We start from the raw sequence: 53026 nt of genomic DNA, 5'->3' as shown, positions 1-53026 counted from the left end.
TCGGCAGCGTCACATAGCGCGGCTCGTTCAGGCGCAGATCGGTCGTGATGACTGCGGGCAGCGTCAGCGACAGCGTTTCAGCGCCACCGTCCACTTCACGCGACACCGTCGCCTTTCCGTCAGCGACGACAACCTTCGAGGCGAACGTCGCCTGCGGCAACCCAGCCAAAGCAGCCAGCATCTGGCCAGTCTGGTTCGAATCGTCGTCGATAGCCTGCTTACCGAGGATGACCAGTTGCGGCTGCTCCTTATCGACCAGCGCCTTCAACAGCTTGGCCACCGCCAGCGGCTGCAGCTCTTCCGAAGATTCGATCAGGATCGCGCGATCCGCGCCGATCGCCAGCGCCGTACGCAGCGTTTCCTGCGACTGCGTCACACCCGCCGACACGGCGATAACTTCGGTCGCCACGCCCGCTTCACGCAGACGCACCGCTTCTTCAACCGCGATTTCGTCGAACGGATTCATCGACATCTTCACGTTCGCGATGTCGACGCCCGTGCCGTCCGATTTGACCCGAACCTTCACGTTGTAATCGACCACCCTCTTCACAGCCACCAGCACCTTCATATCGCTCTCCTCTCGCAACCGCTCCATCGATCAGGCCAGCACCATCCGCGCAATCACGGTGCGCTGAATCTCCGACGATCCCTCGTAGATCCGCAGAATTCTCGCGTCGCGCACCAGCCGTTCGAGCGGCATCTCGCGGGTGAATCCGTAACCGCCGTGAATCTGCAAGGCGGTATCCGTGACGAAGCCGACCGTCTCCGATGCATACAGCTTCGCCATCGACGCGTAATCGGTGAACGGCTCGCCCGCCGCGCGCCGCACGGCCGCCTGCAAGGTCAGAAGCCAGGCGGCCTCGAGCCGGGTCTTCATGTCGGCGAACATCCATTGCAAACCTTGCTTGCGCGACAGCGGCTCCCCGCCAACCTGGCGCTGCCTCGCCCACTCCACCGCGCTCGCGAGCGCGGCCTCGGCAATCCCCAGGCTCGTTGCGGCGACATCGAGCCGGCTGTTGTCGAGCACTTTCATCGCCGTGCGAAAACCGGTGCCTTCGGCGCCGAGCCGATTCGCGGCCGGTACGAAACAGTCGAAAGCGATCTCGTGCGCCGGCGCGCCGCGAATGCCCATCAGCTTTTCGGCCGGCGCCACGTCCACGCCCGCGCTATACCGGTCAACCACGAACGCGCTGATGCCGCGCGCGCCGGCGTCCGGATCCGTCTTCGCATAGACGACGATGAAGTCCGCCGCCTGAGCGTTCGAGATGAAATGCTTCACGCCGCGAATCCGGTAACCGTCGCCCTCGCGCGTCGCGCGAGTCGCCATGTCGGCGGGATTCGAACCGGCGCGCGGTTCGGTCAGCGCAAACGCGCCGAGCTTCATGCCCACGGCGGCTTCGGGCAAATAGCGGTCACGCAGACTGTCGTCTCCACCGATCAGAATCGAGTCGGTCGCGAGATAGTGCGCACCGATCATCGACGACGTCGACGCACACGCCTTCGCGATTTCGACCAGCGACAGAATGATCGCCACCGGCGATGCGCCAATGCCGCCCCACCGCTCGGGCAGGTTCATACCCATCACACCGAGTTCGGCGAGTTGCGCGACATAACGCGTGGTGGGAATTTCGTCGCGGTCCACTTCGGCTGCGCGCGGCGCGAGTTCGCTTTGCGCAAAGCGTTCGATCGCGTCGGCGATCTCCAGATCGTTCTGTTCGACGCCCATTCGTTTAAGCACGGTCGCTCTCCCTGGCGAGTTCATCGGAACGCGCGAATTGCGCGCTGTTGGCGGCATCGCCGTTGCGACCGAACACACCTTGCCTACGCAGCTCGGCGATTCGCGCTGCGTCGAGGCCGAACGTATGCAGTATTTCCGCGGTGTGTTGGCCCAATCGCGGCGCGGCGGTGACACGGTTGCCGCCGTAGGCCGAAAATTTGACGGGCTGTGAAGGCAGACGCAGCATAGGGCCGGCAGGACCGTTGGCGCGAGGCACCTCGGTGAGCAAGCCACGGAAGGCCGCCTGTTCGCTTTCGAGCGCCTGCTGCACGTTGCGGATCGGCGCGACCGGAATACCGGCGGCGCCGAGAATCCGGTTCACTTCGGCAACCGAACGTTGTGACGACCACGCTTCGACACACGCGCGCAACTCCGCTTCGTGCGCGCAACGCGACGCATCGCTCGCATAGTGCGGGTCGCCCGAAAGTTGCGGCTCGCCGATTGCGTGAGCGAAGGTATCGAACAGCTTGTTGTTGAGCACCGCGACCACATAGAAACCGTCTTGCGCGCGGAAAGCACCGAACGGCGCCGACGACGGATGACGATTCCCGACGCGCCGCGGCGCGATCCCGGTGGCGGCAAAGCGGGCCACCAGTGTTGCGCTCAGGCTCAGCGTCGCGTCGAACATCGAGACGTCGACGTGCGTGCCTTGACCGGTCTTCTCGCGCGATAACAGCGCGGCAAGCACGCCCCACGAGGCGAACAACCCGCTCACCACATCCGAAACCGATTCGCCGATCAGAGTCGGCGAGCCGTCGGGAGAGCCGGTGGCGTCCATCAGGCCGCACATGGCCTGCAAAATGATGTCGTAGGCAGGGCGATGCGATTCGGGACCGGTTTGGCCGAAGCCCGACACGCTCGCGTAGACGAGCGCCGGGTTGCGCTCGGCAAGTTGCGCGTAGCCGATGCCCAGCTTGTCCGCCACGCCCGGCCGGAAATTTTCGACCACCACGTCGGCGCCTGCGCTCAGCGTTTGCGCCAGCTCGCGGCCCTCGGCGGTTTTCAGATCGATCACGATGCTGCGCTTGTTGCGATTCATCGCGGCGAACAAGCCGCTCTCGCCATCCGCAAAGGGACCCACCGCGCGGTAGTCGTCGCCGCCCGGCGGCTCGACCTTGATGACATCCGCGCCCAGATCGCCCAGCAAAGCCGTGCAGAACGGCCCGGCGAGCACACGCGAGAAATCGACGATACGCACGCCGGTGAGCGGCAAAACGGGTAACTCGGGCAATGTCACGGCGAACTCCTGTTGAAGACGATGCACCGATTCTCGTCACCCAGACCTATCAAGTAAAATATGGGAATAAATTAGCTGCTATAGGAATTCCTAATGCGTATCTCACTGCGGCTATTGCGTTATTTCGCGGCTGCGGCGCAAACCGGCAGCACGACGGCGGCGGCACGTCAGCTCAACGTTTCGCAGCCGTCCATCTCCGTTGCGATCCGCGAACTGGAAGCGCTATTCGAAGAAACCCTGTTCGCGCGCGACGCTGGTTCGAAGATGACGTTGACGCGCTTCGGCGTGCGCAAGCTTGCGGAAGCGCGTCAACTGCTCGCCGCCGCCAACGCCTTCGAACTCGACGACAGCGGCGACGCGGCGTCGGGAGAAGTCCATATCGGCGTGTTCAGCACGCTGGCGCCGGTGTATTTGCCAGTGTTGCTGCGCATTGCGCAAACACGTTTTCCGAACCTGACGGTGCGCTTCGTGGAAGGCAATCTGGTGGAACTGGAGGAATGGCTGAACAGCAGCCATATCGAACTGGCGCTGACCTACGACGTAGGCTTGCCCGCCGAACTCGAACTCGAGCCGCTGGCATCGTTGCGTCCATACGGTCTCGTACCCGCCGACTCGAAGCTCGCCAAAGCGCGCGGCGGCATTTCGCTCTCCGAGCTTGCCAAAGAGCCGTTGATTCTCATCGATCTGCCGCACAGCCGTGAGTTTTTGATGGCGCCGTTCTGGCAATTTGGGCTGACGCCGGAAGTCCGTTATCGCGCGACGTCGATCGAACTGGTGCGGAGCATGGTGGCCAACGGCCTGGGGGTATCGCTGCTGATCACGCAGAGCCCGGCGGCTGCGGTCAGCACAGCGGTCGCCGAGCGGCCGATCCGCGAGGAAACCATCCGCCAGCCGCTCGTGATCGCGCGCTCGAAGCGGGCGACGCGCACCCGAGCCTCGGAGCTAGTAGCGCAGTGCATCCGCGACGCCGTGCGCGAAGCGATGGCCGCGCGCGCGGGCCATCGCCGAAAGACCCGGCCAATCCTCTCTGGACAGGCCGAATAGCGGCCTAAACCGCCGCAGCGCCGTATTCGAGCTTCGGATACCAATCCGTGCCGCGACCGCCGGGCGTCATGTCGAGCACGGTCCAGATCGGCATCACGTCGGGAGCGCCGCGTGGATCCTGCCCGGGGTCGGCCGTCGAGGGCCCCATCTCCTCGGCCCAGAAGTGCCGCACGGTGCTGCCTGAACGCGTGAACACGTTGAACGCGGGATTATCGTCGCCGGCCGGATCTTCGGCTGCGTAATCGCGATTGAACGTGTTGCGGCCCGACGAATAGACGCGCAGATACCGCCAGCCACGCTCCTTCTTGAACGCAACCAGTTTCTCGATCGGCGAGCGGGCAATCACGGCGAACGCCACGCGCTGCAGGATATCGGGCATTTCGCCGTCGTATGCGCTCAGCAGCGACGTGCACATTGGACACGGCCGGGCACGCTGCGGGCCGAACATCCAGTTGTAGGTGACGAGCGTGTCATGCGCGCCGAACATCTCCGATAGCGTTACCGGCCCCGCTTCGCCCATGAACAAATAATCCTCGGGCACGACGCCGCCGGGCGGCAGCGCGCGGCGCTGTGCGGCGACGCGCTCAATATGCCGGCGCAATTCGATTTCCTCGGCGAGCAGGTCGTTGCGCGCGCGACGATATTCGGCGCTCTCGCCGGGAAACCGGCTCGGCGCGTCGGCCAGCAGCCGGGCCGGCGTCAGGGTCTGGGTGGATGCGTGTGCGTCGGTCATCAGCCATCTCCTCTTACGGAACAAGGATAAAGGGCGTGAGCGCCGCGATGGCGGACGCGTTCCCGTCCCCTATATAGCCACGACGAACCGCGCGGCGGCAAATCGACAGTATCGGCAAAAATTTTCTGGCGATGCTCACGCCCCAAGCGCGGCAACCGAAAGCGCGCGGCAAGGTATCCTTGAGCGAAACCGCACGCGCAACAGGCGCGCCGTTCAAGGGGGATGCAACATGCCGCTTCGTCTGCCACCGCTGCCGGCGCTTCGTTTTTTCGAAGCGGCCGGCAGGCATCAGAGTTTCAAACTCGCCGCCGCGGAACTGAATGTGACGCCGAGCGCCGTGAGCCACGGCATTGTCGGACTGGAACAGGCGCTCGGCGTCGAACTGTTCGCGCGCGAGCCGCGCGGCATTTCGCTCACGGCAGCCGGTGCGGACTATTTGTCCTACGTCTCCGAGGCGTTTTCGCTGATCGCCATCGGCACGCAGCGCCTGCCGAACCACCGCGCCGACCGCCCGATCGCGCTGAGTTGCGCGCCGACCTTCGCGTCGCGCTGGTTGTTGCCGCGCCTCGCCGGCTTTCGCGCGCGCTGGCCGAATGTGAACGTGAGCGTCGACACGTCGCATCGTCAGGTCGGTTTTCCCGTCGACGGGTTCGACTTCGCGATCCGCTTGAGCAACGCGCCGGTTGCAGGCACCGCCTGGACGCGCCTGTTCGGCGAGCGCTTCGTGCCCGTGTGCAGCCCCGCGTATCTGGAAACGCTGCGCGACGAGAACGGCCACGCCGACCTGCGACGCGCGACGCTCGTTCACGTCAACGCCGCGAGCGAAGACTGGCAGGTGTGGCTGGACGCGACCGGCACGGAAGGCATCGACACGACCGGCGGCTTGCGTGTCGACACGATCCAGCTCGCGTTCGAAGCCGCCGCCATGGGCCTCGGCGTCGCGCTCGGCAGAAAGCCGCTGGTGGATTCCGATCTGGTCGGCGGCGTGCTGGTGGAGGCGAGTCCGGCGACCATCGCCTCGACCACGGCCTACTGGCTGGTGAGCGCGGAAAACGCGGATCGTCGGCCGGAGCTTTTCGACTTCAAGCGCTGGCTGGTGAGCGAGTCCGAGCACCTGGCGACGGACGCCGACGCAACCGCCCACGCGGTGCGCAGCGCCGCCAACTAAACCACCTGCGTGATTCGCACAGGTGAGCCACGCTCACCTGTCGTCGAAATCTTTTCTTTTGCCGCTTCTGATGCTCGCTGCGACCATGGTGTCAAAGGAGATCAGAACCATGTCGACTACCAACGGCAGCAAACGCTTCATCCCCGCATTCAACCAGACGACGCTCGTGATCCTTGCCGGTGCGCTCATTCTGAGCGCCGCGATGGGTATCCGGCAGACCTTTGGTCTCTTCATCGGGCCGTTCTCGTTCGACCGCGGCTTGCCTGTCACGCTGATCGCGTTCGCGATCGCGCTGCACAATCTGGTGTGGGGTTTCGCCCAGCCGTTCGCGGGCGCGGCCGCGGACCGTTACGGTTCAGCGCCAGTGGTCGCGTTCGGCGCGACTACGTTCGCGGCCGGGCTTGGTCTTGCGGCCGTCGCGCCCGGCGGCGCCATGCTGATCGTCGGTATGGGATTGCTGGTGGGCATCGGCGTGAGTTGCACGACCTTCGGCGTAGTGTTGCCCGCGGTCGGCCGCATCGCCTCGCCTGAAAAACGCAGCATGGCGATGGGTCTGGTCAGCGCCGGCGGTTCCGCGGGTCAGGTGCTGATGGTGCCGCTCGTGCAGAATATCCGGCTGAGTTCGGGCATCGCCACATCGCTTTTCGTGCTGGCTTTCCTGATGCTGTTGATCGCGCCACTGGGCATGATGCTCGACCGGCGCGCGCGGCTCGGCACGCCGGTTAAGGAAGCGCCGCTTGAGCCGCTTCGTAAAGTGCTCGCCCAGGCGGCCCGGCATCGCGGCTACCGGCTGCTGACGCTCGGCTTCTTTACGTGTGGTTTCCAGCTTGCATTCATCGCCACGCATCTGCCCGAATATCTGACGCTGTGTCATATGCCGGTCGGACTCGGCGCCACTGCGCTCGCGCTGATCGGCCTGTTCAATATGGCGGGCAGCTGGGTCTGCGGCTGGCTGGGCGGGCGTTTCCGGCAGCATGTCGTGCTCGGCTGGCTGTACCTGATTCGCAGCGCGACGATTGGCGCGTTCTTTCTGTTGCCAAAGAGCCCGGCCTCGGTCGTGATCTTCGCGGCCGTGATGGGGCTGACCTGGCTCGGCACCGTACCGCTCACGAGCGGGCTCGTCGCCAAAGTGTTCGGCACGCGCCACCTCGGCAGCCTGTTCGGGTTCTGCTTTCTGAGCCATCAGATCGGCTCGTTTCTCGGCGCGTGGCTGGGCGGTCTGGTGTTCGATCTCACCGGCTCGTACTCCCTGCTGTGGGAAGCGACCGTGATAGCCGGCCTCGTTGCCGCGATGCTGCACTTCCCGATCGACGACACCACCGTGAGCACGCCTACGCTGCGGGTCGAGCCGGCGGCGGTGTGAACGTGGGTGTGGGCGCTGGGGGCCTTGCGGCAAAAAAGCTGCCAGCAGGCGCCCCCGCTATTTTCGCGGCGTATCCGCAGCAGCTTTCGGCACACGCCCCATCAGATAGAACTCGTCGTTCGGACGCATGGAAATAACGTTGGCCATACGATTCGACAAACCGAAAAACGCCGTAATCGCGGCGATATCCCAGATGTCTTCGTCGGAAAATCCATGCTCGCGCAGCGTTTGAAAATCGGCGTCGCCGACCGTGCCCGACTCGCTACACACCTTGACCGCGAAATCGAGCATCGCCTTCTGCCGCGGCGTGATATCCGCCTTGCGATGATTCACGGCGACCTGATCCGCCACCAACGGCGCCTTCTCGTAGATCCGCAGAATCGCACCGTGCGCGACCACGCAATACAGGCACTGGTTGATCGCGCTGGTGGCGACCACGATCATTTCGCGCTCGCCTTTGCTGAGGCCACCCTCTTTCAGCATGAGTGCGTCATGATAGGCGAAGAACGCGCGGAACTCGTCCGGACGGTGCGCAAGCGTCAGAAAGACGTTCGGCACGAACCCGGCTTTCTCCTGCACTTCGAGAATGCGAGCGCGAATGTCGTCCGGCCATGCGTCCGGTTCCGGCACGGGGTAGCGGCTGATCGGTCGGGGATTTGTCATGCGATGTCTCCGTCGTATCTGTATGGGTATGACGACGATTCTAGCAAGCCGCGCCGCCGCAGCACCTGTGCGCTCGACACGGTCCGATATCGACGCCCATATCGTCTAGACTTTGCAGTCAAGGGAACTCGAGACACGCCGCGACGCCCCCGCGCGGCCGGATTTCAACAGGAGTTGACCATGTCAGACGTTTTGCGCGACGCGCGAGCGCCCGTCGTCAAGGTGCGCCCCGACCGGGAAATGGCGACGACTCAGCGGCTGCCTTACTTTGTCGGCATCTCGGCCGGCACCGCGGGCACCACGGGTTTGTCCATGTATATGGTCGTGGTGCCGCCCGGCGGCCACGCCGAGCCCCACTTCCACGCCGACTACGAAACCGCGATTTACATGCTCGAAGGCAAGATCGAAACGCGTTATGGCCCTGGCCTACGCGAGTCCGTCATCACCGAAGCGGGCGATTTCCTCTTCATTCCACCCGGCGTGCCGCATCAGCCGTTCAATCTGGACGCCACTACCGCAGCGCGAGCGATCGTGGCGCGCAACCATGCGGACGAACACGAACGGGTCGTCCCATACGATCCGGCCACGGACGCTTGAACCACCGCGCGACGCGCGGCAAGCCCCGTACCGCTTATAACCGGCCGGCGCTCGCCACCGCAGCCGGCCACGCAGATCATTGGCCCCGTCATTGCGCGTGAGGCCCATAGGCAACTGGCCGCCTTCAGAGCGCCCTTTTGCCACTTGTGCTTAAATCCGCCTTTCATACCTTTCTTGTACTATGGCGTCCGCTGTCGTACGGGAACGGAACATGCGCTGCCTGCTCGCAACGCGCCACCCGGCGCGGACATTTCGAATCCCTTCATCGCATTCTGAGGAGCGCGGTTGTGTGGCATTTTCCGGTGGCTATTCCACCCTCGCTGGGCGTGTGGGCCGTGTTCATGAGCGTGCTCGTCACGCAACTCGGCGTGCCGATTCCGGCCGCGCCGATGCTGATCCTCGGTGGAACCATGGCCGCCATGGGGCAAACCTCGTATGCGAGCGTCGTATGCGCCGCGGTCGGCGCCACGCTGATTGCCGACTCGCTCTGGTTCTTCACCGGCCGGGCTTATGGCCGCCGCCTGCTGAATTCTCTGGTGCGCTTCTCCCTCTCGCTCGACACCACGGTCCGTGTCGCGCGCAACACCTATGAGCGCTACGGCGCGCCGATCCTCACCATCGCGAAGTTCCTGCCCGGACTCGGCCTGATTTCCGCGCCGCTGCTCGGCACGACAGCCATCAGCGTCGGCGTGTTTCTGCTGTGGGATTTTGTCGGTGCCGTGCTGTGGTCCGGCGTGTGGGTGATCGGCGGCGGCGCCCTGCACGACCAGATCGTGCAACTGATGCTCCTCGTACGCCATAACGGCGGCACGATTTTCGACGCGTTCGCAGTGATCTTCGTGGCGGTGCTGCTGTATCGCTGGGTGCGCCGCTGGCAGTTTCGTCAATGGCTCGCGCATACGCGCATTTCGCCGGATCAACTCGACGAGTTGATGAAGTCGAACGAGCCCCCGCTGATTTTCGACGCGCGTCCACGCAGCGTGCGCGAAAAGGAATCGCACCGGATCGCCGGCGCGCGACCGCTGGATCTCGATTCACCCGAACCGATCGATCCCGAGTTGCTGAAGCGGCCGATCGTCGTCTACTGCGTGTGTCCGAACGAAGCAACGGCAAAGCGGATCGTCAACCAGTTGCATCGCAAGAATATTCACCATATCCGCGCGCTCAAGGGCGGACTCGACGCGTGGGAGAAACGCGGTTATCCGGTCGAGCCGCTGCCGCCCGACTTCCATACGGCAAAGGCTCACATGCTGGAAGACGAAGGCGAGGAAGGCGAATACACAGTGCGGGCGCGGCTGGCGAAATAAGAGCCCATACTGCGAAGCTCGCAGCGCGCGTCTGTCGAAAAACCGCTTGCGCTTCACACCCAATGTGTGCAACATGCATATATGCACGTTGCACACATTGAGGTGTTGCCATGACGCAGCGCACAGAAAATCTGCTGGGCGTGCTAGCCCTGCTTATCACCGACGAAATGAACGCGCAGCCCGCCGTGGAGGCGCTCGCCGGCCCCACCGCCCGCGCCATGCTCAACGCGGTCGGCCAATACCCTGATTCATCCATTGAAGTGCTGCGCGAAGCAGTCGACCTGTCGCATCCGGCCGCCGTGCGCGCCGTGGCGGGACTGGTCGAGGCGGGTCTCGTCGAGAAAAGAACGGGCTCCGACAAACGCGCTGTTGCACTGGCCTTGACCGTGGCCGGCAAACGCGAAGCCAAACGTCTGCAAACGGCGCGCGACAAGATGCTGCAACGCGTTGTCGGACGGCTCGACGACAGTGAGCGCAAAGTGCTGGAAAGCCTGCTGATCAAGATCTTGTGGAACGAGACGCGCGATCCGGCGCACGCCATGCAGTTGTGCCGCCTCTGCGACGACGGTCCATGCCTGAAAGCCGGCTGTCCGGTCGAATGCCGCGAACAGGGCCTGCCTATGCCAGAGCGGAGCCATTCATGAAAGCCGCCGCGCCGGTGCGCTGGCCGGCCATCGCGGCATTGACCGCGGTATCGGCCCTGGCGCAGGTCGGCCAGTTCGGCATCGGCTTCATGGTGTTGCCAGTGTGGCTCGCCCAGCGCGGGCTGGATGCGCCGCGCGCCGGTCTCTTCTCCGCCGCGCAATGGACCGGCATGTTGGCCGGCTTGCTGATCGCGCCGTGGCTGGTGGCGCGCATCGGCGCAAAAAGCACGGTGTCGCTGGGCCTGCTGGCCACGCTCGTGGCGTTCGCGGCCATGGGCGCTTTGTCTTGGCCGCTTTGGCTAATTCCCGGACTGCTCACGGGTCTGGGCATCGGCTTGCGCTGGATCGCCAACGAGACCTGGCTCTATAGTCTGGTCCCCGCTGAATCGAGCGGCCGCGTGGTGGGCGTGCATGAAGCGCTGATCGCCACGGCGGGCGTAATCGGCCCCGCGCTTGCGGTGTGGTGCGATGTCGATGGGCGCATGACGTTCGCGGCCGGTGCGGCCTTCACGTTCGCCGCGGCGCTGCCGCTGTGGTTGACCGCATCGGATGAGAAGCGGCCCGCAGTGGACACCGCGCGGCCCGTGCGCAAAACAAGCGATGAACAACGCTTGCCGATCGGCCCGCTCGTGAGCCTTGGCATGGTGGTCGTCGCGGCGGGCGGTATCGGCGACGGCGCGCTGTACGGCCTCTTCCCACTATTCGCGGACGCGCACGGCCTCAGCGCCACGCAAACCGCCACGTTGCTCACGCTGTTCGGCGTGGGCGGCATGGCGTTGCAATTTCCGGTCGGCTGGCTGGCCGATCGCGTGGGGCTCGCCGCCACGGTAATCGTCTGCGCCGCGCTCAGCACGCTGGCCATCTGCGGATTCGCGTTGAGCGCGCCCGCCTCGTGGCTCGCGGTCGCGAGCGCACTGTTGCTCGGCGGCATGAACAGTTCGTTCATCACACTCGGCATGTACGCGGCGGCTTGCAGCGACAAGGCCGCGCTCACGCGCAACATGCGGCTGGTGTCGCTCACCTTCACGGCGAGTTCGATCGTTGGGCCGCTTGCCGCGGGCTTCGCCATGAAAGCGCGTGGCAGCGACATGTTGATGTGGCAACTGGCGCTCATGAGCGGCGCATTGGTGATCTATACGCTCGGATTGCGCGAAGGCCGGCGCCAGCCCGAGCGCTCGTCGTCGTTGGGCTGAGCCGGTTCGCGCCGATAGAAACGGATGGTGAGCGCGCCTAAGCCTCGCGTTGCGCAACTTTGCGCTGACGCCACAGGCATAAGAGATCGCACGCAATATGCGCGGCGGCAATCGCCGTGATCTCGCCGTGGTCGTATGCGGGCGCGACTTCCACGACATCCGCGCCGACCAGATTCAACGCGCCCAACGCGCGCACGATCGCAAGCCCCTGCGCCGACGACAAACCACCCGCCACGGGTGTGCCCGTGCCCGGTGCGAAAGCCGGATCGAGACAATCGATATCGAAAGTCAAATAAGCGGGACGCTCACCCACAATCGACGTGATCCGCTCCACCGCTGCCCGCGTGCCATGCTCGTGCACCCAGGCGGCGTCGAGAATATTGATGCCCATAAAATCGTCGTTCCATGTGCGAATGCCGATTTGCACCGAAGTCTTCGGATCGATCAGACCGTCTTTCACCGCTTTGTAGAACATCGAGCCGTGGTTCAGGCTGTCGGGACTGTCATCGGCCCAGGTATCGCAATGGGCGTCGAAATGAATCAGCGAAAGCGGCTTGCCGTACTTTTCCGCATGCGCGATCAACAAAGGATAGGTGATGTAGTGATCGCCGCCGAGCGTCAGCATCTTCGCGTCCGAGCGCAGAATCGTGCGCGCATGCTCGACGATGGACGCCTTGATGGTGAGCGGATTGTGGGCGTCGAACCAGCAATCGCCATAGTCGGTCACGGCGAGGTCATCGAACGGATTGAAACCCCACGGATACGGATGCAACTCCGACAACTGCACACTGGCCGCGCGCACCGCGGCGGGGCCAAGACGCGCGCCCGAACGGAACGTAGTGGCCAGATCGAGCGGCACGCCGGAAACAACCACGTCGACACCGTCGAGTTCACGCGTGTACTTGCGGCGCATGAACGACAGCACGCCCGCATAGGTGTTTTCGATCGACGAGCCATAAAGCGACGTGCGGCGGATCGCGCCGTCGCCATAGACGAGTTCAGTCATGGATGACCTGATACCTGTAGACAGTCCAGCGTTGCGCGTGAAGTTCCTGGGTGGCACGCGCAACGCCGGCATCGGATTCATTGGGAACGCGACGGCGCGCCTCATGCACGCCGCCGCGCTGGCTTCGCGAATCCTTTAGCGCAGCCGCACCAGCGTGGACTTCAGCTCGGTGTATTTTTCCAGCGCGTGCAGCGACTTGTCGCGGCCGTTGCCGGATTGCTTGTAGCCGCCGAACGGGAAGTTCATGTCCCCGCCTTCGTCGTAGCAATTGACCCATACCGTGCCGGCGCGGAGCTTGCGCGACACCTCGTGCGCGGTGGTCAGGTTCGAGGTCCAGACAGCGGCGGCGAGACCGTACTCGCTGTCGTTAGCGATCCTGATCGCCTCTTCAACGGTATCGAACGTGATCACCGACAACACCGGCCCGAAGATCTCCTCGCGTGCAACCTTCGCACCTGAAGCCGGAATCTCGAAGATGGTCGGCTCGATATAGAAGCCGCCCGTTTCTTCTTTCACGCGCGCGCCGCCCAGCAGCAGCTTTGCTTCTGAACGGCCTGCCTCGATATAGCCGAGCACGCGTTCGAGCTGCACCTTGTCGACGATCGCGCCCATCGACGTGTTCGGGTCGAGCGGGTTGCCCGGCGTATAGCTGCGCGCCGCGGCGATCAACTTGTCCAGAAACGCATCTTTGATGTCGCGATGAACGAGCAGGCGCGAACCCGCCGTGCACATTTCACCCATGTTGTAGAAGATCGCACCGGCCGCCGCGTTCGCCGCGCGGTCCATATCGGGGCAATCCGGCATCACGATGTTCGGCGACTTGCCGCCGAGTTCGAGCCACACGCGTTTCAGGTTCGACTGGCCGGCGTACTGCATGATCAGCTTGCCGACGTTGGTCGAGCCGGTAAACGCAAGGCAGTCCACGTCCTGATGCAGCGCCAGCAGCTTGCCTGGCTCGCCCGCGCCCGGCACGACGTTGAACACGCCGGCGGGAATGCCGGCCTCCAGTGCGAGCTGCGCGAGGCGGATCGCGGTGAGCGGCGACTTTTCCGAAGGCTTGAGCACGACGCTATTGCCCGCGGCCAGAGCCGGGCCGAATTTCCACGACGCCATCAGGATCGGGAAATTCCACGGCACCACTGCCGCCACCACGCCGATCGGCTCGCGCGTGACCAGTCCCACCAGATGATGATCGGCCGGCGCGACTTCGCCGCCGACCTTGTCGATGGCTTCGGCAAACCACTCGACGCAATATGCCGCGCCCGGCACGTCCACGCTGGTGGTGTCGGCGATCGGCTTGCCGGCGTCGAGCGTTTCGAGCAGCGCGAGCTCGTCCATGTGCTCGCGGATCGACGCGGCCCAACGCAACAGAACCGCTTTGCGCTGACGCGGGTTGAGGCCCGACCACACACCGGAATCGAAGGCACGGCGCGCGGCTGCAACAGCCGCGTCGACGTCAGCCGCGCCACTGTCGGCGACTTTGGCGAGCAGCTTGCCATCGATCGGGCTCAGGCAGTCGAACGTGCGGCCGCCGTCGGCGTCACGGTATTCGCCGTCGATAAACGCCCGGCCCTCAATAGTCAGCGTAGCGGCTTTGTCTTGCCAGAAAGCGAGAGATTTCTTGTCCATCAGGATGCCTCAATGTTATGCGCTCGACGCAAAGCTGCATCGACTTCATGCGGCACTGAACTGCGGCGCTGAGTTGTGTCGAGGCGCGTTGGCGCGGAGTCTTCAGAAGGTGGGCGGCGAATTGGCCGACACGATCTCGCAGAGATGCTCCGCGCTGGGATTGCGAAAACGGTGCGGAAGACGGCTTTCGAAGTAGTAGCTGTCACCGGGGTCGAGCAGCCATGTGATGCCGTCCACCGTCAGTTCGATCTGACCGCTGACCACCACCCCGCCCTCGTGCCCCTCATGCTCCAACATTTCCGGACCGGTGTCCGACAACGGCTGATAGACCTCGCGCAAAATCCCCATGTTGCGGTCTTTCACGCTCGACCCCGCGAGATAGAACTCGATCGACTCATTGCCGAGGTTCGGCATATCCGCCCGGCGCGACACGACCGAACGCTCCACCTCGACTTCGAAGGTGAAGAATTCGGCGAGGCTCATGGGAATGCATTCGAGCAGTTTCTTCAACGAGCCGACCGATGGGCTCACGCGATTCTGTTCGATCAGCGAGATGGTGCCGTTCGTCACCCCCGCCCGTTTCGCCAGTTCACGCTGTGACAAGCCGTGCTTCTTGCGGATGTATTGCAGACGGGTGGCTACTTCTATGGACATCGTTAGGTTCTCTGACATGGAAGACGATCGGGCACTGAGTGACGACATGACTCGGGCAACGAAATGGCCCTGCGAGTGTTGAATATTCTAATCACTTTAATCGTTGCGCCGCTGGGGAAAACCCTGAAAGGATTCCGAAATGTGTTTCTCGCAACGAACGTTCCCACAGGGCGGGATTCTAGCCAGACCCTCGGGAAAGCCCTGATAAATGTTTTATCAAAAAGCATTTGACGGCTTTATTGGCTCGTATATGCTGATTCACAGGCGATCGTCATACCGGCGTCCGGAAGCACCAAAGTGTGTTTTTGCGGCGCAGCGAACCCGGTTCGCATCGGTTCGAGGCGATCATCCCAGCGTCCTGTTTCTTTAAACGCCCCGTGCGGATTTCGAGCAGGCCGTTCAATACTTTCAACGTCGCTAGTCGAGTGTAATCGTGAGAGTCCGAGGCCCTTTGGTGAGATGGAATCGTAGTCAGGCGAGTTGTCCTCGCGCTGACGGCGCCATCGCCGACGGCAGCAACGGCAGCCTTGCGTTCCGCCGCTTTCTGTCCGTCTTCACGATCCTGTCCCGCCGTTCAGTTCGACGTCACAACTCCATCTCCGCGCGCGCCTTCATTGCCGTTCGCACGGACGAAGTCGCCTCGCTGCTGCCGTAGCGCCTCTCTCCTTTTCGCTGTTCGATTCATCCGTTTGCGTGAGCGCGCTCCGTCGAGCCGTGCGTTCCTGCATGTGCGGTGCCGTCTGCCGCCCGCGCGGTTCATGCTCAACGGCTCAGTTGCGCACTGCAGCGGATCGAATCGAACAGCCCATCTGATAACCACGCGCGGCGCGTTTCCATTGACGACGACCGCCTGCACCATCCGGTGGCCTCGCGCTCGGCGCACGGCTGCGGAATCGTGCCGCGCAGTGTTTAACGTTGTTCATGCCGCGTCCCGCGGGGAACACACACGTCTATTCGTTATGCGAAACAAACCCCTCGTCGGCATCAGCGCCGACAGAACGATGATGGGAGTCCACCCGTCGCACGTGGTCGGCGAGAAATACATCGCCGCGATCGTGGACGGTTCACAGGCGCTGGCCATGCTGCTACCGGCGCTCGGCGAGCGTCAGTCGGCTGCTGACGTGCTGGCGACCGTCGACGGTCTGCTGTTTACCGGCAGCTATTCGAACGTCGAGCCGCACCGCTACGGCGGCCAACCCAGCACGCCGGGCACGCTGCACGACGCCGCACGCGATGCGACGACGTTGCCGCTCATGCGTGCGGCGATCGAAGCCGGGGTGCCGGTACTGGCCGTATGCCGGGGCTTCCAGGAAATGAACGTGGTTTTTGGCGGGACGCTGCATCAAAGCGTTCACGCGGTGGATGGCCTGAACGACCATCGCGAGAACAAGGAAGACGACCTCGACGTGCAATACGCACCGTCGCATTCGATCACGCTGACGCAGGGCGGCTTGTTGCAGCGTCTCGCGGGCGGCACGGATGAAGCGCGTGTGAATTCATTGCACGGCCAGGGCGTCGAGCGGCTGGGCGTGGGCCTCACGGCCGAAGCCACCGCGCCGGACGGCCTGATTGAAGCGGTAAGCGTGAAAGATGCGCGTGCCTTCGCGCTGGGTGTGCAGTGGCACCCGGAGTGGAAGCATGCCAACGACGCGCTTTCCACCGCGATCTTTCGGGCGTTCGGCGACGCCTGCCGCGATCGAATGCGCACCAAGGCCGGCTATGGCGCGGCATCCGCCGCTGCCACGCACGCCTGAGCCGGTCGCGCACCAAAACAGAGAGAATAATCATGCATGACATCGACGAATTTCTGAAGAAGAACCGTGTCACCGAAATCGAAGCGATCATTCCGGATATGGCCGGGATCGCGCGCGGCAAGATCATTCCGCGCAGCAAATTCGAGTCCGGCGAGTCCATGCGCTTGCCGCAGGCGGTGATGATCCAGACCGTCACAGGGGACTATCCGGAAGACGGCACGCTCACCGGCGTCACCGATCCGGACATGGTTTGCGTGCCCGACCCCAGCACCATCCGCATGATTCCGTGGGCCGTCGATCCGACTGCCCAGGTGATTCACGATTGCGTTCACTTCGACGGCACGCCGGTCGCGATCTCGCCGCGCCGCGTACTGCGCCGCGTGCTCGAACTCTACAAAGCCAAAGGCTGGAAGCCGGTCATCGCGCCCGAGCTGGAGTTCTACCTGGTCGACATGAACAAGGATCCGGACCTGCCGCTGCAACCGCCTATCGGCCGTACCGGGCGCCCGGAAACCGGCCGTCAGGCGTATTCGATCGAAGCGGTCAACGAATTCGATCCGCTTTTCGAAGACATCTACGAGTACTGCGAGGTGCAGGAACTGGAAGTCGACACGCTGATTCACGAAGTCGGCGCCGCGCAGATGGAAATCAACTTCATGCACGGAGATCCGCTCAAGCTCGCCGACAGCGTATTCCTGTTCAAGCGCACGGTGCGTGAAGCCGCACTGCGCCACAAGATGTACGCGACGTTCATGGCCAAGCCGATGGAAGGCGAACCGGGCTCGGCAATGCACATGCATCAAAGTCTCGTCGACGAAGAGACCGGCCACAATCTCTTCACCGGCGCGGACGGCAAGCCGACCTCGCTGTTCACGAGCTATATCGCCGGTTTGCAGAAGTACACGCCCGCGTTGATGCCGATTTTCGCGCCGTATATCAACTCGTATCGTCGTCTGTCGCGCTTCATGGCCGCGCCGATCAACGTGGCATGGGGCTACGACAATCGCACAGTGGGTTTCCGGATTCCGCATTCGGGGCCGGCCGCGCGCCGCATCGAAAACCGCATTCCGGGCGTGGACTGTAACCCCTATCTCGCGATTGCAGCGACGCTCGCGGCCGGCTATCTCGGCATGACGCAGAACCTCGAAGCCACCGAGCCGCTGCTCAGCGACGGGTATGAATTGCCGTACCAGCTGCCGCGCAATCTCGAAGAGGGCCTGACTTTGATGGGCGCCTGCGAGCCGATCGCCGAAGTACTCGGCGAAAAATTCGTCAAAGCGTACCTCGCCCTGAAAGAAACCGAATACGAAGCGTTCTTCCGCGTGATCAGTTCGTGGGAACGCCGGCATTTGCTGCTGCACGTGTAAGGCAAACGCAAAAAATTGGAGGCAGTATGAGCTACAGAACAGAAGAAGTCGCTTACGTGCAACCGGCGCAGCCTGCCGCGAACGCACAAGCCGCGCAACAGCAACGCACCACCGCAGAATATCGCGCGCTCGACGCCGCGCACCACATTCACCCGTTTTCCGATATGGGTGCGCTCAATCGCACCGGCAGCCGCGTGATCGTCAAAGCGCAAGGCGTGTACTTGTGGGACTCGGACGGCAACAAGGTGATCGACGGCATGGCCGGGCTGTGGTGCGTGAACGTCGGTTATGGCCGCAAGGAACTGGCCGACGCCGCGTACAAGCAGATGCTGGAGTTGCCCTTCTACAACACCTTCTTCAAGACGACGCACCCACCGGTGATCGAACTGTCGGCCCTGCTCGCGGAGCTCGCGCCGGAACCGTTCAATCACTTCTTCTACTGCAACAGCGGTTCGGAAGGCAACGACACGGTGCTGCGTATCGTCCACCACTACTGGGCGACGCAAGGCAAGCATTCGAAGAAATTCGTGATCTCGCGCAAGAACGGTTATCACGGGTCGACGATCGCGGGCGGCACGCTCGGCGGCATGGGCTATATGCACGAACAGATGCCCTCGAAAGTCGAGAACATCGTGCATATCGACCAGCCGTACTTCTTCGGCGAAGCAGAAGGCAACCTGACGCCGGAAGAATTCGCACTGGCTCGCGCGCAGCAACTGGAAGCGAAGATTCTCGAAATCGGCGCGGACAATGTAGCCGCTTTCATTGGTGAGCCTTTCCAGGGAGCGGGCGGCGTGATCTTCCCGGCATCGACCTACTGGCCGGAAATCCAGCGCATCTGCCGCAAGTACGACATTCTGCTCGTCGCCGATGAAGTGATCGGCGGTTTCGGCCGCACCGGCGAATGGTTCGCACATCAGCACTTCGGCTTCGAGCCGGATCTGATCACGATGGCAAAGGGCTTGACGAGCGGCTACGTGCCGATGGGCGCGGTCGGCCTGCATGACCGCGTTGCGAAGGCGATCATCGAAAACGGCGACTTCAACCATGGTCTCACATACTCGGGTCATCCGGTCGCCGCCGCCGTCGCGGTCGCGAACCTCAAGCTGCTACGCGACGAGAAGATCGTCGAACGCGTCAAGACCGACACCGGTCCGTACTTTCAGCAGAAGCTGCGCGACACGTTCGCCAACCATCCGATCATCGGCGAAATCTCCGGTGCGGGTCTGGTGGCCGGCCTGCAACTCGCAGAAGCCCCGAAAGCACGCAAGCGTTTCACCAATGGCGGTGATGTCGGCACGATCTGCCGCGACTTCTGCTTTAACGGCAATCTGATCATGCGCGCAACCGGCGACCGCATGCTGCTGTCGCCACCGCTGGTCATCAACAAGCTCGAAATCGACGAAATCGTCTCGAAGGCCAAAAAAGCCATCGACGCAACGGCACAACAACTCGGCATTTCGTAACGGCAGTCCGTTCCGGCATGGGCACACCCACACATCACGCTCATGCCGGTTCTTCACATCAAGGGAAAAAACCATGAGCGTTAGTCATCTTCGTCATGCGGTCGCGGGGGCCGCGCTTCTCGCCTTCACCGGTTTTGCGGCGCTGTCGGTGACGCCGGCCCTTGCGGCCGACACGGAACTGAATGTGTATAACTGGTCGGACTACATCGCGAAGGACACGATTCCGAACTTCGAGAAGCAGGACGGCATCAAGGTCAAATACGACAACTACGATAGCGACGACACCTTGCAGGCCAAGCTGCTCGCGGGCAGTTCCGGCTACGACATCGTGGTGCCGACGTCGAACTACATGGCCAAGCAGATTCAGGCCGGCGTGTACCAGAAGCTCGACAAGTCAAAGTTGCCGAACCTCGCCAATCTTGACCCCGTGCTGATGAAGATGATTGCCGACGCGGACCCGGGCAACCAGTACGGCGTGCCTTGGGCATACGGTACGGACGGCATCGGTTACAACGTGCAGGCCGTGCAGAAAGCGCTCGGCGCCAATGCGCCGGTGGATAGCTGGGCCCTCGTGTTCGATCCGGCCAATATTTCCAAGCTGAAAGGCTGCGGTGTGTCGATTCTCGACCAGGCCGTCGATGTCTTCGCCGCCACGCTGCAATACATGCACAAGGATCCGAACAGCACGAATCCCGCCGACTATCAGGCCGCATTCGAAGTGCTGAAGAAGATTCGCCCGTATATCACCCAATTCAACTCGTCTGGCTACATCAACGACCTCGCCAATAACGACGTGTGCGTGGTGCTGGGCTGGTCTGGCGACGTCGGCATTGCCAGCCGCCGTACCGAAGAAGCCAAGCGTTCGTACCAGATCAAGTTCTCGAACGTGAAGGAAGGCGGTCTGCTGTGGTTCGACGTGATGGTGATCCCGAAAGACGCACCGCATCCTGAAGCCGCGTTGAAATGGATCAACTACATCTCGGACCCGAAGGTCAACGCCGCGATCACCAATGAAGTGTTCTATCCGACCGCGAACAAGGCCGCGCGCCAGTTCGTGACGCCGGCTGTCGCACAGGACAAGACCGTTTATCCGGGCGATGAAGTGTTGAGCAAGATGACGCTGATGAAGCCGATGCCGACCGACATTCTGCGCCTTGAAAACCGTCTTTGGGCACAGCTCAAAACCGGCCATTAATCAGGCGACGATATCAAGCATAGATCCCGCGCTCAGGGATCGCTCGAACCCTGAGCGCATGAATAGCAGTAACCGTAGTCAGCCTGCGCGATTTTAGTGTCCCACCTACGCGCAGTCCCATGTTTTCCGATCGCAGCGCACGTTGCGAGACGCTTCCCGCGCCTCGTATGGAGACACTTGCGCCCGCGATCCGCAAGGAATGGTTACATCATGAACTCGACGACCTTAAATAGCGCCGCCGGCGCCACCCAGATGGCCCGCCCCGCAGCGACGGCAAAATCGAAATCGGACGAATTCGTTCGCATCGAAAATGTCGTGAAGAAATTCGGCGACAGCACCGCTGTCGACAATGTCAACCTGAGCATCGCCAAGAACGAGTTGTTCGCGCTGCTCGGCAGCTCCGGCTGCGGCAAGTCCACGCTCCTGCGCATGCTCGCGGGGCTCGAGACGGTCACGTCCGGGCGCATTTTCGTCGACGGCGAAGATCTCGCCGCGATGCCGCCGTACAAGCGCCCGGTCAACATGATGTTCCAGTCGTACGCCCTCTTCCCGCACATGAGCGTCGAGGCGAACATCGCCTTCGGTCTGAAGCAGGAAGGCACGCCGAAAAACGAAATCAGGGAACGCGTGGCCGATGCGCTCAATCTCGTGCAGATGAGCAAGTACGCGCAACGCAAGCCGCATCAACTGTCAGGCGGCCAGCAGCAGCGTGTGGCGCTCGCCCGTTCGCTCGTGAAGCGCCCCAAGCTGCTGCTGCTCGACGAGCCGATGTCGGCGCTCGATAAAAAGATCCGTCAGAAGACCCAGCTCGAACTCGTGAACATTATCGAAAAGGTCGACGTGACCTGCGTGATGGTCACGCACGATCAGGAAGAAGCGATGACCATGGCCGGACGCCTCGCCGTGATGAGCGAAGGCCGCATCGTGCAGATCGGCTCGCCGAGCCAGGTCTACGAGTTTCCGAATAGCCGCTTCTCCGCCGAATTCATCGGCTCGACCAACCTGTTCGAAGGCACGGTGGTCGCGGATGAGCCAGACCACATCTTTGTGGAAAGCGAAGACCTCGAATCGCGCATTTATGTGAGCCACGGCATTACCGGGCCGCTCGGCATGCCAGTCGGAATCTCCGTGCGTCCGGAACGCATCAAGGTCTCGCTCGACAAACCGTCCACTCCGCACAACTGGGCGCGCGGCGTGGTCTCGGACGTCGCGTACATGGGCAGCTATTCGCTGTATCACGTGCGTCTGCCGAGCGGCAAGACCGTCGTGTCGAATCTCTCCAGCTCGCATCTGATGGCCGAAGGTGCGCCCTCCTATAACGACGACGTGTTCGTCTACTGGTCGCCGGCTAGCGGCGTGGTGCTGACGCAATGAGCAATCCCACTACCTCCCCCGCGGCGCTCGGTGCGCCGTCCGGCAGCCGTTTGCTCGGCTCGCTGAAAAAACGCCTGTCGACGCTGGTTCCGTCGGGCCGCACGACCGTGATCGGCGTGCCGTTCCTCTGGCTCACGGTGTTCTTCGCGTTGCCGTTCGTGCTGGTGCTGAAGATCAGTTTCGCCGATCTGCGTCTGGGCATTCCGCCATACACGGATCTCGTGACGGTCAAGGACGGCATGGTGCATTTCGCCATGCAGCTCAGTCACTACGCGTTCCTGCTGCAAGACGATCTGTATGTCGCGACGTATATCAGCTCGCTGAAGATGGCCGCGGTCTCGACCTTCTTCTGCCTGCTGATCGGCTATCCGATTGCGTACTACATCGCCCGCTCTGAACCCACCAAGCGCAACCTGCTGATGATGGGTGTGATGCTGCCTTTCTGGACCTCGTTCCTGATTCGCGTCTACGCATGGATCGGCATTCTGAAAGACGACGGCCTGCTCAATCACACGCTAATGGCGATCGGCATGATTCATTCGCCGTTGCGCCTCTACCACACGGATATTGGCGTTTATATCGGCATGGTCTATTCGTACCTGCCTTTCATGGTGATGCCGCTGTATGCGCACCTTGTGAAGATGGATCTGACGCTGCTCGAAGCGGCTTACGACCTCGGTTGCAAGCCATGGACGGCCTTCACGCGCATCACCTTGCCGCTGTCGAAGAACGGCATTATCGCCGGCAGTCTGCTGGTGTTCATTCCGGCGGTCGGCGAATACGTGATTCCGGAACTTCTCGGTGGCGCCGACACGCTGATGATCGGCCGCGTGATGTGGGATGAATTCTTCAACGATATGGACTGGCCGATGGCATCCGCCGTCACCGTCGCCATGGTTCTACTGCTGCTCGTGCCGATGGCCGTGTTCCAGTACTACCAGGTCAAGGAACTGGAGGGCGCGAAATGATCAAGCCTAATAAGACGCTGTCCAATAGCGTACTGACTTTCGGATTTCTGTTTCTTTACATTCCGATCATCAGCCTGGTGGTGTATTCGTTTAACGAATCGAAGCTCGTCACGGTGTGGTCCGGCTTCTCGCTCAAATGGTACGGCGCGCTGTTGCACGACGGCGAACTGCTGAATGCCGCATGGCTTTCGCTGAAGATCGGTCTGTTGACCGCGTGCGCCTCCGTTGTGATCGGCACATGGGCCGGTTTCGTGCTCGCGCGCTTCGGACGCTTTCGCGGCTTCACGCTGTTCGCCGGCATGATCAACGCGCCGCTCGTGATTCCGGAAGTGATTCAGGGTATCTCGCTGCTGTTGCTGTTCGTCGCGCTCGAACAGATGCTCGGTTGGCCGAAGGGCCGCGGACTCTTCACGATCTGGATCGGCCACGTCATGCTGTGCGTGTCGTATGTGGCGATCATCGTGCAATCGCGTGTGAAAGAGCTCAACAAGTCGCTCGAAGAAGCCGCGCTCGACCTCGGCGCCACGCCTTTCAAGGTGTTCTTCCTGATTACCCTGCCGCTCATCTCGCAGGCGCTGATGTCGGGCTGGCTGCTGTCGTTCACGCTTTCTTTCGACGACCTCGTGCTCTCCGCGTTCCTGTCTGGTCCCGGCTCGACCACGCTGCCGCTCGTCGTGTTCTCGCGTGTGCGTCTCGGCCTGAATCCGGAAATGAATGCGCTCGCCACGATCTTTATCACCACCGTGACAATCGGCGTGATTGCCGTGAACCGCTGGATGCAGTTGCGCGAGCGCAAACGCAACCGCGACATGCAAATGGCTTTCGCCCTCGCCGAAGCCGCCGATCCCTTGCCCTCCGCTCCACAACAAGCCGCCGTACGGAAGTCGCTCGATACGGCACGTGCATAAGCAGTGATTTTGCAGTACGACCAATAAGGAGAATTTGAATGAGAAAGAAACTCATCTGTCTGTTGGTGGCGGGGAGTCTGCCTGGCATTGCCATGGCGGATGCCACCAGCGACCAGATCAAGGCGCTTCAGGCTCAACTGAATGCACTGCAAAAGGAGGTCAAACAGTTGCGCGCTGAAGTCGCCACCAAACCGAAGGCAGCCACGGCGGCGACCGCGGCCCCTGCCCCGGCGGTGGTGGCCGCGCCGGTGGATATCTCGTCGCCGGATTACGGCAAGGCTCAGGCGACGCTCACCAACGACGACGTGACGGCGATGAAGCAGCAGATCGCCAACCAGCAGTTGAAGGTCGATTCGCTCGAAGATGCCGCGCAGACCGGGCCGATCGCCGGTCTGTCGGTGACGGGCTATATCGACCCGACCTACATTTATAACCGTGCGCAGAGCAGTTCGTCGTTCCTGTTCGCCAACCACGAAAGCAGCTACAACTACTTCAACAGCACGTTCGGCGATCTGTACCTCGACATCAAGAAGACCTTCGGTGTCGGCCCGATGGCGCCGTCGGCGGAAATCACGCTGATGCCGAATCGCGGCAACGGCATTACGCTGCTGCAGAATTCGCACGGCGATATCGGCAACAACATCCTGAACACGGCGGTGGTCAACGTGCCGCTGACGGCGAGCACGACACTCGTGGCCGGTTTGATTCCGAGCTTCGGCGGCTATGAAGTGCAGCAGTCGAATCAGATGCTCACGCTCACGCACAACCTGCTGTACGACTTCTCGGATCCGGGCAGCTACGTCGGGATCGGGGCGAACTACACGGCCGGCAACTGGGCATGGAAGTTCTTCCTCGGCAACGAGCAGTACCGCACGTATGGCGCGACGACGCAGATCGGCACCAACGCGCTGGGCGATCCGATCACGACCAGCAACAAGATCCCGACTTTCACCGCGCGTACCGACTACACGTGGTCGAGCGCGCTGGATATCGGCGGGTCGTTCAATATCGGGCGTCAGACCTTGCCTAGCTCGATCGACGATACCGGCGCGGTCCACTACGGCGTAGGCGGCCAGGCGCCGAGTTCGGGCGGCACGTTCTTCTTCACCGAAGCCGACCTGACCTACACGCTCGCCGACGTGCAGTACAACGCGGAGATCGACTACGGTCAGCAGCAAAACGCCGCGTACAACGGCGGCCAGGCACAATGGTATGGCCTCTCGCTGCTCGCGCACCGCAAGTTCAATCTGCCGGTGGTGGGCCGCATGGGCGCGACCGTGCGCTATGACCTGCTGGTCGACAGCAAGAACGGCGGCGGCGGCGGTGGCATCGCGTTGAACGGCAACGGCATGGACACGGCGAACGGCTTTGGTATCGGCGCGGACTGTCTTGCCAATTCGCAGGCGAACGGCGGCCTTGGCTTCGAATGCAAGGGCGCGACCCGCCAGGACGTTTCGCTCGACCTGCTGTTCTATCCGACCCAGCAGATCACGGTCAAGGTGGAATACCGCCACGACTGGGCCAACAAACAGGTGTTCCTGAAGAACGACGGTTCGTATGGCAAGTCCAACGACCTGCTCGCGACACAGTTCATCTACTCGTTCTAATCCGCCCTGCCGGCGCGTGGCCTTGCTGCAGGAAAGGCCACGCGCACAGGCACTTTGCGCATGCTCTGCCTATGCTCCGATTCTCGAACCAGCCTCACGTCGCCTCGTATTACGCTGCCACTGCCAACGACACCACCCGCCATCCCGCACTCGAAGAAACGATCAACGTCGATGTTTGCGTGATCGGCGCCGGCCTCACCGGCATCTCCACCGCGTTGAATCTCGCCGAGCGCGGCCATTCGGTCGCGGTGCTCGAAGCATCGAAAGTCGGATGGGCGGCGAGCGGCCGCAATGGTGGCCAGTTGATCGGCGGCTTTGCGTGCGATATCGATACGTTCGCGAAGTACATGCCCGCGGACGACGTGAAGCGCGTTTGGGACATGGGGATCGAAACCCTCGACATCGTCAGGGAACGGGTCGCGAAGCATCGGATCGATTGCGATCTGACCATTGGTTATCTGACCGCCGCCAATAAACCGCGCGACACCGATGCGTTGCAGAAATGGCGCGACGAAGCGCAGCGGCGCTTCGGCTACGAACGCTTCAGTTATGTCGACGCCGACGGCGTGGGCAACTATGTTCAGTCGCAACGCTACCTCGGCGGCCTCTTCGACGCGGATAGCGGCCACCTGCATCCTTTGAATTACACGTTGGGTCTGGCGCGCGCGGCACGCGAGGCCGGCGTGCAGATTTATGAAGACAGTTGCGTTACGGCCTTGCGTGAAGAAAACGGCCGACATGTCGCGCAAACCGAGCGCGGCGAAGTGCGCGCGCGCTTCGTCGTGCTTGCCTGCAATACCTATCTCGGCAAGCTCGCGCCGGAGGTGGCCAACAAGATCATGCCGGTCGGCACTTACGTGATCGCCACCGAACCGCTCGACCCCGATCGCGCCGAAGCGCTGATGCCCGCCAAAGCCGCCGTGTGCGACAGCCGCTTCGTACTCGACTACTTCCGGCCCGCGCCCGATAACCGCTTGCTGTGGGGCGGCAAGGTGAGCTATTCGACGTTCGCGCCGCGTAACCTCGGCGAAGCGATGCGCCGCGATATGCTCAAAACCTTCCCGCAACTCGACGATGTCAAAATCGACTATGCGTGGGGTGGTTTCGTCGACATCACCATGAATCGCGCGCCACATTTCGGCCGGCTTTCGCCCACCCTCTATTTCGCGCAGGGCTTCTCGGGGCACGGCGTGAATACTACCGGCCTCGCGGGTAAGCTGATCGCCGAAGCGATCGACGGTCAGGCGTCGCGCTTCGATCTGTTCGGCAAGATTCGTCACCGCGACTTTCCTGGCGGCGCTACACTGCGCACCCCTGCCCTCGTACTCGCCATGGCCTGGTATCGAATGAAGGACCTGCTTTGATGAATGCCCCGACGCCCGGCTTCAACACACTCGACCTGCGCGCCGACGCGTTGATCGCCAACTCCTATTACGAAGCGAGCGCCACCCGCCCGCTGACCGACGACCCCACGCTCGACGGCACGCTCGAAGCCGACGTGTGCGTGATCGGCGCGGGCTTCTCCGGTTTATCGGTAGCGCTGGAGTGTCGCGCGCGCGGCCTGTCGGTGGTCGTGCTCGATGCGCACCGTCCCGGCTGGGGCGCGTCGGGGCGCAACGGCGGGCAGACGCTGGTGGGTTTCGCGAAAGACGAGATCATGGAGCGCCAACTCGGTCTGGAAGGCGCGCGCGCCGCGTGGGCGATGTCGGTGGAAGGCGTGGCGCTCGTGCGAGAGCGCATCGAGCGCTACGGCATCGACTGCGATTTCACGTCCGGCTATCTGACTGTCGCAACCAAACCGAAACGCGTGCCCGATCTGCGTTCGTGGATGGAGTCGGCTTCGCAACGCTGGGGTTATACGAAACTCTCGTGGCTCGATACCGACGAAGTCCGTTCGCGGGTCGCGTCGCGACGCTATCTGGCCGGTGTGTACGATCCGTTCTCCGGTCATCTGCATCCGCTCAAGTACTGTCTCGGTCTCGCCGATGCGGCGCGCCGCGAAGGCGCGCAATTGTTCGCGCATTCGCCGGTCATCGAGGTCGTGCGCGGTGCGCGGCCGGTCGTGCGCACCGCTCGCGGCGAAGTGCGCTGCCGCTTCGTCGCGGCATGTGGCAACGCCACGCTCGGCAACGTGCTGCCTGCGCCGATCGCCGCGCGCATCGCACCGATCGCGTCGTATATCGTCGCCACCGAATCGCTCGGCAAGGAGCGCGCGGATGCATTGATCAAAGGACGCGAGGCGATTTGCGACAACAACTTCTTTCTCGACTATTTCCGCTTGTCGGCGGACCATCGCGTGCTGTTCGGCGGACGGGCGAGTTCGACCGGAGCGTCGCCCGTGCAACTCGGTGAAGAGATTCGCCAACGCATGATCGCCGTGTTCCCGCAACTCGCCGATGTGAAAATCGACTATGCGTGGGGCGGTTTTGTCGATGTGACGCGAAATCGCGCGCCCGATTTCGGCTCGATCGATCCGAATTACTTTTACGTGCAGGGGTTTTCCGGGCACGGCGTCGCGTTGACCGGCATTGCCGGGCGCGTGGTGGCCCAGGCAATGGCGGGTGAGACCGCTGCCTTCGATCTGTTCGCGCAGTTGCGCCATGCGCGCTTTCCAGGCGGCCCGGCGTTGCGCGGGCCGGCGCTCGAACTCGGGATGATGTATCACCGGATTCTCGAGTTGTTCTAGTCGTCGTCACTTCTTGAAACGGCACAGCGCAAGCGCCGCTGTGCCGTCTTAGCTGTCTCTGCGGTATTCGCGCTTTCGGCACCCATGGCGCGCCACGTTCGCGGCGCGTGACGCCAGATCCGCCTCTCTCGTTCCCTCTGCCCGAACACCCACCCTCCCCAGGCGTTTACCCTAATCACGCAATTCGTCGACTATTTATCGATAAATTATCGTGTTAGATTTCTTCGCCCACGAGGCATAGCAACCCGGCGCAACCTGTCAGCGCTTGCGTGCAACCGCCCTCGCCAGCACCAGGCAACGCCTCCAGCAGCACACAACAACGACACACCAGCGAAGCAGCAAGGAGAACAGCATGTGGGTTTTAATCGGCGTGCCGATCGTCGTACTCGGCTTCGCATTGCGCTTCAATGCGCTATTGGTCGTGACGATCGCGGGAATCGCCACGGGCGTCGCCGGCGGCTTGCAGCCGGTCGAGATCGTCAGCGCATTCGGTAAGGCATTCGCGGATAACCGCTATATGGGCCTGATCTGGCTGACGCTACCGGTCATCGCACTGTTGGAGCGCAACGGCCTGAAAGAGCAGGCCAAACACCTGATTTCACGTCTGCACGCCGCCACCACCGGCCGCGTGCTGATGCTGTACTTCGTGATCCGCCAGATCACCGCCGCACTCGGTCTGACGTCCCTGGGTGGGCACGCGCAGATGGTGCGTCCGCTCATCGCGCCGATGGCCGAGGCCGCCGCCGCGAACCGCTACGGCGACTTACCCGATGCGGTACGCCAGCAGATCCGCGCGAATGCATCGGCGGTGGACAACATCGCCGTGTTTTTCGGCGAAGACATTTTCATTGCGATCCAGTCCATCCTGCTGATCAAGGGCTTCCTCGAACAGAACGGCATCTCGGTGGAACCGCTGCAAGTGTCAGTTTGGGCGATTCCAACGGCCGTCGCGGCACTCGTGATCCATGTCGTGCGCCTGATCCTGCTGGACCGTAATCTCTCGCATAAGATGACCGCGTACGGCCGAGGTATCGCGCGATGATGATCAAACTCGAATCGCTCTACGTGCTGGCCGGTTTGATGTTCGCCGCGTTCGCCCTCTTCAATCTGCAAGACCGTTCGAATCCACGCCGCATTGCCAATTTTCTGTTCTGGGGAATCTACGCGCTCACGTTCATGTTCGGCGGAGAACTGCCGCACTTCGTAACAGGCTGCCTCGCCATCGCACTCGCCGTGATCGCCGGCTCCGGCAAGCTCGGCAAAGGCAAGACGGACAACAGTACCGAAGCCGCCGCCGCGCGCCGCGAAGCGAATGCGCAACGCTTCGGCAACAAGCTGTTCATTCCGGCGCTGCTGATTCCGTTCATCACGTTGCTTGGCACCTTGACGCTGAAACACGCGCCGTTCGTCGAAGCGAAGAACGTCACGTTAATTTCGCTCGTATTGGGCACGCTGGTTGCGTTCGGCGCGGCGCTCTTCATGTTGCGCGACTCGCCGGTGCACGCTTTGAAAGACGCGCGGCACACCATGGATACCGTCGGCTGGGCCGCCATTCTGCCGCAGATGCTGGCGGCCCTCGGCGCGCTGTTCGCCGTCGCGGGCGTGGGCCACGTGGTGTCGGATCTGGTAAAAACGTGGATTCCGCTCGACTCCGCCTTCGCGGTGGTGGCGGCTTACACGTTCGGCATGGCGATCTTCACGATGATCATGGGCAACGCATTCGCCGCGTTTCCCGTCATGACGGCAGGTATCGGCTTGCCACTGATCGTGCATCAATTCCACGGCAACCCCGCCATTCTGGGTGCGATCGGCATGCTGTGCGGCTTTTGCGGCACTTTGATGACCCCAATGGCGGCCAACTTCAATATCGTGCCAGCAGCGCTGCTGGAGCTGAAAGATCAGAACGGCGTGATCAAGGCGCAGTGGCCGACCGCTTTGCTATTGTTGATCGCCAACACCATACTGTTATATCTGTTCGTATTCCGCTTTTGAGGAGGCGCCAATGACTACCCAACTCACTCGCGAATTCGCATCGAAATTCGCCAATCTCGCACTCGCCCACCTCACGCGCGAATACCCGAACAAGCTGACGCACTCCCTCGCCGGACCGCAGGACGTGCAAGGTCCGCGCGCGCTGCATCCGATTTTTTACGGCAGCTACGACTGGCATTCGTGCGTGCACGGCTACTGGTTGATTCTGCATCTGCTCGAACGCTTTCCCGATCTGCCGGAAGCGGCGCGCATCGTCGCCGTGGTCGACGAACATTTCACCGCGGAGAACGTGGCCGGTGAAATGGCCTATCTCGATCTGCCGCACAACCGTGGTTTCGAGCGGCCTTATGGTTGGGCATGGTTGCTCGCGCTCAGCGCGCAGCTCGAATCGCTGAAGCTCTCGGAGGCCGCGCGCTGGTCGAAAACTTTTGCGCCGCTTACCAGGGTGTTTGTCGAACGCTTCGAGGAGTTTTTGCCGAAAGCGACCTACCCGCTGCGCGTGGGCACGCACTTCAACATGGCCTTCGCATTGGCGTTGACATTGGATTTCGCGCGGCAAACGTCGCGTGAATCGCTGGAAGCACTGGTCGTGAATACCGCGGAACGCTGGTTTGTCGACGACGTGGCATGTCAGGCATGGGAGCCCGCTGGCGACGAATTCCTCTCGCCTTCGCTCATGGAAGCGGAGCTCATGCGCCGCGTGTTGCCGCCCGCGCAATTCGTCGACTGGTTCGGCCGCTTTCTGCCGAACCTCGGCGTGAAAAAGCCCGCCACACTGTTCGAGCCCGTCACCGTGACGGATCGCAGCGACGGCAAGATCGCTCACCTCGACGGACTGAATCTGAGCCGCGCATGGTGCCAACGCTCGCTGGCGCGCGCACTGCCCACAGGCGATATTCGCCGTACGGTCCTGTTCGATGCTGCCGAGCGCCACCTGCAAAGCGCATTACCGCACGTGGCCGGCGACTATATGGGCGAGCATTGGCTCGGCACGTTCGCGACGCTCGCGTTGGAGGCTTGATTTAAGGCCTGATTCAAGGCGTTAAATCCAATTGCCACTAGCGGCCTCGTCCGCTGAAAAAACGAAAGCGGCGCTGCATGCGCGAAACGGTTTCTCTCATCAACCGTTTCGCACTGCGAGCGCCGCTTTTTCATGATCGAGTACACGCGAGCCGCTTCTTGCGGCTCAGCCGGCGAACACGCCGGCTTTCTGCATTACTGGCCCGTCAGCTTTTTCGGCTTCGGCGGCGCTTGAACCTTGTTGTACTGGAACGCGGGAGTTGCCTTCAACGCGTCTTTGGTGGCACCGGCCAGATAGAAATTGCCCTGACGGATATCGAGCGCCGCGATGGGCACCGCAACGTCGTGCGACGCCACGCCGAGGAACCCGCCGGCGGAGACGATCGCAGCGGACAGCGAGCCATCTGGCGCCACCACCAGATCACGAACCGTACCGATCTTCTCGTTCTGGTCGTTGTACACCGTTTTTCCGAGAATGCTCTTCTTCACACTCCAGCCGCTCAGCAGCGCATTCGACTGCTCGACGGTGATGCTCAGCGGCTGCGTGCCGGCGACTTGCGCGTGCGCACTCAGACTGGTTGCAGCTACTGCGACCACAACAACAAGTTTACCCAAAGTCATATCGTTCACTCCGTATTTAAAGACTTGACTGGCACATGCGCTGTGCCAGAAGGAATCGCTGCAGCACGATCATACAGATTGCGCCGCGCGGCTGCATCCAGCGTGGCGGAAGGCCACACACGGCCAACATCAGGCGGTAGGTCGAGCCTATTCGGCAACGCTCGGGAATGACGCAACGGCTCGAAGCGCATGGCGGTAAAATCGTGCAAGGCGATCACGCCTGCTTTAGAGGTGGAAGTTTGACTGAGCTTGAACAGGGTTTCATTTTGACCCGACATTGGCGGGATACGCCCGCCGGCACGGAAGTCGAATTCTGGCTGGCAACGGACAGCGGGCCCCGTCACATCCGTTTGCGTCCTCAACCTTCGGTCGCGTTCATTCCCGTAGAGCACCGCGAGCGAGCGGAAACGATCCTGCGCCGCGAGGCGCCACTCGATCTGCGTCCGCTCGATCTCCGCGACTTTCAGCACCGGCCGGTCATGGGACTTTACTGTCCGCAGTACCGGCAACTGACGGGTTTCGAGAAACGCCTGAAGCAAGGCGGCGTCGACGTCTACGAAGCCGACATATTCCCGCCGGAGCGCTACATGATGGAGCGCTTCATCACCGCGCCGGTGTGGTTCGGCGGCGAGGCGCGGAGCAGCGACCATCACGGCCCGCTTCTGAACAGCGAACTCAAGCCGGCCACCGGTTATCGCCCGCCCCTGAAACTGGTTTCGCTCGACATCGAAACCAGCGCCCACGCCGAGTTGTATTCGATCGCGCTGGAAGGTTGCGGACAGCGCCAGGTGTATATGCTGGGGCCGTCCAATGGCGACGCGAGCACGCTCGACTTCGACCTCGAATACTGCGAAACCCGTGCACAGTTGCTGGAAAAACTGAATGCATGGCTGGATCGGCATGATCCCGATGCGATTATCGGATGGAATCTGGTGCAGTTCGATCTGCGTGTGCTGCAGCAGCACGCCGAACAATATCGCATACCGCTGCGGCTCGGCCGCGGTGGTGCGGTCATGGAATGGCGCGAGCACGGACTCAAACAGAACCACTTCTTCGCCGGCGCCGCGGGGCGGCTGATTATCGACGGCATCGAGGCTCTGCGCTCCGCGACATGGAGTTTCCCTTCGTTCAGCCTCGAACATGTCGCGCGTTCCGTGCTCGGCGAAGGCAAGTCGATCGACAATCCGTATCAGCGCATGGATGAAATCCAGCGCCGCTTCGACGAGGACAAGCCCGCGCTCGCGCAGTACAACCTCAAGGACTGCGAGCTCGTCACGCGCATCTTCGCGAAGACCGACTTGCTGCCGTTCCTGCTGGAGCGCGCGAGCGTCACCGGTCTGCCGGCGGATCGCAGCGGCGGATCGGTGGCGGCGTTCACACATCTGTACATGCCGCGCATGCATCGGCAAGGCTATGTCGCGCCCAATCTCGGCGACGTGGCTGGAGCCGCGAGCCCCGGTGGCTTCGTGATGGATTCGCGCCCCGGGCTTTACGACTCCGTGCTGGTGCTGGACTATAAGAGCCTGTATCCGTCGATTATCCGCACGTTTCTGATCGACCCGGTTGGTCTGGTGGAAGGCATGCTGAATCCCGCCGACGATCAATCCGTGCCCGGTTTTCTCGGCGCGCGCTTTTCACGCACGCGCCATTGCTTGCCGTCGATCGTTGGGCAGGTCTGGCAAGGCCGGGAAACCGCCAAACGCGAGAACAACAAGCCGCTTTCGCAGGCATTGAAGATCATCATGAACGCCTTTTACGGCGTATTGGGATCGACCGGCTGCCGCTTCTTCGATCCGCGTCTCGCCTCGTCGATCACCATGCGCGGCCACGAAATCATGCATGCCACGCGCGAACTGATTCAAGGCGAAGGCTACGAGGTCATTTATGGCGACACGGATTCGACCTTCGTCTGGCTCAAGCACGCACATAGCGAGGAAGACGCGAGCCGCATCGGCCGCGCGCTAGTCGAGCATATCAATGCATGGTGGCGGCAGAATCTGCAGCAGCGCTTCGGACTCGACAGTGCGCTCGAATTGCAATTCGAGCGGCATTACCGGCGCTTCTTCATGCCGACCATTCGCGGTGCCGAGGAAGGCAGCAAGAAGCGCTACGCAGGCCTCACGGTTTTGCCGGACGGCAGCGAGGACATCGTCTACAAAGGCCTGGAAACGGTCCGCACGGACTGGACGCCTCTCGCACAACAGTTTCAGCAGGAACTCTACCGCCGCATCTTCACACAGCAGCCGTATCAGGATTACGTGCGCGACTATGTGCGCGACACGCTCGAAGGCAAGCTCGACGATCAGCTCGTGTATCGCAAGCGCGTGCGCCGGCCGCTCGGCGAGTATGAGCGCAATGTGCCGCCGCATGTGCGCGCAGCGCGGGTGGCGGACGAGTTCAATCGGCGGCAAGGGCGTCCGCTGCAATACCAGAACGGCGGCTGGATCAGCTATGTGATGACGGTGGCCGGCCCCGAGCCGCTGGAAACGCTGCGCTCGGCCATCGATTACGAACACTATCTGACGCGGCAATTGCAGCCTGTCGCCGACGCGATCCTGCCGCTGCTGCGTGATGATTTCACCACCTTGATGTCAGGGCAAAGGGCGTTGTTCTGAGGCAGTGCCAGCATCGGGCGAATCGGCGCAATGCAAAAGGTCACGCAAGCCGCCGTCGAACGCGTGGCGCCGGAAGCCTTTCGCGCGTTCGGGGCGGCGCTGCGTCTCTACTTCGAGATCTTCTCCAGCTCGAGCCCCTTCGTGCGCGGCCCGATCAATCCAATCGCCAGCATGACGATCAGCATCGCCCCGGCGATGAACACAAACACGCCCGTGGTGCCAAACTCCTTCAACACCGCCGCGATCAGAAACGCCGTGAAAATAGCCGAAAACCGGCTCCACGAATAAACGAAGCCCACCGCCCTTGCCCGGATGCTGGTCGGAAAAAGCTCGGTCTGATACGCGTGATAGCTATACGAAATGATGTTGCCCGCGAGCGTCAGACAAACTCCTAACGTCACCAGCAGCACCGCGCCGGAGGCCTGACTGAACCACAGTCCGCAGACGATATTTACACCCGCCATCACCACGATCACTGTCTTGCGCTCGAAGCGGTCGCCAATGAAGAGACCAATGACCGGCCCAAGCGGCGCGGCCAGCGCGATCACACTCGAATACATCAGGCTCGTGGTAATCGTAATGCCCTGCTTGATCAGCAGCGTCGGCACCCAGTTCGCAAAGCCGTAAAAGCCCACCGTCTGAAAGATATTGAAGATCGTCATCATCAGCGTGCGGCTGCGATACGGCGGCACCCACATATCGCGGAAGCTGCCGCGCGGCGCCACCGGCACCGACGCTGCGGGCGGCGGCAACTCACGACCGTATTCGCGGCGCACTTTCGCTTCGAGCTCGCTCATCACGCGATCGGCTTCGGCAAGACGTCCTTGTTGTGCGAGCCAACGCGGGCTTTCCGGCAACGCGCGGCGAATCCACCACACGAACAGTGCGCCATGTGCGCCAATCAGCACGACCCAGCGCCAGCCGTCGAGGCCGAGCAGCGTGCGCGGCACCAGCAGATACGAGAGAAACGCCACCACCGGCACCGCCGTAAAACCGACTGCCTGCTCGCACGCGAATGCGCGGCCGCGAATCTGCTTGGGCACCAGTTCGGAAATGTACGTGCCGATCGTCACCAGTTCCACGCCGATGCCGACGCCCGCCACGAAGCGCCAGAAGTTCAGCCCGGTAGCTGTTTCCTGAAACGCCATCACGACATTGGCCGCCGTGTACCAGAGCAGCGAATAGGTGAACACCGCGCGGCGTCCGAAGCGATCCGCCAGAAAGCCACAGGCGATCGTGCCGATAAAGAGGCCGCTGAACAGCGCGGCAATGAAACTCGCAACGCCGGTCGTGCCGAACAGGCCATGCGTGGTCGCGCTCAGCAGGCCGCTTTTGACGAGACCCGGCGCGACATAGCCCGAGTACAACAGATCGTAGAGTTCGAAGAAGAAGCCGAGGCTTAGCAGCACCACGAGCTTCCAGACGGAACGTGTGGCGGGCAGCCGGTCGAGGCGCGCGGAAATGCTGCCGGCGTCGAGCGGCGTCGCCGCGGCTGCAGCCGCACGGGTCGCCGCGATATCGGAATACGCCGCGCCGCCGCTCTTCGCGACGGAACCGGCATGATCTGGGGATGCCATGTTGTTTGTCTCCTCTGTCGACCGCAAAAGTCTATAGCTCACCGGGTCGGTCTCTTGCCGGCCTCTCGTAGTTTCGTGCGTCACGCGCGCGATGAAGATGCCGGACCCGAGGTCCGGCCAGCATTCTAGCCGTGCACGCGCTTCAATTGCTCGAAGGTGGTGATTTTTCCGGCCAACGCGCTCGCCGCCACCGTATACGGACTCGCGAGCCACACATTGCCCGGCCCCGAACGGCCCGGGAAATTGCGGTTGATCGCGCTGATCGTCACCTCGTTCGCCTCGGCCGATTGGCCCGGCCCGCAATTCGCGCACGACCCGCAGCCCGGCATGACGAGCGTCACACCCGCGCGCTCGAAGACCGGCAAATAGCCCTGTTCCTCGCAATACGCGCGCACCGCCATGGTGCCGAACTGCAGAAATAGACGCGTGCCCTCAGGTACACGGAGGCCCTGCTCGACGCCCCAGCGCAACACCTCGTGATAGAAGTCGAAATCCTCACGCTTGCCTGCGGTGCATGAGCCACCGTAAGCGATATCGATAGCGACGTCCTGTTCCAGTTGCGGCGCCGGCACCCCGTTGCCGGGATCGCCGGGACGCGCGAGCATGGGCTCGATCGCGCTTGCATCGATCTGAATCGTGTCGCGATAGATCGCGCCCGCATCGCTTTTCATCCAGCTTTCAAGGCTGAAATTCACGCCGCGCCGCTCTTTCAGAAACGCCACCGTGCGTTCGTCCGGTTCGACGATACCGGTGAAGCCGCCCAGTTCCGCGACCATGTTGGTCAAGGTCGCGCGCTCGTCGATCGACATGGCGCGCACCGCCGCGCCGCCGTATTCGAACACCAGACCGATCGCGCCACCCGAGCGGATCGCGTCCATTTGCAAAAGATGCAGCACCACGTCTTTCGCGGTCACGCCGTCGCGCAATTGCCCGCTGATTTCGATGCGCAATGTCTCCGGCACTTTGCAGCGCACGTAGCCCGTCACCCAGCTATTGGCGATTTCCGTTGCGCCCGCACCGAATGCGAGGCAGCCGAGCGCGCCCGAATGCGGCGTATGCGAATCGGTGCCGCACGCCACTTGCCCCGGCAATGCGTATTGCTCGGCCATCAGCGCATGACAGATACCTTCGGAGCCCGGCATGCCATCGAGCGCGCCGTGCGAGCGAACCGGATAATCACGCGAGAACGACGTATGGCCTTCCATCAGATTGGCGACGCCCGGCAGCAAACCGTCACGCACATGCGGAATGCTCTGCGATGCGAGCACCAGATGATCCTGGAACGCGATAATGTGATCCGGCGCATGCAGCGGCACCGGCTTGCCGAACGCGCGGTGCATCAGGTGCGCGCACATGCCTGTGAAGTAATCGTGACTGAAGCGCCAGTCCGCCGCAATGAAGACGCCGTCACCGCGCTGCGCCCCTAAGCTGCCCGGATGCAGATGCCGTTCGATGATTTTCTCGACCAGCGTCTTCGGCTCCGTTGGCTGCGCAATCTCCGCGTGATCGGCCGTGCACGGCGCGGGCCAGTCGGCGAACTTGCTGTACGCGAGCAGGCCGCCGCTGCGAATGATCTGCTGCGTGAGCGCGTCGCGGCCCTTGAGAAACTCGTCGATGGGCACCGCTTCTCCCGCGCTCAAACGATCGAGCACAGAGAAATCGGTCGTGGTGAGAATGCCGATGTTGTCGCAATTCTGCTGATAGATGCGCTCGAAACTCTCCGCGACAATCAGCCGGATACCAGCCGAAAGCTCCGCCAGCGGACTCGATTCACGCGACGAACCCTTGCCGTAGCGCTTGCCCGCCACCGTCACCTGAAAGCCGCCGTTCTTTACCGCATTGCGGCCGATCGGCATGCGCTCGCCGGCTTTGAAACCGACGTACGGATACTGGCCGAGGCGTTCGTCATAGGTGAGCATGACGGTGACTGGCGTGATCTCGTCGGTGGAAACGTTGTCGCGCAACGGGCCCGCCGTGGCGCGCGTGAAATTTTCGCCGGCGAGTTGGGCTTCGATCACCGCGGGGTCTTGAGACAGGTACAGCACGCGGCCGTCCAGACGAATCGTATCGCGCATGAGCATTCTCCTTGCGCTCACTATACGGCGCGCGCGGGCAATGCCGAAGTGCCGGTGCGGCAACGCAGACCTCTCGTTTGGCGATGATCGGCGTTGGCTGGCGCGATCATTCCCGGCATGAGCCAGGCTTCGACGCATCGTTCGCAGAGGACATATCGGCAAAGACATGTCTCTGCCGATTCGCGGCCGCCGCAGCGATCAAACGCCCTTGCCGAGGAACCCGACCAGCGCCGCCGCGCTCGCGCTCAACTGGTCGCGCGCCTTGAAGATCATGATGAGGCGCCGCACTGCCCACTCATCGCTCAGCGAGAGCAGGCGCACGTCGAGCGCATTCACATAGAGCAGCCCAACCTGCTCGGGCACGATCGCGATGCCGAGCCCCGCGTGCACCATCCGGCACAGCGCGTCGAGGCTGCTCACGCGGATCTTCACGTCGAGTTGCCGCCCCGCACTGGCCGCCTGCTGCGTGAGCAGTTGCGTCAGCGCGCTCTCGCTGCGCAGGCCGACGAAACTGTCATCGAGCAGTTCGTCGAACCTCACGCGCAGCGCGCCGGCAAGCCGATGGCCGCCCGGCACCAGCACCGCCAGCCGGTCTTGCCGGTACGGCACCTGCTCGAACGCTTCGCTGCCGGCCACCGGATTGCAGATGCCGAAGTCCGCGCCATGCTCACCGACTATGCGCAGCACGTCGGTGCTGTTCTCCTCTTCCAGTTCGATCGACACTTCGGGAAACGCGCGTTCGAACGCGGCCACGTCTTCCGGCAGGAACTGCACGATCGAGGACAGATTCGCCACCAACCTCACGCGCCCCTTTGCGCCCGACGAAAAGCGCGACAGTTCCGCGCTCATCTGTTCGATATTGCCGATGATCGCCAGCGCGTAACGCAACACGGTCTCGCCGACCGGCGTCACGGCAATGCCGCGCGACTGACGCTGGATCACGGGCAAGCCGATCACCGCTTCGATCTCGGCGATGCGCCGGCTCACGGCCGACGACGCAATGAACTCCCGCTCCGCCGCACGCGCGATATTGCGCTCCTGGCAGACAGCGACGAACAGGCGCAACGAAGTCAGATCGAGCTTCTTGAGAAGGTTTTCCATTGTTGTTCCTTCACCTCCGGCGCGGCCGAGAAACGCGGTAGCGAACCCGGCATCGGGATGAAGGGACCCGGCAAACGAGATGGGCAAGTGTAACGCAGACGAATGCGCGCACCGGCAGCGTCCACGAGCCGCGCCTGCGGCTTCTTCCTCGAAGCAGACGCTCCCGGTCGTCCATTTGCCGCCTGTTGCGCACGCGCCGCAACCGAGTCGCGAAACCCACGCTCCGCACTCGCCACCGCCGTGGCTTACGCAAAAAAATACCTTTGATTCAAAAGGAATTTTTATAAAAACCCCGCACTTCATCACTTCATGAAACAACTTATTGTAAAAAAGTTAAAAGACTTTGGAACCGGTTCCATTTAAGATACCGCCGGCATTCCGATGAGTGCCCGGGGGCGCAATGGCGCGCTCCGATCTGGTGACTACAACAACATGCCTTCATCCCCTCTCAGCTCGCGCCGCGGCTTTTTGCGCACGGCTATTGCCCTCGTTCCGGCCGGCACGCTCGCCGGCTGCGACGTCAAGCCGTCCGCGACCAACGCCGCGACCGGTTCGAGCGCCAACGCGTCCGCAAACCCCACATCCGGCCCCGACTACAAGCCGCATTTCTTCGATGCGAAGGAATGGGCGTTCATTCACGCTGCGGTCGACCGTCTGATTCCGGCGGATAGCGAAGGCCCCGGCGCCGTCGAAGCCGGCGTGCCCGAATTCATCGACCGGCAGATGGATACGCCGTACGCGCACGGCGCGCTCTGGTACATGCAGGGTCCGTTCGCGCAAGGCGTGCCGGAACTCGGCTACCAGTTGAAGCTCGTGCCGCGCGATCTCTACCGGCTCGGTATTGCGGCGGTCAATGCGTATTGCGCGAAGACCTACGCGCATCCCTTTGACGCCCTCGACGCCGCGACGCGCGACACCGTTCTCACCGCGCTCGAGAAAGGCAAGATCGATCTCGTCGACGTGCCGGCCGCCACTTTCTTCGGGCAACTCCTGCAGAACACGCGCGAAGGCTACTTCTGCGATCCGATCCACGGCGGCAATCGCGAGATGGCCGGCTGGAAGATGATCGGCTTCCCCGGCGCGCGCGCCGATTTCATGGACTTCGTCAATCAGAACGGCGCGGCCTATCCGTATGGCCCGGTGTCGATCGAAGGAAAGCGCAGCTGATGTCTACTCAAACCAAACCTCATGTCGACGCGGTGATCGTCGGCTTCGGCTGGACCGGCGCGATTCTCGCGAAGGAACTCACCGAAGCGGGACTGAACGTGCTCGCGCTCGAACGCGGCGAGTATCGCGACACCTACCCCGACGGCGCGTACCCGAACACGATCGACGAACTGACCTACAACGTCCGCAAGAAGCTGTTCCTCGACCTCTCGAAGACCACCGTGTCGATCCGTCATAACGTCGGCGATACGGCGCTGCCGTACCGGCAACTCGCGGCGTTTCTGCCGGGAGAAGGCGTGGGCGGCGCGGGGCTGCACTGGTCGGGCGTGCATTTCCGCATCACGCCGGAAGAACTGCGTCTGAAGAGTCACTACGAAGAACGCTATGGCAAGCGCTTCATTCCCGAAGGCATGACGATTCAGGATTACGGCGTCAGCTATGAAGAACTCGAACCGCATTTCGACTTCGCCGAAAAAGTGTTCGGCACCTCAGGCCAGGCGTACAAGGTCAACGGCAAAGTGGTCGGCGACGGCAACATTTACGAAGCGCCACGCAGCGACAACTTTCCGCTCGCCGCCCAACTGAACACCTATTCCGCCGAACGCTTCGGCAAGGCAGCGCGCGAACTCGGGTTGAATCCGTATCGTTTGCCTTCGGCGAATACGTCGGGGCCCTACACAAACCCGTATGGCGTGCAGATGGGTCCCTGCAACTTCTGCGGATTCTGCAGCGGCTACGCCTGCTACATGTACTCGAAGGCGTCGCCGAACCTGAATATCCTGCCCGCGCTGAAGCAGTCGCCGAACTTCGAGTTGCGCTCGCGCTGCCACGTGCTGCGGGTCGACCTCGACGACACGAAAAAGCGCGCCAAGGGCGTGACGTATGTCGATCCGGCGGGCAACGAAGTGTTTCAGCCGGCCGATCTGGTGATCGTCGCGGCGTTCCAGTATCACAACGTGCATCTGCTTCTGCTGTCGGGCATCGGCAAGCCGTATGACCCGATCTCGGGCGAAGGCGTGGTCGGCCGCAACTTCGCCTATCAGAACCTCTCGACCATCACCGCGTTCTTCGACAAGGACACCTTCACCAATCCGTTCATCGGCGCGGGTGGCAACGGCATTGCGGTCGACGACTTCAACGCCGACAATTTCGATCACGGCCCGCTCGGTTTTGTCGGCGGTTCGCCGCTGTGGGTGAACCAGGCGGGCACCAAGCCGATCAGCGGCATCGCGACGCCAGCGGGTACGCCCAACTGGGGCGTCGACTGGAAGAAGTCGGTGAAGGACCACTACGCGCACACCATTTCAATGGACGCGCACGGCACCAACATGTCGTACCGCGACGTGTTCCTCGATCTCGATCCGACCTACCGCGATTCGTACGGCCAGCCGCTGTTGCGCATGACCTTCGACTGGAAGGACAACGACATCAAAATGGCCCGCTACGTGACCGGCCAGATGCAGAAGATCGCGCAGCAAATGGGTCCGAAATCGATCAACGTCTACACGCGCGAATTCGGCGCGCACTTCGACTCGCGCCGCTATCAGACCACTCACCTGGTGGGCGGCGCGGTGATGGGCACCGATCCGAAGACGAGCGTACTGAACCGCTATCTGCAAAGCTGGGACGTGCATAACGTGTTCGTGATGGGCGCGTCTGCTTTCCCGCAAGGTATCGGCTATAACCCGACCGGTCTTGCCGCGGCGCTCGCTTACTGGTCGGCACGCGCCATCCGCACGCAGTATCTGAAGAACCCCGGGCCGCTGGTGAGCGTATGACGAAGAAAAACAATTTCAAACGCCTCACGCAGGCAATCCGGCGCGTGCGCGCGGCGTCCTGGTTCGCAGCCGCCGCGTTGAGCGCGACGACGTTCGCCGCGCACGCGGCAACGCCTCAGAACCCGAGCGACGCGACGTTGATTGCGCATGGCGAGTACCTCGCGCGTGCCGGCGATTGCATTGCGTGTCACTCGGCGAGCGCGGGCAAGCCATTTGCCGGCGGCCTGAAGTTCGACACGCCGATCGGCGCGATCTACTCGACCAATATCACACCGGACCGCAACAGCGGCATCGGTGCATGGACGTTCGCGCAGTTCGACCGCGCGGTGCGCGCGGGCGTAAAGCCGAACGGCGATACGTTGTATCCGGCCATGCCGTACCCTTCGTATGCACGCCTGAGCGAAGACGATATGCACGCGCTGTACGCGTACTTCACCCAAGGCGTCGCGCCGGTCAACCAGAAGAACCGTCCGGTCGATATCGTCTGGCCGCTGTCGATGCGCTGGCCGCTCGGCATCTGGCGCCATCTGTTCGCGCCCGAGCCGGTTTCATTCGACGCGACGCACTACGCCGATCCGGTCATCGCACGCGGCGCCTATCTCGTGCAAGGTCTCGGCCATTGCGGCGCCTGTCATACACCGCGCGCGGCGACGATGCAGGAACGCGCGTTGAGCGACCTGGACGGTCCGGCGTTCCTCGCGGGCGGCGCGACGATCGACGGCTGGATTCCGTCGAGTCTGCGCGGCAATCCGCGCACCGGCATCGGCGCGTGGAGCGAAGCCGATCTCGTGCAATTCCTGAAGACCGGACGCACGCAGCACAGCGCGGCTTTCGGCGGCATGACGGATGTCGTGCAGCACAGCATGCAGCACATGAACGACGCCGATCTCACGGCAATGGCGCGTTATCTGAAGACGCTGCCGTCGAGCGATCCGAAGGAAACGCCGTACGTGTACGACGACAAGGCCGCGCGCGCGCTGCGCTCGGGCGACGCCACCGCGCCGGGCGCTGCCGTCTATCGCGACAACTGCACCGCTTGCCATCGCAGCGATGGTCGCGGCTACAACCGCGTGTTTCCGGCGCTGAGCGGCAATCCGGTCGTGCAGGGCAAGGACGCGACCTCGCTGATTCATGTGCTGCTCACCGGCAGTACGCTCGAAGGCACGAAGACTGCGCCCTCCTCGTTCACGATGCCCGCGTTCGGCTGGCGCTTGAACGATCAGGAAGTCGCCGACGTGACCAACTTCGTGCGCAACAGTTGGGGCAACACCGGCCAGACGGTCAGCGCGACGGACGTCGCCAAAGTCCGCAAGACAGTGACTGTGCACGCCCCCGGGTTGCCGCCCGGCGCTGCGTTGAGCCACTGACCACAGCCTGCCTTGCGTGGCGCGTCCCGATGCGGGACGCGCCACCTGGGGCGCGCTGTGCTGAATACCCGCTCCTGTTACCCCTTCCCCCGCTTCACGCAGTCCGCTCCGTTGGTCAGGAGCGGGTTCTGGCGTGCGCGAAAAAAAGAGAGATCGCCATTCAGGTGACTTGAGATAGACGTTCCAACCAGGACTGAAAACAACGATGAAAAAGCAATGGATTGCCGCCCCCCTCTTGATGTCTTTTGCCGGCATTGCGTGCGCGCAAAGTTCTGTCGTGCTGTACGGCATCGTCGATGCGGGCATCTCGTACCGCAGCAACGAGCGCACCGGCACCACCGGCAACTATAGCGGCCACTCGAACGTCGCCCTGACGAGCGGCAACCTGTCCGGCAGCCGCTGGGGCATCAAGGGGCAGGAGGACCTCGGCGGCGGCTGGAACGCGCTGTTTCAGCTCGAGGACGGCTTCGACATCACGAACGGCAAGACCGGGCAGAACGGTGGTTTGTTCGGCCGCCAGGCTTATATGGGCATCGGCAGCCGGCAATACGGCACGATCACGCTGGGCCGTCAGTACACCTCGCTGAACGATTTCGTCGCGCCTGTCGCACCGGTGGCGATGGTCGGCGGCTACGGCGCGCATCCGGGCGACATCGACGATCTCGATCAGACCGCGCGCGTGAACAACTCGATCAAGTACACGAGCGCGAACTATTCGGGCTTCACATTCGGCGCGCTGTACGGTTTCGGCGGCCAGCCCGGCAGCCTGAAGCAGCAGAACACCTGGAGCGTGGGCGCGGCTTACGGCAACGGACCGCTGCATGTGGGCGTCGGCTACGAGCGCTCCGACAACAGCAAGAGCGGTCCGCTGGACACGACCCACGGCAAGTGGAGCGGCACGGACGACGGCCTGTTCAATTCATCGATCAATGAAGGCGACGCCAGCGCGCAATCGCAGCAGATCATCGCGACGGGCGCAACCTACGACTTCGGCCCGGCGATTGTCGGTGTGAATTACAGCAACGTGCAATACCGCTCCGGCGCCGACTCGCTGTTCAAGGGACATGCCACGTTCAATGTCGCGGGCGTATTCGGACAATGGACGATCCGTCCGGCCGTGCAACTGTTCGCGGGCTACAGCTACACGCGCGGCGGTGAAGTGGACGGCGTGGATGAGCGTGCGCAATATCACAACGTGACGCTCGGTGCGCAATACGCGCTCTCGAAGCGTTCGACGGCCTATCTGATGGGCGGCTATCAGCACGCGTCGGGCGGCACGCTGGATGCGCTCGGCAATCCGGTCGCGGCCACCGCGTCGGTCAGCGACAAGGGCAACGGCCACTCGTCGTCTGCGCAATCCCAGGCGATCGTCAGTATCGGCTTGCGGCACAGGTTCTGATGCTCGGGTGCGGCGCTGGGAAGCGCCGCCAGCTTTCAGCAGCGGTTGCGCCAACCCCTTGCGGACGGGGTTAGCGCGGCGCCTGTAGCGCCGCGTCGAACATCTCCAGATGACGCGCTTCCGTTTCTTCATCGGCGGGGAACATGCATTCGAGGCGTAGTTCCTGCGCCGCGATTGTCTGTGGCGTGCCCACGCTCGCGACGATCGAGAAGTACTTCAGGACGTGGCCGTCCCTGACGAAGCCAATCGGTATGACAGGCATGGCCGCCGTCGAAGCATCCGCCGCTGGCGGATGGCCTCGCCCGAAGCTGGTTTGCACGGCCGGATAGGCACGCAGTTCGTCCAGCAACTCCCGCGTCCGTTCGTCGATGACACGCCCCACCGACTCCCGGTAGACCCGTTGGATCAGGCTGTCCGCCACGATTTGCCAGTCCGCCACGAACGGGCGCATGCCGTGCGGATCGAAAATCAGATGCAGCATATTGCGCGGCCCTTTGCGTGCCGCCATATCGATGAAGCAATTGAAAAAGCGCGGCGCCGCGTCGTTGGTCATCAGCACGTTCCAATAGCGGTCCATGACCATCGCCGGAAACGGCTCATGCTGATGCAACATGCGGCCGAGCGCCTTCGTGACGCTCTGCATTTCCTGGGCGTTCCACGCGCTGTCCGCATACATCGGCGCATAGCCCGCCGCCAACAGCAGCGTATTGCGGTCGCGAAGCGGTATGTCGAGGGTTTGCGCGATATCCATCAGCATCTGACGGCTCGGCACACTGCGTCCGCTTTCAATAAAGCTGATATGACGTTGCGAGACGCCGGCCCTGAACGACAGGTCGAGCTGGCTGATGCCGCGCACGTCTCGCCAGTGCCGCAACAGCACGCCAAGATCGTTCGGCGCCGTTTTCTTTAATGGATTCGCAGGATTCGTCATTCTCTCGCTCGCAAGTCGATTCAGACACTTGAGCGAGCGGGGAGCGTCCCGCTTCATGACGCGCCGCCCCCGCCGCTCGAGCGTGGCTCGCCGGTCAGCATACTCGCTGGCGCGGCACATTACGTCGCTCGCGCGCTCAAGCCTGCCAGGCGTGAATCTGGAATTGCGCCTCCAGCGGTGGCTGCGTGATGCTGCCCACGTAGTTCGTGATCGTCGACGCCGCCGCGACCGCGAGCACTTCGAACACCTGATCGCGACGGAAGCCGGCTTCGAAGAAAGCGCTGATGTCGTGCCCGTCGAGATGTCCGCGCTTCTCGATCGCGGTTTTCGTCAGTGCTGAAAGCGCGGCATGCTGACCGTCCGCGGGCGCGCAGCCTTTGCGAATCGCATCGACGTCGGCGGCGGCGAGCCCCTCCTGCAGCGCCAATGCGGTGTGAAACGCCAGCGCCCACGCACATGCGTTGGTCACGGCGTTGGTCAACAGCAGCGTCTGGATCTGCGCTTCCGTGAAAGTGCCTGCGTGGACTCTCTGGAACAGGTTGATGAAGGCGCCGATCAGCACGGGCGACTCCGCCATCGCCCCCGCAATGTTAGGAATGAAGCCGAAATTCTCCTGAAGTTGCCGCAATACGGGCCTGGAGTGATCCGGCGCGGAGTCGATGGTGTGAATCTGAAACGTCGACATGATATGTCCTCGATTGGAGCAAGCGGCTCGGGATGAACCGCGCGACAACCGAAGATTAGGCGTGTGGTCGAGACTCGCCAATTACCTCGCATGTAATAGAAATGGTGGGGTGGTTTGGTGAGCCTATGCGGTCATAGTTAGTGGATCTCCGGAATTTGGGAAATTTCGCACACCATGACAGGTAGATTTTGCGGCACACTAATCCATATGTATTCCTATACAGATTATAAAATCATGAGAGACATTCCAAATAACTCCATGGCATGTTATTCACCGCCAGCCTTTCTTCTAAATTCGAGCGGCGACGGTGTAGCACTGCCCGTCAACCAGACTCCTTGCTTTGATCTCCCGGTTGCAGATCTTCTGCGAGCCGCCCTGATAGAGTGCGCTCCACCGGCGCTGACCGCAGCAGTCTTCTCCCATCACTGTTTTGCGCATGCATGCGCGTCCGCGGATGAAGATCTCGACGCCCTTCTCTCGAAAGATCCGGCGCAGCGCGGGTCGACAATGGCCGCCCTCATGGGGTCCACGTCGTACAAAGCGATTCTGCATTACCGTCTCGCGCATGCGCTGATGACTATGGCCGATGTCAGCGCATTCCCGCGCCATGAACTGGAAGCCTATGCATCACTCGTCTCGGCTCGCGGCAAGCTCCTGTCCGGCGCAGAAATACATCCCGGATGTCAAATCGGCCGGCGCTTTGTTCTCGATCATGGCTGGGGTTCGGTCATTGGCGAGACCTGCGTTATCGGAGACGATTGCTACCTGCTAGGCGGCGTCACCTTAGGCGCCGCGGGTATCGCAAACAATCCGTCGTCCAGGCGTCACCCAACGCTCGGCGATCGCGTACAGATCGGAGCATTCGCGCGCGTCTTCGGCGACATTCAGATCGGCAACGACGTATTCATCGGCACGCATTGCTGTGTCACACAAAACATCGAATCGAATTCCATTGTCACGCTTCGGTCCGAGACGCAAATCGTTCGGGGTGGCACTGCCACGGCTCGCGTCACCGGATCGCAAAAATCGAGGTCAATCCACTCATGATTTCAATCGCAAGGTGCACCAGCAAGCTCTACTATTCGGATAATTTTCTATTTCGAGCTAAAGCAAACGTTTCAAAGATCGGCAATGACTATGTCGAATTGGACGCCACGGTCGCCTATCCCGAAGGAGGCGGTCAGGAGTCGGATATCGGTACGCTAACGCTGCTGGATGGCAATGCAATCCGGTTCATTCATGCGCGCAAGATGTACGGACAACGCGCCAACATTCCCGACTTTCCGGACATCCAGACAGGAGGTGTCGTCGAACATGTGATTCATCCCGAGGACGTCCAACATCTCGCGACGCTGACGAAGGGCGACGAAATACAGGTCAGCATCGATACGCTGCGCAGGGCTCGACTATCCTTGAGCCACACGGCGTCGCATCTGGTGTATCTGGGCGTCGGCAGGATCAGACCCGATGCCGTTGCATGGACGCTGGGATGCCATATCCGGCCTGACGGAGCGCGCTTCGATTTCGCCGTCAACAACCGTTTTACGCCGGAGGAAGTGCTTGCTATCGAGCACATCGCCAACGACTTTGTCGCTCGCGGCAGCGCAGTTCACACCTATGCGCATCCGAACCATGTCGACGCGCGTTATTGGCAATGTGAAGACAATGTCATGCCCTGCGGCGGCACGCACATCGGCGGCACAGCGCCCATAGGGCGTATCCATGTTCGTCGCAAGAGCATGGGATCCGGGAAGGAACGCCTTTCATGCCAATTCAACAATGCGCGCTTCGACACCGCTTCGTTCCATGACGGAAGGTGTCACAACACTCTGGCGGGAATTCTGCCATGAAGGACATTGACGCCGCGTCGCGGTTGAGCCAAGCCAGCCGTGGCAAGCTCCCCGGCATGACTTATCTTCTCGCGCTGTGCCAGGCCATTAACCTCACGGCGGCAGTGGTGTCCGTCACCATCGCCGCACTGGCAGGCGACATGCTCGCGCCCAATCACGCTTGGGCTACCGTGCCATATGGCGTCCAGTTCGCAGCGGTCACTGTCTTTACTTATCCGGCCGCAAGTTTCATGCGCCGCCATGGTCGAAAAAAAGCGTTTCTGCTCGGCGCAATGTTTCTGATTGCAGCAGGCGTTATCGGCTATGACGCGACCACGCGGCACGGCTCTTTGCAACTGATCGCCGCGCACGGAATGCTCGGCATCTATGTCGCTTTCGCGAACTTCTATCGCTTTGCCGCCGTTGACGGGCTTGCACAACCCATGCGCACGAAGGCCGTATCGCTAGTGGTAGCCGGTGGCCTCGTTGCCGCGATTAGTGGCCCTCTTCTGTCGATCGGACTGAAGGATGTCGGAGGTTTTGCAACGTTCTCTCTCTGCTATGCGTCTTTTGTTCTGCTGGGGCTCATCACCATTGCGTTACTCGTGTTCTGGCGTCCAATTGACTCTCCCCCAACCGCTATTCAATCGGTTGACTCACCCAATGTCGCCACATCCCGCATTGCACCCGCGATAGTCGCCTCTGCGTCGAGCTACCTGATTATGAATCTGCTGATGGTTCAGGCGTCGCTTCTCATGGAATCGATGTGCGTCTCGTTCAATGCCAGTTCGCTTGCCATTCAGGGTCACGTTATCGCAATGTTCGCACCATCTTTCGTGACCGGCGCGATCCTGGTCCGGGTCGGCCACCGTAACTGCCTTCTCGCCGGCTACCTTTTGCTGGCGTGTGCGGCGGCGCTGGGTATCTTGGCCGTGAGTCTTTGGGCGATGGTCGCGGGGCTGATCTTACTCGGCGTGGGGTGGAATTTCGGCTACGTCGGCGGCGGCGCCCTGTTGGCCTGCACTGTGACTGACCGCAACCGACACCGGACGCAGGGCATCAACGATTCCATCATCGCAATCTGCGCAACCGCTGGCGCTTTTCTCCCAGCCGTACTGCAAACATTGATCGGCTGGCGAAACACAAACCTGCTCTGTCTCGCTCTTTGCGCGATTGCCGGCGCCTTTACGTGGGTGTGCATGCGAGAAGCCCCGGCGCGAAATGCGGAGGCGCTTCCGTCATGACGGTCAACCTGGTTCATACGCGCGCTAACGCCGACATTGCCATCAGCAACGACGTTCGGGTCACACCGCTTCGCGAGATTCAACCCGGACTTCTTCTCAAGTTCGAATGCGACAATCCCGGCGGCAGCCACAAAGTACGCGCGGCTCGCTATATTGTTCGCAGTGCAGTCGAAAACGGCGACATTGTTCCGGGACAAACCACCGTGATTGAAAAAACCGGTGGCAACTTTGGCTTCGGACTCACGCTCGCATGTCAGGCGTATGGCGTACCTGTCGAACTTGCAGTTGGGCTGGGCTTCAGTGCTGTCAAACGCCGCTGTCTCGAACTGTACGGCGCCCGGCTTATCGGACTCGACATGCTCGAACGTGGTGCGACACCGCGTGAGGTAGTGCAATGGCATTTAGAGCACGAGGCAGAAAATGAGCGCAGCTACTTCTACACCGACCAATTTCGCAACCCTGCCAGTATCGCCGCTCACGAATTCGAGACCGGGCCCGAGATCGCAGCGCAACTTAAAGCGTGGCCTCTGGTAGAAAGACTGACTTTTGTGTCGTGCGCCGGCACGGGTGCCAGCCTCATCGGAATTGCCAAAGCACTGACACTGGCGGGGTATTCCGTCACTGTCGTCCTGGTGGAGCCGAAAGGATGCGACTCGCGGAACGGCATATTTTCGGATCACAAACTCGAGGGAATGTCGGTAGGCGTCGTGCCGCCCTTTCTCGATTGGGATCTGATCAGTGAGATCAGGACCGTCTCGCACGACGAGGTCTTGAACACACGCAAATCCTTTGCACGCAAGTCCGGCTTTCTTGTGGGCAACACGGCTGCCGCATGCCTGACCGTAGCGAGCAGTCTGGCGCGAGACGCCACCGCCGATCACAAGATCCTGTCTGTCTTTTACGACCACGGCCTATGGTACGTCCGCTAGGTTCCCGGTTTGAGGGTATCGAGCCGACTCGATGCTGACGGGTCCCTGGTGCGACAACGCCCGCGCGTGGATAAGGAGTGAGTATTCGTAACACCCTACACTGCAATCTGCCTGACAATAGAGACCGCGACGATCTGCCCCGTCACGCCACCCCACTCATTGTCCGGAGACCACGCAAATGAACAAGCGCCAGTTTCTAAGCAGCGCGGCTCTACTGAGCGCGGCTGCCGCGCCCGCATTCGGCGGCCAGCCTGCCCGCAAGCAAGCCTGCGCGGCATCGCCCGTCATTCTCACAATCAGCGGCGCGATCAGGCGTCACAATCGCGGCGCGCTCGATCCCGCGTTCGACCAGCTGCTCGCCAAGCATCAGGTGAAGTTTTCCGAAGCCTATGGCGTTGATTCAGCATTGATCGCCAGCATGCCGGCCGTGACGATCAAGCCCACCACGGAATACGACTCCCGCCAGCACACCTTGAGCGGCCCATTGCTCACGCACGTGCTGGAGCATGTCGGCGCCCCGAGCGCTGGCAACACGCAAATCGTCATGCACGCGGTAGATGGCTACGCAGTGGCGACGACACTCGACAAGGTGCGCGCCTACCAATTCATCGTGGCGACCCAAATGGATGGCAAGCCGCTGCCGCTTGGCGGCGTCGGCCCGCTCTGGGCAACCTATGACGCGGACAACATTCCCGAGTTGTCGAACAAACCGCTCAAGGACCGCTTCGAGCTGTCACCCTGGGGGCTCTATCACCTGCAGGTCGCAGCGGCGTAACGGCAAGCCGCCGTCCGCGACTCAGCGCTTGCCCGGCGGCAAAAACTCCATCTGCTCTTCAACATACAGCGCGTAGATCAGCTTCAGCATCGCGCTGATGTCCTCCGATTCGTCGAGCATGCGCGTACTCATGATGATGGGCGAAACGAGGTTCGGGTCGTCCAGATTCATGTAGCTCACGTCATCGCGCTTCAGGCCATACACGCTGCTCGGCACGATCGCGACGCCTTCCCCGGCGGCCACGAGGCCGAGCGCAATCTGCAATTCACGCGTTTCGTACAGCCGATGCGGTTTGAGCGAGCGGTCATGGAACGCCGCGAGCACCTGGTCCGCAAAGCTCGGGCGCGGCGCCTTCGGGAAAATGATCAGCGTCTCGCCGAGCAGGTCGTGCAGCGACAACTCGGGCTTCGACGCCGTGAGCGGATGCCCCACCGGCAGCGCCACGATCATGCGCTCCTCGCGCAGCACGACCCGGCGCACGCTTGGATCCTCGTGACGAATACGGCCGAAGCCGACATCGATACGCCCTTCTTTGAGCGCCTTGATCTGATCCATGGTGGACAGTTCGTGGAGGCTCAACTCCACCGCGCTGTTTTCGTCGCGAAAGCGGCGGATGATTTTCGGCAGCATGCCGTACAGCGTCGAGCCGACGAAACCCACCGACAGACTGCGCTCGATCTTGCCCACACGCTTTGTCATCGATTCCAGTTCGGCGGTTTGCGCGAGCAACTGCACCGCATGCGAATAAAAGAAGCGCCCGGTGTCGCTGAGATTGAGCGGACGTGAGCCGCGCTCGAACAGCAGTACGCCAAGCGACTCCTCCAGTTGCTGGATCTGCCGGCTGAGCGGTGGCTGCGCAATGTGCAGACGTTCGGCAGCGCGGGTGAAATTGCGCTCCTCGGCAACCGCAACGAAATAGCGTAAATGGCGCAACTCCATGACCATACCTTTTAGATATGAACCCGATACTAAAACGGTGTTGGACGCATTAAACGCACGCCAACTATCCTGCACTTACACCTGAATTCCACGCAGATTATACCTTTCAGGCATTGCATTGCATGACGGCAGCGACAGCGTTTCGCGGCGCCGTTCGACAAGCGGACTTCTGTCAGGAGACAACCATGATTCCGATTTACCCCGATCGCGCGCCGCGCCTTACCGGCATCGACGACTTTCTGGTCGAAGACGCCGAGCGCGGCGACTATCGCCTGCATCGCAGCGCCTTCACGGACCCGGCCCTGTTCGAACTCGAAATGCGGCACATCTTCGAGGGCAACTGGATCTATCTGGCGCACGAAAGCCAGATCCCGAACAACAACGACTACTACACGACCCACATGGGACGCCAGCCGGTCGTGATCGCGCGCAACCGGCAAGGTGAGTTGAATGCCTTCATCAATGCGTGCACGCATCGCGGCGCGATGCTGTGCCGCCACAAGCGCGGTAACAAAGCCACCTACACCTGCCCGTTCCATGGCTGGACTTTCAACAATAGCGGCAAGCTTCTGAAGGTCAAAGATCCGGAAGATGCCGGTTATCCCGACTGCTTCAACAAGGAAGGCTCGCACGACCTGAAGA

General features: G+C 62.0%; 47 protein-coding genes (1 of these 47 only partly in view). 32 read left to right on the top strand and 15 right to left on the bottom strand.

Going from position 1 to position 53026, the window contains the following annotated elements:
* The 3 genes from AC57B1_RS28260 to AC57B1_RS28250 all read right to left on the bottom strand — a co-directional run.
* Positions 1–568: electron transfer flavoprotein subunit beta/FixA family protein (locus AC57B1_RS28260; RefSeq protein ID WP_496419315.1), on the bottom strand; the 568-nt coding region annotated here is incomplete at its 3' end.
* 30 nt (positions 569–598) lie between these two features.
* Complete coding sequence (locus tag AC57B1_RS28255) at positions 599–1738, bottom strand: acyl-CoA dehydrogenase family protein (protein ID WP_408342709.1); 1140 nt, start codon at positions 1736–1738, stop codon at positions 599–601.
* Complete coding sequence (locus AC57B1_RS28250) at positions 1731–3014, bottom strand: CaiB/BaiF CoA transferase family protein (RefSeq protein ID WP_496419314.1); 1284 nt, start codon at positions 3012–3014, stop codon at positions 1731–1733. Before AC57B1_RS28250 ends, AC57B1_RS28255 begins: the two co-directional genes overlap by 8 nt.
* A 93-nt stretch (positions 3015–3107) precedes the next feature.
* Here AC57B1_RS28250 and AC57B1_RS28245 point away from each other — a divergent pair, with 93 nt between their 5' ends.
* Positions 3108–4058 (top strand): LysR family transcriptional regulator, encoded by a 951-nt coding sequence (locus AC57B1_RS28245; protein WP_091807580.1) that lies wholly within the window; start codon positions 3108–3110, stop codon positions 4056–4058.
* Between the two features lie 4 nt (positions 4059–4062).
* Here AC57B1_RS28245 and AC57B1_RS28240 read toward each other — a convergent pair whose 3' ends face one another.
* Positions 4063–4791, bottom strand: coding sequence for a DUF899 family protein (locus AC57B1_RS28240; RefSeq protein ID WP_496419313.1), 729 nt, complete (start codon positions 4789–4791; stop codon positions 4063–4065).
* A 229-nt stretch (positions 4792–5020) separates the two neighbouring features.
* On the opposite strand from AC57B1_RS28240, the gene AC57B1_RS28235 reads away from it, so the two are divergent.
* Positions 5021–5959 carry a LysR substrate-binding domain-containing protein gene (locus AC57B1_RS28235; RefSeq protein ID WP_496419312.1) on the top strand — a complete coding sequence of 313 codons (939 nt, stop codon included), beginning with the start codon at positions 5021–5023 and terminating at the stop codon, positions 5957–5959.
* A gap of 109 nt (positions 5960–6068) precedes the next feature.
* Positions 6069–7322: an MFS transporter gene (locus AC57B1_RS28230; RefSeq protein ID WP_496419311.1), complete on the top strand. Its 1254-nt coding sequence runs from the start codon at positions 6069–6071 to the stop codon at positions 7320–7322.
* A gap of 57 nt (positions 7323–7379) precedes the next feature.
* On the opposite strand, the gene AC57B1_RS28225 is transcribed toward AC57B1_RS28230, so the two are convergent.
* Positions 7380–7985: a peroxidase-related enzyme gene (locus tag AC57B1_RS28225; RefSeq protein ID WP_496419310.1), complete on the bottom strand. Its 606-nt coding sequence runs from the start codon at positions 7983–7985 to the stop codon at positions 7380–7382.
* A 180-nt stretch (positions 7986–8165) separates the two neighbouring features.
* Here AC57B1_RS28225 and AC57B1_RS28220 point away from each other — a divergent pair, with 180 nt between their 5' ends.
* The 4 genes from AC57B1_RS28220 (at position 8166) to AC57B1_RS28205 (ending at position 11726) form a co-directional block, all read left to right on the top strand.
* Positions 8166–8582, top strand: a complete 417-nt coding sequence (locus AC57B1_RS28220; protein ID WP_408342697.1) for a cupin domain-containing protein — start codon at positions 8166–8168, stop codon at positions 8580–8582.
* Between the two features lie 287 nt (positions 8583–8869).
* Entirely contained in the window at positions 8870–9889 is a 1020-nt protein-coding gene (locus tag AC57B1_RS28215) for a VTT domain-containing protein (protein WP_408342695.1), read from the top strand.
* Between the two features lie 110 nt (positions 9890–9999).
* Entirely contained in the window at positions 10000–10533 is a 534-nt protein-coding gene (locus AC57B1_RS28210; RefSeq protein ID WP_496419309.1) for a MarR family winged helix-turn-helix transcriptional regulator, read from the top strand.
* Complete coding sequence (locus AC57B1_RS28205) at positions 10530–11726, top strand: MFS transporter (protein ID WP_496419308.1); 1197 nt, start codon at positions 10530–10532, stop codon at positions 11724–11726. The genes AC57B1_RS28210 and AC57B1_RS28205 overlap by 4 nt, the downstream gene beginning before the upstream one ends.
* Positions 11727–11763: 37 nt before the next feature.
* Here the strand turns inward: AC57B1_RS28205 and speB are convergent, their stop codons facing one another.
* The 3 genes from speB to AC57B1_RS28190 all read right to left on the bottom strand — a co-directional run bounded on the left by speB (position 11764) and on the right by AC57B1_RS28190 (position 15015).
* The gene (gene speB, locus AC57B1_RS28200; protein ID WP_496419307.1) at positions 11764–12732 is read right to left on the bottom strand and encodes an agmatinase; all 969 of its coding nucleotides are present in this window, start codon (positions 12730–12732) and stop codon (positions 11764–11766) included.
* 135 nt (positions 12733–12867) lie between these two features.
* A complete protein-coding gene (locus AC57B1_RS28195) occupies positions 12868–14361 on the bottom strand; it encodes an aldehyde dehydrogenase (RefSeq protein WP_496419306.1) in 1494 nt (497 codons plus the stop codon).
* Between the two features lie 102 nt (positions 14362–14463).
* On the bottom strand, positions 14464–15015 hold the full coding sequence (locus AC57B1_RS28190; protein WP_091807554.1) for a cupin domain-containing protein: 552 nt from the start codon (positions 15013–15015) through the stop codon (positions 14464–14466).
* Between the two features lie 433 nt (positions 15016–15448).
* Between AC57B1_RS28190 and AC57B1_RS28185 the strand changes: the two genes are divergently transcribed.
* The 14 genes from AC57B1_RS28185 to AC57B1_RS28120 all read left to right on the top strand — a co-directional run bounded on the left by AC57B1_RS28185 (position 15449) and on the right by AC57B1_RS28120 (position 31353).
* Positions 15449–15670 (top strand): hypothetical protein, encoded by a 222-nt coding sequence (locus tag AC57B1_RS28185; protein WP_171983793.1) that lies wholly within the window; start codon positions 15449–15451, stop codon positions 15668–15670.
* Positions 15671–15974: 304 nt separating this feature from the next.
* Positions 15975–16769, top strand: coding sequence for a gamma-glutamyl-gamma-aminobutyrate hydrolase family protein (locus AC57B1_RS28180; protein WP_408342685.1), 795 nt, complete (start codon positions 15975–15977; stop codon positions 16767–16769).
* A gap of 32 nt (positions 16770–16801) precedes the next feature.
* Positions 16802–18136, top strand: a complete 1335-nt coding sequence (locus AC57B1_RS28175) for a glutamine synthetase family protein (RefSeq protein WP_091807551.1) — start codon at positions 16802–16804, stop codon at positions 18134–18136.
* 26 nt (positions 18137–18162) lie between these two features.
* A complete protein-coding gene (locus AC57B1_RS28170; protein ID WP_496419305.1) occupies positions 18163–19602 on the top strand; it encodes an aspartate aminotransferase family protein in 1440 nt (479 codons plus the stop codon).
* Positions 19603–19675: 73 nt separating this feature from the next.
* Positions 19676–20797, top strand: a complete 1122-nt coding sequence (locus AC57B1_RS28165) for a polyamine ABC transporter substrate-binding protein (protein ID WP_091807545.1) — start codon at positions 19676–19678, stop codon at positions 20795–20797.
* A gap of 210 nt (positions 20798–21007) precedes the next feature.
* A complete protein-coding gene (locus AC57B1_RS28160; protein ID WP_091807543.1) occupies positions 21008–22171 on the top strand; it encodes an ABC transporter ATP-binding protein in 1164 nt (387 codons plus the stop codon).
* A complete protein-coding gene (locus AC57B1_RS28155; RefSeq protein WP_408182607.1) occupies positions 22168–23139 on the top strand; it encodes an ABC transporter permease subunit in 972 nt (323 codons plus the stop codon). Before AC57B1_RS28160 ends, AC57B1_RS28155 begins: the two co-directional genes overlap by 4 nt.
* A complete protein-coding gene (locus AC57B1_RS28150) occupies positions 23136–24047 on the top strand; it encodes an ABC transporter permease subunit (RefSeq protein ID WP_095421202.1) in 912 nt (303 codons plus the stop codon). Before AC57B1_RS28155 ends, AC57B1_RS28150 begins: the two co-directional genes overlap by 4 nt.
* A gap of 38 nt (positions 24048–24085) precedes the next feature.
* The gene (locus AC57B1_RS28145; protein WP_408478929.1) at positions 24086–25654 is read left to right on the top strand and encodes a DUF3138 family protein; all 1569 of its coding nucleotides are present in this window, start codon (positions 24086–24088) and stop codon (positions 25652–25654) included.
* Positions 25655–25725: 71 nt separating this feature from the next.
* The gene (locus AC57B1_RS28140) at positions 25726–27018 is read left to right on the top strand and encodes an NAD(P)/FAD-dependent oxidoreductase (RefSeq protein ID WP_496419304.1); all 1293 of its coding nucleotides are present in this window, start codon (positions 25726–25728) and stop codon (positions 27016–27018) included.
* Positions 27018–28340: an NAD(P)/FAD-dependent oxidoreductase gene (locus AC57B1_RS28135; RefSeq protein ID WP_408467971.1), complete on the top strand. Its 1323-nt coding sequence runs from the start codon at positions 27018–27020 to the stop codon at positions 28338–28340. Before AC57B1_RS28140 ends, AC57B1_RS28135 begins: the two co-directional genes overlap by 1 nt.
* Before the next feature lie 352 nt (positions 28341–28692).
* Entirely contained in the window at positions 28693–29382 is a 690-nt protein-coding gene (locus AC57B1_RS28130; protein WP_091807531.1) for a DUF969 domain-containing protein, read from the top strand.
* Positions 29382–30332 carry a DUF979 domain-containing protein gene (locus tag AC57B1_RS28125; protein ID WP_496419339.1) on the top strand — a complete coding sequence of 317 codons (951 nt, stop codon included), beginning with the start codon at positions 29382–29384 and terminating at the stop codon, positions 30330–30332. Before AC57B1_RS28130 ends, AC57B1_RS28125 begins: the two co-directional genes overlap by 1 nt.
* A 10-nt stretch (positions 30333–30342) precedes the next feature.
* Positions 30343–31353 (top strand): DUF2891 domain-containing protein, encoded by a 1011-nt coding sequence (locus tag AC57B1_RS28120; RefSeq protein WP_496419303.1) that lies wholly within the window; start codon positions 30343–30345, stop codon positions 31351–31353.
* A gap of 194 nt (positions 31354–31547) precedes the next feature.
* On the opposite strand, the gene AC57B1_RS28115 is transcribed toward AC57B1_RS28120, so the two are convergent.
* Positions 31548–31973, bottom strand: a complete 426-nt coding sequence (locus tag AC57B1_RS28115) for a PRC-barrel domain-containing protein (RefSeq protein WP_091807525.1) — start codon at positions 31971–31973, stop codon at positions 31548–31550.
* A gap of 239 nt (positions 31974–32212) precedes the next feature.
* Between AC57B1_RS28115 and AC57B1_RS28110 the strand changes: the two genes are divergently transcribed.
* Positions 32213–34588 carry a DNA polymerase II gene (locus tag AC57B1_RS28110; RefSeq protein ID WP_496419302.1) on the top strand — a complete coding sequence of 792 codons (2376 nt, stop codon included), beginning with the start codon at positions 32213–32215 and terminating at the stop codon, positions 34586–34588.
* 107 nt (positions 34589–34695) lie between these two features.
* Here the strand turns inward: AC57B1_RS28110 and AC57B1_RS28105 are convergent, their stop codons facing one another.
* The 3 genes from AC57B1_RS28105 to AC57B1_RS28095 form a co-directional block, all read right to left on the bottom strand.
* Positions 34696–36165, bottom strand: coding sequence for an MFS transporter (locus AC57B1_RS28105; protein WP_091807503.1), 1470 nt, complete (start codon positions 36163–36165; stop codon positions 34696–34698).
* 125 nt (positions 36166–36290) lie between these two features.
* On the bottom strand, positions 36291–38240 hold the full coding sequence (locus AC57B1_RS28100) for an aconitase family protein (RefSeq protein ID WP_496419301.1): 1950 nt from the start codon (positions 38238–38240) through the stop codon (positions 36291–36293).
* Positions 38241–38438: 198 nt separating this feature from the next.
* A complete protein-coding gene (locus AC57B1_RS28095) occupies positions 38439–39341 on the bottom strand; it encodes a LysR family transcriptional regulator (protein ID WP_408478905.1) in 903 nt (300 codons plus the stop codon).
* A gap of 432 nt (positions 39342–39773) precedes the next feature.
* Here AC57B1_RS28095 and AC57B1_RS28090 point away from each other — a divergent pair, with 432 nt between their 5' ends.
* From AC57B1_RS28090 to AC57B1_RS28075, 4 genes are all read left to right on the top strand, one after another.
* On the top strand, positions 39774–40508 hold the full coding sequence (locus AC57B1_RS28090) for a gluconate 2-dehydrogenase subunit 3 family protein (protein WP_496419300.1): 735 nt from the start codon (positions 39774–39776) through the stop codon (positions 40506–40508).
* Entirely contained in the window at positions 40508–42286 is a 1779-nt protein-coding gene (locus tag AC57B1_RS28085) for a GMC family oxidoreductase (protein WP_408182660.1), read from the top strand. Before AC57B1_RS28090 ends, AC57B1_RS28085 begins: the two co-directional genes overlap by 1 nt.
* Complete coding sequence (locus AC57B1_RS28080) at positions 42283–43653, top strand: c-type cytochrome (RefSeq protein WP_496419299.1); 1371 nt, start codon at positions 42283–42285, stop codon at positions 43651–43653. Before AC57B1_RS28085 ends, AC57B1_RS28080 begins: the two co-directional genes overlap by 4 nt.
* A gap of 205 nt (positions 43654–43858) precedes the next feature.
* Positions 43859–45052, top strand: coding sequence for a porin (locus AC57B1_RS28075; protein ID WP_496419298.1), 1194 nt, complete (start codon positions 43859–43861; stop codon positions 45050–45052).
* Between the two features lie 70 nt (positions 45053–45122).
* Here AC57B1_RS28075 and AC57B1_RS28070 read toward each other — a convergent pair whose 3' ends face one another.
* The gene (locus AC57B1_RS28070; protein ID WP_496419297.1) at positions 45123–45983 is read right to left on the bottom strand and encodes a helix-turn-helix domain-containing protein; all 861 of its coding nucleotides are present in this window, start codon (positions 45981–45983) and stop codon (positions 45123–45125) included.
* A gap of 136 nt (positions 45984–46119) precedes the next feature.
* Positions 46120–46668: a carboxymuconolactone decarboxylase family protein gene (locus AC57B1_RS28065; RefSeq protein WP_496419296.1), complete on the bottom strand. Its 549-nt coding sequence runs from the start codon at positions 46666–46668 to the stop codon at positions 46120–46122.
* A gap of 234 nt (positions 46669–46902) precedes the next feature.
* Here AC57B1_RS28065 and AC57B1_RS28060 point away from each other — a divergent pair, with 234 nt between their 5' ends.
* The 5 genes from AC57B1_RS28060 to AC57B1_RS28040 all read left to right on the top strand — a co-directional run bounded on the left by AC57B1_RS28060 (position 46903) and on the right by AC57B1_RS28040 (position 51445).
* The gene (locus AC57B1_RS28060; protein ID WP_408342651.1) at positions 46903–47715 is read left to right on the top strand and encodes a serine O-acetyltransferase; all 813 of its coding nucleotides are present in this window, start codon (positions 46903–46905) and stop codon (positions 47713–47715) included.
* Complete coding sequence (locus tag AC57B1_RS28055; protein ID WP_496419295.1) at positions 47712–48518, top strand: alanyl-tRNA editing protein; 807 nt, start codon at positions 47712–47714, stop codon at positions 48516–48518. Before AC57B1_RS28060 ends, AC57B1_RS28055 begins: the two co-directional genes overlap by 4 nt.
* Entirely contained in the window at positions 48515–49741 is a 1227-nt protein-coding gene (locus AC57B1_RS28050) for an MFS transporter (protein WP_496419294.1), read from the top strand. Before AC57B1_RS28055 ends, AC57B1_RS28050 begins: the two co-directional genes overlap by 4 nt.
* Entirely contained in the window at positions 49738–50670 is a 933-nt protein-coding gene (locus tag AC57B1_RS28045; protein ID WP_496419293.1) for a PLP-dependent cysteine synthase family protein, read from the top strand. The genes AC57B1_RS28050 and AC57B1_RS28045 overlap by 4 nt, the downstream gene beginning before the upstream one ends.
* A 178-nt stretch (positions 50671–50848) precedes the next feature.
* Positions 50849–51445 (top strand): putative pterin-binding protein, encoded by a 597-nt coding sequence (locus AC57B1_RS28040; RefSeq protein WP_496419292.1) that lies wholly within the window; start codon positions 50849–50851, stop codon positions 51443–51445.
* Between the two features lie 21 nt (positions 51446–51466).
* Here AC57B1_RS28040 and AC57B1_RS28035 read toward each other — a convergent pair whose 3' ends face one another.
* Positions 51467–52384, bottom strand: a complete 918-nt coding sequence (locus AC57B1_RS28035; RefSeq protein ID WP_091809210.1) for a LysR family transcriptional regulator — start codon at positions 52382–52384, stop codon at positions 51467–51469.
* Between the two features lie 185 nt (positions 52385–52569).
* Here AC57B1_RS28035 and benA point away from each other — a divergent pair, with 185 nt between their 5' ends.
* Positions 52570–53026, top strand: partial view of a benzoate 1,2-dioxygenase large subunit gene (gene benA, locus AC57B1_RS28030; RefSeq protein WP_408182687.1) — the beginning only. Its footprint extends 935 nt past the window's final position; the window shows 457 of its 1392 coding nt (coding positions 1–457); it begins with the start codon at positions 52570–52572; its stop codon lies beyond the right edge, outside the window.

This window comes from Paraburkholderia sp. BGA-UO-ETr-F21, assembly GCF_059567925.1.
This window is presented reverse-complemented; position numbering and strand designations above follow the sequence as displayed.

Coding starts and splice junctions, on each gene's coding strand:
- AC57B1_RS28245 (WP_091807580.1), top strand. CDS start 3,108: ATGCGTATCTCACTGCGGCTATTGCGTTATTTCGCGGCTGCGGCGCAA.
- AC57B1_RS28240 (WP_496419313.1), bottom strand. CDS start 4,791: ATGACCGACGCACACGCATCCACCCAGACCCTGACGCCGGCCCGGCTG.
- AC57B1_RS28235 (WP_496419312.1), top strand. CDS start 5,021: ATGCCGCTTCGTCTGCCACCGCTGCCGGCGCTTCGTTTTTTCGAAGCG.
- AC57B1_RS28230 (WP_496419311.1), top strand. CDS start 6,069: ATGTCGACTACCAACGGCAGCAAACGCTTCATCCCCGCATTCAACCAG.
- AC57B1_RS28225 (WP_496419310.1), bottom strand. CDS start 7,985: ATGACAAATCCCCGACCGATCAGCCGCTACCCCGTGCCGGAACCGGAC.
- AC57B1_RS28220 (WP_408342697.1), top strand. CDS start 8,166: ATGTCAGACGTTTTGCGCGACGCGCGAGCGCCCGTCGTCAAGGTGCGC.
- AC57B1_RS28210 (WP_496419309.1), top strand. CDS start 10,000: ATGACGCAGCGCACAGAAAATCTGCTGGGCGTGCTAGCCCTGCTTATC.
- AC57B1_RS28205 (WP_496419308.1), top strand. CDS start 10,530: ATGAAAGCCGCCGCGCCGGTGCGCTGGCCGGCCATCGCGGCATTGACC.
- speB (WP_496419307.1), bottom strand. CDS start 12,732: ATGACTGAACTCGTCTATGGCGACGGCGCGATCCGCCGCACGTCGCTT.
- AC57B1_RS28195 (WP_496419306.1), bottom strand. CDS start 14,361: ATGGACAAGAAATCTCTCGCTTTCTGGCAAGACAAAGCCGCTACGCTG.
- AC57B1_RS28190 (WP_091807554.1), bottom strand. CDS start 15,015: ATGTCCATAGAAGTAGCCACCCGTCTGCAATACATCCGCAAGAAGCAC.
- AC57B1_RS28180 (WP_408342685.1), top strand. CDS start 15,975: ATGCGAAACAAACCCCTCGTCGGCATCAGCGCCGACAGAACGATGATG.
- AC57B1_RS28175 (WP_091807551.1), top strand. CDS start 16,802: ATGCATGACATCGACGAATTTCTGAAGAAGAACCGTGTCACCGAAATC.
- AC57B1_RS28170 (WP_496419305.1), top strand. CDS start 18,163: ATGAGCTACAGAACAGAAGAAGTCGCTTACGTGCAACCGGCGCAGCCT.
- AC57B1_RS28165 (WP_091807545.1), top strand. CDS start 19,676: ATGAGCGTTAGTCATCTTCGTCATGCGGTCGCGGGGGCCGCGCTTCTC.
- AC57B1_RS28160 (WP_091807543.1), top strand. CDS start 21,008: ATGAACTCGACGACCTTAAATAGCGCCGCCGGCGCCACCCAGATGGCC.
- AC57B1_RS28155 (WP_408182607.1), top strand. CDS start 22,168: ATGAGCAATCCCACTACCTCCCCCGCGGCGCTCGGTGCGCCGTCCGGC.
- AC57B1_RS28150 (WP_095421202.1), top strand. CDS start 23,136: ATGATCAAGCCTAATAAGACGCTGTCCAATAGCGTACTGACTTTCGGA.
- AC57B1_RS28145 (WP_408478929.1), top strand. CDS start 24,086: ATGAGAAAGAAACTCATCTGTCTGTTGGTGGCGGGGAGTCTGCCTGGC.
- AC57B1_RS28140 (WP_496419304.1), top strand. CDS start 25,726: ATGCTCCGATTCTCGAACCAGCCTCACGTCGCCTCGTATTACGCTGCC.
- AC57B1_RS28135 (WP_408467971.1), top strand. CDS start 27,018: ATGAATGCCCCGACGCCCGGCTTCAACACACTCGACCTGCGCGCCGAC.
- AC57B1_RS28130 (WP_091807531.1), top strand. CDS start 28,693: ATGTGGGTTTTAATCGGCGTGCCGATCGTCGTACTCGGCTTCGCATTG.
- AC57B1_RS28125 (WP_496419339.1), top strand. CDS start 29,382: ATGATCAAACTCGAATCGCTCTACGTGCTGGCCGGTTTGATGTTCGCC.
- AC57B1_RS28120 (WP_496419303.1), top strand. CDS start 30,343: ATGACTACCCAACTCACTCGCGAATTCGCATCGAAATTCGCCAATCTC.
- AC57B1_RS28115 (WP_091807525.1), bottom strand. CDS start 31,973: ATGACTTTGGGTAAACTTGTTGTTGTGGTCGCAGTAGCTGCAACCAGT.
- AC57B1_RS28105 (WP_091807503.1), bottom strand. CDS start 36,165: ATGGCATCCCCAGATCATGCCGGTTCCGTCGCGAAGAGCGGCGGCGCG.
- AC57B1_RS28100 (WP_496419301.1), bottom strand. CDS start 38,240: ATGCGCGATACGATTCGTCTGGACGGCCGCGTGCTGTACCTGTCTCAA.
- AC57B1_RS28095 (WP_408478905.1), bottom strand. CDS start 39,341: ATGGAAAACCTTCTCAAGAAGCTCGATCTGACTTCGTTGCGCCTGTTC.
- AC57B1_RS28090 (WP_496419300.1), top strand. CDS start 39,774: ATGCCTTCATCCCCTCTCAGCTCGCGCCGCGGCTTTTTGCGCACGGCT.
- AC57B1_RS28085 (WP_408182660.1), top strand. CDS start 40,508: ATGTCTACTCAAACCAAACCTCATGTCGACGCGGTGATCGTCGGCTTC.
- AC57B1_RS28080 (WP_496419299.1), top strand. CDS start 42,283: ATGACGAAGAAAAACAATTTCAAACGCCTCACGCAGGCAATCCGGCGC.
- AC57B1_RS28075 (WP_496419298.1), top strand. CDS start 43,859: ATGAAAAAGCAATGGATTGCCGCCCCCCTCTTGATGTCTTTTGCCGGC.
- AC57B1_RS28070 (WP_496419297.1), bottom strand. CDS start 45,983: ATGACGAATCCTGCGAATCCATTAAAGAAAACGGCGCCGAACGATCTT.
- AC57B1_RS28065 (WP_496419296.1), bottom strand. CDS start 46,668: ATGTCGACGTTTCAGATTCACACCATCGACTCCGCGCCGGATCACTCC.
- AC57B1_RS28060 (WP_408342651.1), top strand. CDS start 46,903: ATGAGAGACATTCCAAATAACTCCATGGCATGTTATTCACCGCCAGCC.
- AC57B1_RS28055 (WP_496419295.1), top strand. CDS start 47,712: ATGATTTCAATCGCAAGGTGCACCAGCAAGCTCTACTATTCGGATAAT.
- AC57B1_RS28050 (WP_496419294.1), top strand. CDS start 48,515: ATGAAGGACATTGACGCCGCGTCGCGGTTGAGCCAAGCCAGCCGTGGC.
- AC57B1_RS28045 (WP_496419293.1), top strand. CDS start 49,738: ATGACGGTCAACCTGGTTCATACGCGCGCTAACGCCGACATTGCCATC.
- AC57B1_RS28040 (WP_496419292.1), top strand. CDS start 50,849: ATGAACAAGCGCCAGTTTCTAAGCAGCGCGGCTCTACTGAGCGCGGCT.
- AC57B1_RS28035 (WP_091809210.1), bottom strand. CDS start 52,384: ATGGAGTTGCGCCATTTACGCTATTTCGTTGCGGTTGCCGAGGAGCGC.